Raw genomic sequence first — 56,774 nt, 5'->3', positions numbered from 1 at the left:
ACCACCGACGCGTTCATCGAGACGTTGGCACGGATCCTGGAGGCATGATGCTGGAGCCCACCGTCGCGGCGATCCGGCCGCTCGACGAGACCGCCATGGCGGCGGCCCGCGAACTCCAGGGCCGGCTGACCAAGCCCCCCGGCTCGCTCGGCGCCCTGGAACCGCTCTCGGTGCGCCTGGCCGGGCTGGCCGGGTCGTGCCCGCCGCCACTGCCCGGGCCGGCCGCGGTGGTGATCTTCGCGGGCGACCACGGCGTGCACGCCCAGGGGGTCAGCCCGTGGCCGCAGGAGGTCACCGCCCAGATGATCGGCAACTTCCTGGCCGGCGGCGCGGTGGTCAACGCGTTCGCCCGCCAGGCCGGCGCCTCGGTAACCGTGGTGGACGTCGGCGTGGCCACCCCGGTCCCGGCGGCGCCGCCCGCCCCGCCCGCCGACCTGACCGGTCCGCCCGCCGGCCCGGCCGCGCTCCCCGCCGACCTCGTCGCCACGCCCGCCGATCCGGTCGGGCCGCGTCTGGTGGCCGCGAACGTGCGTGCCGGCACCCGGGACCTGACGGTCACCGCCGCGCTCACCCGGGACGAGGCCCGGACGGCGGTGGAGACCGGGATCCGGATCGCCGGCGAGCTTGTCGACGCCGGCGCGGGCATCCTGCTCACCGGCGACATGGGCATCGGCAACACCACCCCGGCCGCCGCGCTCGTCGCCGCGTTCACAGGCGTGGACGCGGCGGCGGCGACCGGCCGGGGCACCGGGGTGGACGACGGGACGTACGCCCGCAAGGTCGACGTGGTGCGGGCCGCGCTTGATCGGCACGCCCCCGACCCGGCCGACCCGCTCGGCGTCCTCGCGGCGGTCGGCGGGCTGGAGCACGCCGCGCTTGCCGGGCTGATCCTCGGCGCCGCCGCGCGCCGGGTGCCGGTGCTGCTCGACGGCGTGATCGCGGTAAGCGCCGCGCTCGCCGCCGCCGCGTTCGCGCCGGACGCCGTGGGCGCCATGGTGGCCGGGCACCGCAGCGCCGAGCCGGGCGCCACGGCCGGGCTGCGGCACCTCGGGCTCGACCCGCTGATCGACCTGGGCCTACGGCTCGGCGAGGGCACCGGGGCGCTACTCGCCCTGCCGGTCGTCACCGGGGCGGTCCGGGTGCTGCACGAGGTGGCCACGTTCGACGCGGCCGGGGTGGCCGAGAAGTGAGCGAGCCGAGCCCGTACCCCCTGGGGTTGCGGCTTGCCGGCCGGCGGGTGGTCGTGGTGGGCGGGGGAGCGGTGGCCACCCGGCGGGTGCCCGCGCTGCTTGATGCCGGCGCGGACGTCCTGCTGGTCTCGCCCGAGCTGACCCCGGCGCTGCGTGCCCACGCCGACGCCGGGCGGCTGCGCTGGGAGCCGCGCCGGTTCGCCGCCGGTGACCTGGACGGCGCCTGGCTGGTTCAGGTGGCGGTGGACGACCGGGCCGCCGCGGCGGCGGTGAGCGCCGCCGCGGCCGAGCGCCGGATCTTCTGTGTCCGGGCCGACGACCAGGTGGCGGCAAGCGCGTGGACGCCCGCCGTGACCCGCCACGGCCCGGTGACGGTGGCCGTCCTGGGCGGCGGCGACCCGCGCCGCGCGACGACCGTCCGCGACGCCATCCGCACCCTCCTCGGTGCAAGGCGGGGGCCCCGGTTAACGGATTCGGTAGAGGCGGGGGCCCCGCCTAACACCTCAGGTGGGCGGGTGGCGCTCGTGGGCGCCGGGCCGGGTGACCCGGAGCTGATCACCGTGAAGGGCTGGCGGCTGCTCACCGAGGCGGAGGTGGTGGTCGCCGACCGCCTCGTCCCCGGGCTGCTCCTGGACGAGCTGCGGCCGGACGTCGAGCTTGTCGACGCGTCGAAGATCCCGTACGGGCCGTCGCGCGCCCAGGAGGAGATCAACCGGATCCTGGTGGACCGCGCCCGGGCCGGCCGGGTCGTGGTCCGGCTCAAGGGCGGCGACCCGTACGTCTTCGGCCGGGGCGGCGAGGAACTGCTCGCCTGTGCCGAGGCGGGCGTGCCGGTGACCGTGGTGCCCGGGGTGACGAGCGCGATCGCGGTGCCCGGGGTGGCCGGGGTGCCGGTGACCCACCGGGCGGTGGCGCACGAGTTCACAGTGGTCTCCGGCCACGTCGCGCCGGACGCGCCGGCCTCGCTGGTCCGGTGGGAGTCGCTTGCCGGCCTGCGCGGCACCCTGGTGATCCTGATGGGTCTGAAGAACCTGGCCGCGATCGCCGCCACGCTCATCGCGCACGGCAAGCCGCCGCACACCCCGGTCGCGGTGATCCAGGAGGGCACCACGGCGGCGCAGCGCACGCTCCGCTCCACGCTCGCCGCGGTCGCCGCCGACGTCGAGGCCGCCGCGTTCCGCCCGCCGGCGATCGTGGTCGTCGGTGACGTGGTGGACGCGCTCACCAGGTGAACGCGGCGCGGCCCGGGACCGTGGTGGTCCCGGGCCGCGTGACGTGCTCGGCTCACTGCTTGAGCATGTTGTCCAACAGCAGCGCGCAGCGGATCAGGCCGAGGTGGCTGTACGCCTGCGGGTGGTTGCCCAGCCCGCGCTCGGCCAGCGGGTCGTACTGCTCGGGGAGCAGGCCGGTCGGCCCGGCCGTGTCGACCATCTGGGCGAACAGCTCCTCGGCGTCGGTGCGGCGGCCGGTGCGCAGGTACGCCTCGATCAGCCACGCCGTGCAGATGTGGAAGCCGCCCTCCCGGCCGGGCAGGCCGTCGTCCCAGTGGTAGCGGTAGACCACCGGGCCGCTGCGCAGGTCCGCCTCGATCCGGAGCACTGTGGAGAGGAAGCGCGGGTCGTCGCCGGGGAGCAGGCCGGACAGGCCGATCCAGAGCGACGAGGCGTCCATCTCGTCGTGCCCGTACGCGACGCTGTACGCCTCCACGTCCTGGTGCCAGCCGTGCTCCAGCACGTTGGCCCCGATCCGGTCGCGCAGCTCGGTCCACTCCGGCCGGTCCTCGCCGCCGTGCTGCCGCACCACGTGCAGCGCCCGGTCGACTGTCATCCAGAGCATGACCTTGGAGAACACGTGGTGCCGGGGTGGGAGGCGGGCCTCCCAGATGCCGTGGTCGGGCTCGTGCCAGCGGCGGCGTACCGCCTCGACCATGTTCTCCAGCACCCGCCACTCGTCGTCCCGGACCGAGCCGCGGGCGTCGGCCACGGCGGCGATCAGGTCGGCCACCGGGCCGAAGACGTCGAGCTGGAGCTGGTGGTTGGCGAGGTTGCCGACCCGGACCGGCCGGGAGCCGGCGTAGCCGGGAAGCGTGTCGATGACCGCCTCGGCGCCCAGCTCGAAGCCGTCCACGGTGTAGAGCGGGTGCAGCCGCTCCGGGTGCCCGCCGGTGCGTTCCACCACGCCGTCGATCCAGCGCAGCAGCCCTTCGGCCTCCTCGGTGGAGCCGAGGTCGACGAGCGACCGGGCGGTCATCGCCGCGTCCCGCAGCCAGCAGTAGCGGTAGTCCCAGTTGCGGACCCCGCCCAGTTCCTCGGGGAGCGACGTGGTGGCCGCGGCGAGGATCGAGCCGGTCGGCTCGTGGGTGAGCCCACGCAGGGTCAGCGCGCTGCGGGCGACCAGGTCCCGGGCGGTGGCGGGCAGCCGCAGCGAGGCCACCCAGTCCTTCCAGGGCTGTTCGGCGGCGGCCTGCCGTTCGTGCACCGGCACCCGGTGCGGCTCCAGGCTCTGCGTGCCGAAGCGCAGCTCCAGCACCACCTGCCCGCCGGCGGCGGAGAGGTCGACCACCGCCTTCGCGGTCTCGTACCCGGCGTCGTTTGTGACCTCCCACTCCAGGCCGGGGGAGTGCAGCGCGACCGGCTCGTTGGAGCCGAGCACGAGCAGCCCGTCGTCGAGCGGCTGGAGCTGCACCGCGACCTGGCCGAACTCGGGGCGCGGCGCGAACTCGACCCGGGCCCGGCCGGTGCCGCTGAGCACCCGGACCAGGGTCGAGTCACCGCTGACCACGGCCGGGTCGTCAGGCGTGGTCTGCCGGACGGGCAGGTCCAGCCAGTCCGTGACGGTCAGGCCGGACCAGCGGGTCTCCACGGTCATGGTGTTGCTGCGGTAGCGCTGGCCCAGTGGGATGCCGCCGCGCTCCGGGCCGACGGTGAAGTGCCCGGCCGGGCTGCCGCCGACCAGGTCGGCGAAGATGGCCGCCGAGTCCGGCTTCGGGTGGCACAGCCAGGTGATCTTGGCTTCCGGGGTGACGAGCGCGACCGTGCGCCCGTTGGCGAGCATCGAGTGCCGCTCGATCGGCACCGCCCGCTCGCCGAAGAGCCAGTGCCGCCGGGTCTCCAGCAGCAGGCCCAGCGCCCGGGCCGCCTCGATCGGCTCGGCCACCCGGTAGTCGGCCTGGGTGTCCCCGGGACCGATCTTGATGCCGACGTCCGGCCCCTGGAGGTTGCCGAACGCGTTCTCGTCTGTGACGTCGTCGCCGATGAAGAGGACCGCGCCGGCCGCGAGCTGGGTGCGGAGCTGGTCGACCGCGGTGCCCTTGTGGGTCGCCACCACCGACAGCTCGATGACCTCCTTGCCCTGGGTGACTGTGACGCCGTCCCAGGTGGCGGGGCCGTTGCGGACCGCCTCCACGGCCGCCGCGGCGACCTGCGGGTCGACCCCGCGGGTGTGTACGGCCACGCTTGCCGGCTTGCGTTCCAGGCGGACCCCGGGGTGCACGGCGGCGATGTCCCGCAGTTCCTGCCGGAGCCGGTGCCGGACCTCGATCAGCTCGGGGGTGAGGCGTTCGACGAAGCCGATGTCGAACTCCGAGCCGTGGCTGCCGACGAGGTGCACCTCGCTCGGCAGCCGGGAGAGTGTCGCCAGGTCGCGCAGCGCGCGGCCGGAGACCACCGCGACGCTTGTCTGCGGTAGCGAGGCCAGGGCGCGGATCGCGGCCACCGACTCGGGCAGCGGCACGGCCTTTGTCGGGTCCTCGACGATCGGCGCCAGTGTGCCGTCGTAGTCGCAGGCGACGAGGAGTTGGGGGATCCGGGCGATGCGGCCGATCGCGGCACGCAGTTCCGGGTCGAGCACACCACCGGGCGCGGTGGCGGCGGCGGGCGGGGTCACGCAGCCTCCGTATCGGGGACGCCGAGCTCGCTGAGGAACGACTTGGCCCAGTGGCCCACGTCGTGGCTGCGCAGATGGCGTTGCATGACGCGCATCCGGCGGCGGGCTTCGGGCTTCTCGATGTGCACGGCCCGGAGCAACGCGTCCTTCACCGCGTCCGGGTCGTGCGGATTACACAGGAACGCCTGGCGCAGCTCGGTGGCGGCGCCGGCGAACTCACTGAGCACGAGCGCGCCGCCCTGGTCGGCGCGCGATGCGACGTACTCCTTGGCCACCAGATTCATTCCGTCTCGCAGCGGGGTCACCATCATCACGTCGGCCGCGACGTACATCGCGGCCAGTTCGGAGCGACTGTACGACTGATGGAGGTAATGCACCGCCGGCACGCCGACCCGGCCGAATTCGCCATTGATCCGGCCAACCTCGCGTTCCACCTTCACCCGAAGTGCCTGGTAGTGCTCCACGCGCTCCCGACTGGGCGTAGCGACCTGCACCATAACCGCGTCCGGAACTGTCAACTTTCCGTCAGCAAGAAGTTCGCGGAAAGCCTTGAGCCGAAGCTCGATGCCCTTGGTGTAGTCGAGCCGGTCGACGCCCAGGATGATCGTCTTCGGGTTGCCCAGCTCCTCGCGGATCTGCTTGGCCCGGGCCTGGATCGCCGGGTCCTCGGCCAGCCGTTCCATCTCCCGGGTCTCGATCGAGATGGGGAACGCGCCGGCCTTCACCTGGCGGCCGTCGACCTGGATCATCTGCCCCTCGTAGCGCAGGCCGAGCAGGTGCCGGGCCAGCCGGACGAAGTTCTGCGCCGCCAGCCGCTGCTGGAAACCGACGAGGTCCGCGCCGAGCAGGCCGCGCAGGATCTCGGCCCGGAACGGCATCTGCATGAACAGCTCGATCGGCGGGAACGGGATGTGCAGGAAGAAACCGATCTTCAGGTCGGGCCGGAGCTCGCGCAGCATCGACGGGACGAGCTGGAGCTGGTAGTCCTGCACCCAGACCGTGGCGCCCTCGGCCGCCACGTCCGCCGCGGCCTCCGCGAACCGGGCGTTCACCAACCGGTACGCCTCGCGCCAGCGCCGCTTGTAGGCAGGCGTCTCCACCGCGTCGTGGTAGAGCGGCCAGATCGTCGCGTTCGACTGGCCCTCGTAGTAGCGCTCCAACTCCTCGGCGCTCAACGGCACCGGGTGCAGTCGGATGCCCTCCAGGTCGAACGGCTCGGGCGCGGCGCCGGTGCCACCGGCCCAGCCGACCCAGGTGCCCTTGTGTTCGGCGAGCACCGGGTGCAGCGCGGTCACCAGGCCGCCCGGGCTGCGCCGCCACTGCCGCCCCTCGGGTGTGCTCACCTCGTCGACCGGCAGTCGGTTGGCCACTACGACAAAGGAGCTACGGACGGTCACGATCGGCCACCTCCGGGTGCTGACGGGTCCACCGCGATGAGCGTACTGAGCGTAGCTGCGGCGTCTGATCCCCCGTGCCGGACTCCTCTACCCGCCCCGAGCCGGCCGAATCCTGTTGGTGATCTTGTCGACACCCGCGGTTCTCACAGGTCGAGGATCGGCCACTCCTTCGGCAGCACCTCAGCGAACAGCTCGCGCCGATCCGTCATGATCGGCACGATCGGATGCACGGCGGCGTCGATGGCGAGTTGGGCGAGGTCCAGCCGGCCTTCCATGCGGCGCGACCACCCACCCAGATAGCCGCACATGTCCGCCTCGACGGCCGTGACCTGAACGTGGGGAAGCGCGCTGAGCAGTTCGAGCATCTCCCACTGAGGCGGTGTTGCGCGCTGGTGCGCGCTGGCGAGACAAAGTGCGGGCACCAGGACGTGCCAGCCGCGATCCGCGGTCTCCGCGATGCGGTGACCGACGTCCAGCTCGGTGGAGGAGTAGGCGAGCAGCGCAGTGGTGTCCAACGCGAGACCGAACGCGATCACCGACGGGCCTTGGCCCGCGCTGCCAGGATCTCGGCCTGTAGGCGAGCCGCCTCGATGCGCAGCTCGGGAGTGATGCCGGCCTCCAACTGCTCCATCTCGGTGTGCGCCCGGGCAAGGCCCTCGTCGGTGAGCTTGAAGCCGGCGCCGCGGAGGATCTCCCGTGTCCGCTCCGCGGCCACGCGCCGACGCAGCGACTCCGCCACGTAGGCGGAGACGTTCGACTCCTGGGACAGGCGTTCCGCAAGATCGTCAGGCAGGCTGATGGTGATCTTTTTGGTCATACCAGAGACGCTACATTGCCTTACCAGCGTCGACCACGAGGCGCGCCGGCGGGCCGCTGGGGTGGGGTGATGTGGGCGTGGCCGCCCGTACCTGTCAGGATTGACGACGGCGTGCGCGCGGCCGGCTCCCGGCCCGCGGCGGCGGGCGGAGGTCGAAGCCCGCGCCCCGCACCCACAAGCCCGCGATCGCAACCGACGGAGGTAGCCCGCACCGTGGCCCAGTACATCTACGTCCTGGAAAAGGCGCGCAAGGCGCACGGCGACAAGGTCGTGCTCGACAACGTGACGCTGAGCTTCCTGCCGGGGGCCAAGATCGGTGTGGTCGGCCCGAACGGCGCCGGCAAGTCCAGCCTCCTCAAGATCATGGCAGGACTGGACCGGCCGAGCAACGGCGAGGCCCGGCTGATGCCCGGCTTCACCGTCGGCATGCTCGCCCAGGAGCCACCGCTCAACGACGCCAAGACCGTCCTCGGCAACGTCGAGGAGGCGGTCGCCGAGACCAAGGCCAAGCTGGAGCGGTTCAACAAGATCGCCGAGCAGATGGCTACTGACTACTCCGACGAACTGATGGAGGAGATGGGCCGGCTCCAGGAGGAGCTCGACCACCTCGACGCCTGGGACATCGACTCCAAGCTCGAACTGGCCATGGACGCGCTGCGCTGCCCGCCGCCGGAGGCCGACGTCACCCAGCTCTCCGGTGGTGAGCGCCGCCGCGTGGCGCTCTGCAAGCTGTTGCTGGAGGCGCCGGACCTGCTGCTGCTCGACGAGCCCACCAACCACCTGGACGCGGAGAGCGTCTCCTGGCTGGAGCAGCACCTGGCCAAGTACGCCGGCACCGTCATGGCGATCACCCACGACCGGTACTTCCTGGACAAGGTCGCCGGCTGGATCCTGGAGCTGGACCGCGGCCGGGCCATCGGCTACGAGGGCAACTACTCCACCTACCTGGAGAAGAAGGCCGCCCGGCTCGCCGTCGAGGGTCGCCGCGACGCCAAGATGAAGAAGCGGCTCACCGAGGAACTGGAGTGGGTCCGCTCGAACGCCAAGGCCCGGCAGACCAAGTCCAAGGCCCGCCTCGACCGCTACGACGAGATGGCCACCGAGGCGGAGAAGACCCGCAAGCTCGACTTCGAGGAGATCCAGATCCCGCCGGGCCCGCGACTGGGCAGCACCGTGATCGAGGCGAACGGCCTGACCAAGGGCTTCGACGACCGGGTGCTGATCGACAACCTGTCGTTCTCGCTGCCGCGCAACGGCATCGTCGGCATCATCGGCCCCAACGGCGTCGGCAAGACCACGCTGTTCAAGACCATCGTCGGGCTGGAACAGCCGACCGGCGGCGAGGTCAGGGTCGGCCCCACCGTCTCACTGTCGTACGTCGACCAGAACCGGCAGGGCCTCGACGGCGACAAGACCGTCTGGGAGGTCGTCTCCGACGGGCTGGACCACCTCATGGTGGGCAAGGTCGAGATGCCGTCCCGGGCGTACATCGCCGCGTTCGGCTTCAAGGGGCCGGACCAGCAGAAGCCGACCAAGGTGCTCTCCGGTGGCGAGCGGAACCGGCTCAACCTGGCGCTGACGCTCAAGCTCGGCGGCAACGTCATCCTGCTCGACGAGCCGACGAACGACCTGGACGTGGAGACGCTCTCCAGCCTGGAGAACGCGCTGCTGGAGTTCCCCGGCTGCGCCGTGGTCATCTCCCACGACCGGATGTTCCTGGACCGGGTCGCCACGCACATCCTGGCCTGGGAGGGCACCGACGAGGACCCGTCGCGGTGGTTCTGGTTCGAGGGCAACTTCGAGGCGTACGAGAAGAACAAGATCGACCGGCTCGGCGCCGAGGCGGCCCGTCCGCACCGGGTGACCTACCGCAAGCTCACCCGTGACTGACAGGTTCGTCTACCACTGCGCGCTGCGCTGGTCCGACCTGGACGCGTACGGCCACGTCAACAACGCCCGCATCCTCACGCTCTACGAGGAGGCCCGGGTGGCGATGATGTTCGCCGGCGGCCGGGCGTGGGGGGTGGGCTCGTTCGCCGACGGGGTGGTCATCCGCCGGCACGAGGTCGACTACCTGCGCCCGGTCGACTACGCGCTGGGCCGGGCCAGCGCGGAGGCGGCGCCGTCCGTGCGGATCGAACTCTGGGTCGACGAGATCCGGGCCGGGTCCTTCGCGGTCGCCTACGAGATGTACGACGGCGACGCGCTGGCCGGCACCGCACGGTCGGTGCTCGTGCCGTTCGACCTGTCCGCGCAGCGGCTGCGCCGGATCTCCCCGGAAGAACGGGCCTTCCTGCTCCGCTACGCCCCCGGGCTGGCCGGATGACCGGGCCCGGGGCGGAGCACGGGTTGACCGGGGCGGCCGACGCCGGCGCCTTCCTCGCCCGGCTGGTCCGGCTCGACCCGGCCGCCCTGGTCCGGCTGCGGCCGGTGCCCGACGCCGGCCGTACCGCACTCTGGGCCCGGCTGCCCTGGGGAGTGCTCGTGGTGCGCACCGTGGCCGGCGGCGCGCCCGGCGACGCCACCGTCGCCGCGGGGGAGTTGCTCACCGAGCTCTCCGCCGGCGGCGTGACGCTGCCGCGCCGCCGCGACGACGGCTGGCGCTGGCCGCTGCCGCCGCCGGCCAGCCGACCGGTGGAGGTGCTTCCCGGCGCGGAGGTACGCCGGATCGCGGACGCGGCGGCCGGGACGCTGCGCGAGGCGGCCACCCACGGGGTGGCCGGCCGGGCGGTCGGCCAGCGGGCGCTGCGGGACGCGCTGCTGGACCACGTCGCCGTCGTGGTGACCCCGGACGACGAACCGGGTACGCCGGTGGAGGTGTCGCAGCGGCTGGTGCAGGGCGTGGTGCGGATGGGCTTCGTCGGGGCCGGCGACGTCCAGGTGCGGGCGGCCGGCCGTTGGGTCGGGCTGATCGGGCCGTACGGGGCGGCGTGGTCGCGTACCGTCGCGGATCTTGCACTCACGCCTATCCAAATTCATCCGAACGGATGACCCGGCCTCATTCTTCCGGGCTGGGGCGGTCGTTGGGGGGGTGCCTCCTGCCGGCTGTCCGGGTACCGTCCATCCTCGGATCCAACGCACCGTAGGCGTCTGGATCCGCTGGGGAGTGAGGTGCGCGAGCGATGCCGTGGTGGTCATGGCGCCCCGGTCCCGCCGGTGGCGGCGATCCGGAGACTCGAAGCGGGACCACAGTGGACGACGCCGTCCGGGTCGGGCCGCCGATCCCGCGACAGCCGGCGGACGACTCGGCGGCGCCCGAGCGACAGGTCATCACGGACATGCCGGCCACCGTCGCTCCGGTCACCCTGTGCCGGGTCCGTGACGCGCTCGACCTGCTCGACGTGCGTTACCTGGCCGACGGCGACGGCAACCTGCTGGCGATGTGGGAGCGGCACGCCGTGCTCGTCGCGTTGGAGGGCCCGGAGGACGAGATCCTGGTGATGCGGGCCCGTCCGCACGCCACCGTGCCGCCGGACTGGGCCGACCGGGCCTACCGGGTGGTCAACGAGTGGAACCACACCCGACGGTTCTGCAAGGCGTACATCGGCGATCCGACCGAGCGTGGCCAGTTGCCGATCTATGCCGAGCTTCAGGTGCCGCTCGGCGCCGGCACCCACGACGCCCTGCTTGTCGAGATGCTCGACTGCGGCGCCGCGGTGGCCACCACGTTCGTCGACTGGCTGCACGACGAGGGCGCCCTGCTCTGAGCCCGCGCCGGCCGCCGGTCAGCCGACGGCCGGGTCGTCCTCCGCGTTCACCATGAAGTAGGCGGCCCGCTCCAGGTAGTCCCAGAGCGCGGCGGCGAGCTGCGGCGGCAGGTCAAGCGCGTCCACCGCCCGCCGCATGTGGCGCAGCCAGGCGTCCCGCTCGGCGGCGCCGATCCGGAACGGGGCGTGCCGCATCCGCAGCCGCGGGTGCCCGCGCTGATCCGAGTAGTCCCGCGGGCCGCCCCAGTATTGGATGAGGAAGAGGGTCAGCCGGTCCGCCGCCGGGCCCAGATCCTCCTCCGGATACATCGGCCGCAGCAGCGGGTCGTCGGCGACGCCGGCGTAGAACTCGTCGACCAGCTTGCGGAAGGCGGGCTCACCACCGATCGCCTCGAAGAGCGTCATCGACTCGCCTGGGGAAGTCACGCTTCCATCCTGCCAGGTACGACCGGCCACCCGCGCCCACCCGCCGGGCGGTGGTGGTCACGTCACCGCGTGCCGGCGTCGGGCGGGCTCCCGCCCCCGGTCGTCCGCCCCCGGCCCCCGAGGTGGGGTGTGCGGGCCCCGGACGGGCGACTCCGCCCGGGCGGTCCGGACGGCCGCCTCGATCGTCGCCGGGCGGGGCCAGGTGATCGCCGCGACGACCATGAGGAGGACGCCTGCCGCGCTCCAGAACCCGACCACCGTCGGGATCGGGAACCGCTCGGCGAGCGCGCCGGTGGCCAGCACCGAGGCGCCCTGGATGATCTGCGTGCCGCTTGCCATCACCCCGAACGCCCGGGCCCGGTAGCCGTCCGGCAGCGCCTGCATGAACAGACCGTTTGCCATCGGGAGGATCCCACCTACCGCGAAGCCGCACGCGCCGGCCAGCAGGGCCACCACGGCCGGCGGGGGATCGAGCAGCGCGGGCACGAGCACCGCGGGCGCGGCGATCGCCAGCGCCGGCAACAGGGCCAGCCGGCGGGCCGGGTTGACCAGCCGCCCGATCACCAGCCCGCCGATGACGTATCCCACCGGGTTCGCGGCCATGATGACCGCCTGGGCGGTGCCGGCGTTCATGCCGCCGCCGGTCCGCTCGGCGGCCCAGCCGGCGGCGAGCCCCTCGGGGACGATCGAGAAGACCATGGCGCTGAACACCAGCACCGCGATGGCGCGCAGCACCGGCCGCGCGAAGACGATCCGGAACCCCTGCCCGGTCTCCCGCAGGAGGTGGCTGCGGGGCGCCTCGGTGATCGCCGGGGCCCGGTCCCGCAGGCCGAACCGGACCAGCGCGGCGGACAACGCGAACGTGCCGGCGTTGATCAACAGGGCGGTGCTCGGGTTCAGCACCGCGATGGCCGCGCCGGCCAGGTAGCCGACGACCTGGGCGGCCTGCACCGCACTCGTGGAGGCGGTGAGGCCCACCACCAGCCGGTCGCCGCTGAGAATGTGCGGCAGCAGCGCCGAGCGCGCCGCCTGGCTCGGTGGGTTGGCAAGCGTCGCCAGGAAGATCAGGCCGATGATCGACCAGGCCGGCATGAAGGGCATGGCGACAAGCGCCATCAGTGCCATCCGGATCAGGTCGCACAGCACCATCACCCGGCGGTAGCGGTGCCGCTCGGCGAGCGCCGACAACAGCGGCCCGCCGATCAGCCAGGGCAGGTAACTGGCCGCGAAGGCGGCGGCGGAGAGCGCGACCGACTGGGTCTCGCGCAGGACGAGCACGGTGACCGCGGCCTTGGCGAGATAGTCGCCGACCCAGGACAGGACGTTCGCGGCGAAGAGCGCGCGGAACTCCGACTGGCCGAACACGTCGCGGAAGGTGGCCGCGCTCTCCTGGGCGGGCCGCTCGTCGGACACCGTCGCCTCCATCGTTCCGGGTCGACCACTTGTGATGGCCCGACCGGGAACCGTCGTCGGATCGGTCGATCAGCGAGGACACGAAGCGCACTCCCCGGTGGAGTGCGTTCACCGGATTCTGCCCGATCGTCTGACTGGTGCCTAGGGCGAACGGATCGATCGTCGCATCTCCGACTGAACCGAACGGACGATACCCGAGGGGCCGTGCGGCGCGCGACCCCCGGCGATCGTCCGTCCCGCCCCGACGTCAGGTGGCCGCGCCGGTGCCCGTTCCCTCCGGCCGGGGCGGCGGCGAAGGCTGCGGCGGCAGCCCGGGATAGAGCCGGGCCGCCGCGATCTGGGCGGTGATCCCCGAGTTCTCCAATGCCTCTGCCAGCCGGCGGCGCAGCTCGCGACCGACCGCGAACTGCCCGTCCGCGGTGGTCTTGACCACGGTACGGATCACCGAACCGTCGACCGTCACCTGCTCGACGCCGAGCACGTCCGGCTGCTCCACGATCTTCTGCGACAGTTCCGGGTCCAGCGCCACCGACGCCGCCGCCGTCCGCAGCACGGCGGTGGCCTCCTCGGTGCCGGCGAAGCCGATCGGCAGGTCCACCACGACGAGCGCCCAGCCCTGGCTCTTGTTGCCGACCCGGATGATCTCGCCGTTGCGGATGTACCAGAGCACACCTCGACCGTCACGCACCGTGGTCACCCGCAGGCCCACCCCCTCCACCACGCCTGTCGCCTCGCCGAGGTCGACGGTGTCGCCCACGCCGTACTGGTCCTCGATCAGCATGAACAGGCCGGCGATCAGATCCTTGACCAGGCTCTGCGCGCCGAAGCCGAGCGCCACCCCGGCGATGCCGGCGCTTGCCAGCAGCGGCGCCAGGTCGAAGCTGAACTCCTTGAGCACCATCAGCAGCGCGATGCCGAAGACGAACGCGGTGACCATGCTGCGCAGCACCGACCCGATCGCCTCCGCGCGCTGCCGTCGCCGCTCCGGCACGAACTGCTCCGGGGCGAGCGTGGCGCTGGGGATCCGCTCCCGCAGCGGGCGGAGCATGGTCGGCACCGCGCCCTGGGTGGTGGTGCGCACCAGCCGGTTGATGGTCCGGTGCAGCGCCCAGCGGGCGGCCACGGCGAGCAGCAGGATCAGGGCCACCCGCAGCGGCTTCAACAAGATCCAGTAACTGCTCTCGGCGAACCAGGCGGAGTTGGTGAGTCGGTACAGGAACTCGCAGGAGCTGCTGCCCTGGCAGTCCGGCCGCCGGTCGGAGAGCGCGGAGAGCACTGCGGTGATCAGGTCGGAGACGTTCACCGTGCTTTCGTACCGCATCGGGGGCAGGCGTCCACCGCGGACCCGCCGCGCCCGGTCCGCCGCTCGGGTGGAGCGAACCGGTCATCTTGGCATGCCCGGGTCAGCCCCGAGGTGGGTACCCCGGATTAGTACGTGCAATCCGGGGCGCGATCAGGGACTATTGGCCCAACGGACGTCTGTGGTTCCGCCGGCGTCGGGACCGTTCCGCGCTGTGCGCGGGGCGGTCTCGCCCGTGGTGGCGGCGGGAGCGGCTGGACCGGGAGGGTGAGCGCGATGCCTGACATACGACCCACGGCGGGCTCCGGTGCACTCGTTCTGAACGCCACCTACGAGCCCCTGTGCGTCGTGTCGGTGCGTCGTGCCGCGATCCTCGTCCTCTCCGCCAAGGCGGTCTGCGTGGCCGACGGCGAGGGCATCCTGCACAGCGCGCGCAACACGCTCCCGATCCCCTCCGTGGTGCGGCTGACCCGCTACGTGCGGGTGCCCTACCGCACCCACGTGGGGCTCTCCCGCCGGGCGATCTTCGCCCGGGACGCATGGCGGTGCGCCTACTGCCGGGGGCCGGCGGAGACGATCGACCACGTCTTCCCGCGCAGCCGGGGCGGACGGCACGCCTGGGAGAACGTGGTCGCCGCCTGCGCCCGCTGCAACCACACCAAGGGCGACCGGACCCCGGCCGAGCTGGGCTGGCGGCTGCACCACCTGCCGGTCGCCCCGAAGGGCAACGCCTGGCGGGTGCTCGGCCACCGCGCGCCCGACCCGCGCTGGGCGGACTGGCTCGACCTGCGCGAGCCCGAACACGAAGCGGCCTGAACCCCGGGTCAGCGCGCCCGGACCAGCGCGGCGTAGACGACCAGGTTGTCGGCGTACCCGGTCTCGCCGCCCACCCAGCGCCCACCGCAGGTGATCAACCGCAGGCTGGGGCGGCTGAAGTCCCCGTAGACCTCCTGCACCGGCAGCTTCTCCTTGCCGTACCGCTCGATCGAGGTCACCTCGAACACCGCCACCGAGCGGTCCTGGCGGGTCACCTCGATCCGGTCCCCGTCGTCGAGTTCCCGCAGCCCGTGGAAGACGGCCGGCCCGGTGGTGGTGTCGACGTGCCCGACGAACACCGCCGGGCCGTACTGGCCGGGGGTGGGCCCCTGGTCGTACCAGCCGACCTCGCCGGCACGGCTCACGTCCGGCACCGCGATGCTGCCGTCGGGCGCGATCCCGACCCGGCGCACCGGCGCCCGCAGGTCGAGCTTGCCGATGGTCAGGTCGGTCGGCGGGCTGGCCGGCAGCACCGGGAACTTCTTCGGCGGCGGGCGCAGGCCGGCGACGATCCGGTCCGGCAGCATGCTGACGCCCGTCACCCGTTCCACCCCGAGCATGGCCACGATCATCGCCATCAGGGCCGCCACCACAAGCACCGGTACGCCGGGACCGCGCCCCGGGGCGTACCGGCGCGTGGTGGTCGTGGTGGCGCGGGCCGCGACCGGGCGGGCCGTCGGGTCGGCGGTGGTGACGCTTGCCGAGAAGGCGTGCCCGGCGGTGTGGCCGAACCGGCGCGCGGCCCGGGACGTCAGCCGCAGCGCGGCCCGGAGCCGCCCGGTCCGGTCCGGCGGCGGTCGGCCGGGGTGTCTCCGGCCGCGACCGCCGGCGCCGCCGTGGCGCGGTGAGCGGGCCATTGCCGCACCCCGTCAGACGCGGCTACCGGTCTTGCGGCGGGCGCTCACGCCGGCCACCACGGCCACCGCCACCAGGCCGCCGACGAGCAGCAGCGAGCCGGTGCCCCGGCCACCTCCGGCGGTGCCGCCGCCACCTGTCGCCGGTCCCTTGCTCGGCTGCGACATGTTCAGCACGGTGAGCATGGCCGAGGCGGTTTCGCCGTTGGCGCAGTCCAGGTTCACCGGGTAGTCGCCGGGCGCCTTGTTGCCGGGCACGGTGACCGAGCCGGTGAGGAAGCCGCTGTTCGCCCGCAGCGTCACCCGGCCGAACGCGTCCGAGGTGACCTGCGCCTGCTTGTTGTTGCTGTTGTCGCAGCCGGCCCGGAGGTTCACCCGGGAGCCGGCCTGGACGCTGTTCGGCGTCACCTCGATGAACACGTTCTCCCCGGCCCGGGCCGGCGCGGCCGTGGTCAGGACGAACGCCGCGACCAGGCCGACCAGGCCCAGGACGGACGACAACGCGCGATGTGACAGAAGCCCTCGCATGGTTCCCCCCCCTCCCGGTGCGACGAGGCACCGGACCCACTGACGGGCAGCGGGGGCTGCCTTCCCGGTCAGCGGGGCTGTTAACAGGGGCCCCCTCCTCTACCGGAGGCGTTAAGCGGGGGCCCCTCCTTTCGCCACGGGGTGCCAGGCGAGCGGCGTGGACAGGACCATGGTGCTTGACGGCTGGCCGTAGGGGGCCAGGCGGTCGATCACCGCCTCGAACTCGCCCATCGAGGTGGCCGCGACCTTGAGCATGCTGCACGCGTCGCCGGTGATCCGGTGGATCTCCATGATCTCCGGCCACTGCGCCACCCGCGGGTCGTTGAGGATGCAGCGGGAGCCGTAACAGGACATCCGGATCAATGCGAGCACGGTCCGCCCGGCCCGGGGCAGGTCCACGTGCGCGTGGTAGCCGATGATCACCCCGGACTCCTCCAGCCGCCGGACCCGTTCCGCGACCGCGGGCGGGGACAGGTGCACCCGGCGGGACAACTCGCTGTAGGAGAGCCGGGCGTCGGCCTGGAGTTCGCGCAGCAACGCCCAGTCCATGTCGTCCACGCGGGGACCTTTCGTCCGTGAAGTCAGTGTCCCGAGAAGCTTTCAGCTCGTGAGGTCAGACCACCTTACCCCCGTTGAACAGGCATTCCATCCGCCCGTCCGCCAGCGAGATCATGGCATCCACCCCCGCACGGACGGAGAAGACGGTGGAACACACGACGGCGGTACGCCCGGCCACCCCGGAGCAGCGGGCGGCCCGGGCGGAGCGCAACGGAGGCGAGCCGACGCTTGAGTTCGCCGAGCGCGTGCCCTACGACGCGTACGTGCACGCCAGCGCGCTGCACCGGCTCCAGCAGCCGCTCAGCGACGACCCGGGCGAGATGTCCTTCCTGATGGTCAGCCAGATCATGGAGCTGTACTTCAAGCTGACCTGCCACGAGCTGGGGCACGCCCAGCGCGAGCTGCGGGCCGACCGGGTCTGGGACGCGTTGCCGCCGCTGCGCCGCGCCGCGCTGCACCTGGAGGGGCTCAACGCCGCCTGGCAGGGGCTGCGGTGGATGACCCCGGCCGACTTCAACAGGTTCCGCGACCTCCTCGGCGAGGGGTCCGGCTTCCAGTCCGCGATGTACCGGCACCTGGAGTTCCTGCTCGGCCTGCGCGACCCGGCGCTGATCCGCCCGTTCCGCCGGCAGACCGACGTGTACGCGGAGCTGACCGCCGCGATGGCCACGCCGAGCCTCTGGGACGACGTGGTCGCGCTGCTCGCCCGGCGCGGCTTCGACGTGCCGGCCGAGCTGCTGGCGCGGGACGTGACGGCCGAGCACGAGTCGCATCCGGGCGTGGAGGCGGCCTGGGTGCGCGTCTACGGCGACAGCGGGCCGGACAACCACCTGCGGATGCTCGGCGAGGCGCTGACCGAGGTGGCCGAGCAGTTCGGCGACTGGCGGTGGAACCACGTCAAGGCGGTGCAGCGTGCCATGGGGGCGAAGGTCGGCAGCGGCGGTTCGGCCGGGCTGGCATGGTTGCAGCGCAGCATGGCCCGGGTCGTCTTCCCGGAGCTGTGGTCCGCCCGTACCGCGATGTGAGGCGAAAGAGCAGCCGATGAACATCCCCGAGAACGAAGCCCACCGGCTCGACGCCGCCGACCCCGGCCACCGGCACCTGTTCCACGTGCCGGCCGCCGACGGCGGGCGTTACCCCGAGGCGGCCTACCTGGCCGGCAACTCGCTGGGCCTGCAACCCCGGGCCACCCGGGACGAACTCGTCGCCGACCTGGACGCCTGGCGCCGGCTTGGCGTCGAGGGGCACCTGGAGGCGGACCGGCCCTGGCTGCCGTACCACGAGCTGTTGTCGGCCCCGGCCGCGCGACTTGTCGGCGCGTCGCCCGCGGAGACCGTGGTGATGAACTCCCTCACGGTCAACCTGCACCTGCTGATGGTCAGCTTCTACCGGCCGGCCGGAGAACGCACCCGGATCGTCATCGAGGACAGCGCGTTCCCCTCGGACAGCTACGCGGTGCGCAGCCAGGCCCGTTTCCACGGCCTGGACCCGGACGCCATGGTGGTGCGGCTGAAGCCCCGCCCCGGCGAGGACACCCTGCGCACCTCCGACATCACCGACCTCCTGGCGGCCGAGGGACACACGGTCGCGCTGCTGCTGCTGGGCGGCGTCAACTACCTGACCGGCGAGCTGATGGACATCCCGGCGATCACCGCCGCCGGGCGGGCCGCCGGCGCGGTCGTCGGATGGGACCTGGCGCACGCGGCCGGTAACGTGCCGCTGGCGCTGCACGACTGGGACGTCGACTTCGCCGCCTGGTGCTCCTACAAATACCTCAACTCCGGGCCGGGCGCGCTCGGCGGCGTCTTCGTCCACGAGCGCCACCTCGGCGATCCGTCGCTGCCCCGCTTCGAGGGCTGGTGGAGCACCGAGGCGGCCACCCGGTTCGAGATGACGCCGGTGTCCCGCCCGCCGGCCACCGTGGAGGCGTGGCAGATCTCCAACCCGCCGATCTTCGCGATGGGCCCGGTGCGCACCTCGCTGGAGCTGTTCGACTCCGTCGGCATGCCGGCGCTGCGGGAGCGCAGCCTGCGACTCACCGCCTGGCTGGAACGGCTGCTCGACGACGTGACCCCGGGCCGGCCGCTGACCGTGGTGACGCCCCGTGACCCGGCCCGGCGGGGCTGCCAGCTCTCGGTCCGGGTCGGTACGGTCAGCGCCGGCGAGCTGACCAAGCGGCTGCGGCACGAGCACGGCGTCATCGCCGACGCCCGGGAGCCGGACGTGGTCCGGTTCGCCCCGGTGCCGCTCTACTCGACGTACCACGACTGCTGGCGCGTCGCCGAGGCGCTTGCCGCGACGGTGGCGAAGGAGGAGGGCGCATGACGGAACGCGACGAGATCGCGGTGGTCGGGGCCGGGCTGGCCGGCTGCCTGCTTGCCTGTTTCCTGGCCCGGCGTGGCTATCCGGTCGCCCTCTACGAGCGGCGGCCCGACCCGCGTGGCGGCGCCGCCGAGCGGGGCCGCTCGATCAACCTGGCCCTCTCCGAGCGCGGCCTGGACGCGCTGCGCCGGATCGGCCTGGACGAGCAGGTGATGGCGGACGCGCTGCCGATGCGCGGCCGGATGATCCACCCGGTCCAGGGCGAGCCGCAGTTCCAGTCGTACAGCGTCTCCGGCGACCGGGCGATCAACTCGATCAGCCGGGGCGCGCTGAACAACGCGCTGCTCGACGCCGCAGCCGCGCTGCCAGGCGTGCGGATCGCGTTCGACCACCGGCTGGTCGGCCTCGACCCGGTGCGCGGCGAGATGACGTTCGAGACGCCGCAGGGCAAGACCGCCGCCGCCGCGTCTGTCGTCCTGGGCGCCGACGGCGCCGGCTCCGCGGTCCGCGGGCAACTGCTGGCGTACGGGGGGTTGAGCGAGAGCCTGGACTTCCTCGACTACGGCTACAAGGAGCTGACCATCCCGCCGATCGGCGGGGAGTTCGCCCTCGACCCGGGCGCGCTGCACATCTGGCCGCGCGGCACCTCGATGATGATCGCGCTGCCGAACCCGGACCGCTCCTTCACCTGCACGCTCTTCTGGCCCACCCACGGCACCCGCAGCTTCGCGTCCCTCAGCAGCCCGGCCGCGATCGAGCGGTTCTTCGCCGCCCACTACCCGGACCTGGTGCCGCTCGCCCCGAACCTGGTCGACGACTACCAGCACAACCCGGTCGGCGTGCTCGGCACGGTGCGCTGCACGCCGTGGCAGGTGGCCGGCACGGTCGGCCTGGTCGGCGACGCCGCGCACGCCATCGTGCCGTTCTACGGCCAGGGCGCGAACTGCGCGTTCGAGGACGTGGTCGAGCTGGACCGCTGCCTCGACGAGTGCGACGACGAGTGGGCCGCCGCGCTGCCGCTGTTCCAGCGCCGCCGCGCGGACGACGCCGAGGCGATCGCCCGGATGGCGCTCGCCAACTTCGTGGAGATGCGGGACAAGGTCGCCTCCCCGGTGTTCCGGGCCCGCAAGACGGTCGAGCACGCGCTGGAACGCGCGCTGCCCGGCCGCTACGTCTCCCAGTACGAGCTGGTCTCGTTCTCCACCACGCCGTACGCGCAGGTCCGTCGCCGGGTCCGCCGGCAGTACGCGGCGGTCGGCGCGGTCGCGGCCGGCGCGGCGGCGCTGCTGGCCGCCGGCGTGGGCGCGGCGCTGGGGAGGCGGCGGTGACGCTCTGGGACCCCCGGCTGATGACCGGACACGCGCCGGACGGCCCCGGCCTGCTGCGCAACTTCGTCGACGGCGCGTTCGTCGACACCGGCACCCGGTTCACCAAGCGCAGCCCGGTCACCGGCGAACCGGTCTTCGAGGTGGTCGAGGCGTCGTCCGCGGTGGTCGACGACGCCGTCGCCGCCGGCCGGGCGGCGCTGCGCGGCCCGTGGGGCCGGATGGGGGAGCGGGAACGCGCCGAGGTGCTGCGCCGGGTCGCCGACGAGCTGGAACGGCGCTTCGACGACCTGGTCGCCGCCGAGGTGGCGGACACCGGCAAGGCCATCTCGCAGGCCCGCACGCTCGACATTCCGCGCGGCGCGGCCAACTTCCGGGCGTTCGCCGAGATCGTGGCGACCGCGCCTACCGAATCGTTCACCACTGTCACCCCGACCGGGGGCCGGGCGCTCAACTACGCGGTCCGCAAGCCGGTCGGGGTGGTCGCGGTGATCGTGCCGTGGAACCTGCCGCTGCTGCTGCTCACCTGGAAGGTCGCCCCGGCCCTGGCCTGCGGCAACGCCGTGGTGGTCAAGCCCAGCGAGGAGACCCCGGCGTCGGCGACGCTGCTGGCCGAGGTGATGGCCGCCGCAGGCGTGCCGGACGGCGTGTTCAACCTGGTGCACGGCTTCGGCCCCGGCTCGGCCGGCGAGCACCTGACCCGGCACCCGGGCGTGGACGCGATCACGTTCACCGGCGAGTCGGCCACCGGCGCCGCGATCATGCGGGCCGCCGCCGACGGGGTGAAGGCGGTCAGCTTCGAGCTGGGCGGCAAGAACGCCGGCCTGGTCTTCGCCGACGCCGACCTGGACGCGGCGGTCGCCGGCTCGGTGCGCTCCAGCTTCACCAACGGCGGCCAGGTCTGCCTCTGCACCGAGCGGATCTACGTGCAGCGGCCGGTCTTCGAGGAGTTCACCGCGCGGCTGGCGAAGCGCGCGGACGAGCTGGCGTACGGCTGGCCGTCCGACGAGGCGACGGTGAACATGCCGCTGATCTCGCACGGCCACCGGGACAAGGTGCTCGGCCACTACGCGCTCGCCCACATCGAGGGCGCCGAGGTCCGCGCCGGTGGCGGGACGCCGCGCTTCGGCGACGGCCGCGACGGCGGCGCGTACGTGCAGCCGACGGTGCTCACCGGGCTGGGGCCGGACGCCCGGACCAACCGCGAGGAGATCTTCGGCCCGGTGGCGCACGTCGCGCCGTTCGACACCGAGGACGAGGCGTACGCGCTCGCCAACGGCACCGACTACGGCCTGGCCGCGACGGTGTGGACCCGGGACGTGGGCCGGGCGCACCGGGCCGGGATCCGGCTGGACGCCGGCATCGTCTGGGTCAACACCTGGTTCCTGCGCGACCTGCGTACCCCGTTCGGCGGGGTGAAGGCATCAGGCGTCGGCCGTGAGGGCGGCGTGCACTCGCTCGACTTCTACTCCGAGCTGACGAACGTCTGCGTGGATCTGGCATGAGAGGAGCCGCCATGACCGTGGACATCGAGGCCGCCAACCGGGAACTGGCCGTGGCCCGGCAGGAGGGGGAACCCTGCCCGCCGCTGCGCGGTCGGCTGCTGCCGGAGGGCGACGTCGAGGCCGCGTACCAGGCGCAGCAGGTCTACACCCGGCAGCGCCTGGGCAAGGGGCACCGCCGGGTCGGCGCGAAGATCGGCCTGACCTCCCGGGCGGTGCAGGAGACCTTCGGCGTCTTCCAACCCGACTTCGGGGTGCTCTTCGACGACATGGCCGTCGGCGACGGCGAGGAGGTGCCGATCGGCCGGCTGCTCCAGCCCCGGGTGGAGGCCGAGATCGCCTTCGTGCTCGGCGCGGACCTGCCGGACGAGCGGGTCACCACAGTGGACCTGGTCCGCGCCGTGGACCACGTGCTGCCGGCCATCGAGATCGTCGACTCGCGGATCGCCGACTGGGACATCTCCATCGTGGACACGGTGGCGGACAACGCCTCAAGCGGGCTGTTCGTGCTCGGCACCGCGCCCCGCCGGCTCGCCGACGTGGACCTGCGGCTGTGCGGGATGGTGCTGGAGCACGCCGGGGAGCCGGTCTCGGTCGGCGCGGGCGCGGCCTGCCTCGGCAACCCGCTGCACGCGCTGCGGTGGCTGGCCGCCACCATGGCCCGCGCCGGTGACCCGTTGAAGACCGGTGACGTGGTGCTCTCCGGCGCACTCGGCCCGATGGTGCCGGTCACGCCGGGCGCGGCGTACGAGGCGCGGATCTCCGGGCTCGGCTCGGTGCGTACCTGTTTCTCTAAGGAGACCTCATGACTGTCGGTGTGGCGGTGCTCGGGTCGGGCAACATCGGCACCGACCTGATGATCAAGGTGCTTCGGCTCAGTGACACCCTGCGGATGGTGGCGATGGCCGGCATCGACCCGGCTTCCGACGGCCTGGCCCGGGCCCGCCGGCTCGGCGTGGCGACCACCGCCGAGGGCGTCGACGGCCTGGTCGCGCTGCCCGGGTTCGCCGACGTCGAGCTGGTCTTCGACGCCACCTCGGCCGGCGCGCACCGCCGCCACGACGAGGTGCTGCGCGCGCACGGCCGTACCGTGGTCGACCTGACCCCGGCGGCCCTCGGCCCGTACGTGGTGCCGCCGGTCAACCTGGACGAGCACCTGGGCGAGCCGAACGTCAACATGGTCACCTGCGGTGGGCAGGCCACCGTGCCGATCGTGCACGCGGTCGGCCGGGTCACCCCGGTCGCGTACGGGGAGATCGTCGCCTCGATCGCCTCGAAGTCGGCGGGTCCGGGCACCCGGGCCAACATCGACGAGTTCACCGAGACCACCGCCCGGGCCATCGAGGTGGTCGGCGGTGCCGGGCGCGGCAAGGCCATCATCGTGCTGAACCCGGCCGACCCGCCGCTGCTGATGCGGGACACGGTCTACTGCCTCTGCCCGGACGCCGACGCCGACCGGGTGGAGATCGCCGCCTCGGTGGCCGACATGGTGAAGACCGTGCAGGAGTACGTCCCCGGCTACCGGCTCAAGCAGGACGTGCAGTTCGACCCGGTGGACACGTACGCGCCGGTGCTCGGCCGGCACTTCCGCGGCCTTCAGGTGTCGGTGTTCCTGGAGGTCTCCGGCGCCGGGCACTACCTGCCCGCGTACGCCGGGAACCTGGACATCATGACGTCGGCCGCACTGCGCACCGCCGAGCGGCTGGTGGCCCTGCGGGAGGTGGCGGCGCGATGACCGATCTCTACATCCAGGACGTGACACTGCGCGACGGCATGCACGCCATCGCCCACCGCTACACCACCGACCAGGTCCGCGCCATCGCCGCGGCGCTCGACGCGGCCGGGGTGGCCGCGATCGAGGTGGCGCACGGCGACGGCCTGGCCGGCTCCAGCGTCAACTACGGCCACGGCGCCGCCGCCGACGCGGACTGGATCTCCGCCGCCGCCGAGGTGCTGACGAACGCGCGGCTCACCACGCTGCTGCTGCCGGGCATCGGCACCATCGCCGACCTGAAGGCGGCGAAGGCGCTCGGGGTGACGAGCGTGCGGATCGCCACCCACTGCACCGAGGCGGACATCTCCGCCCAGCACATCGCCTGGGCCCGGGAGAACGACATGGACGTCTCCGGGTTCCTGATGATGTCGCACCTGAACGACCCGGCCGGGCTCGCCGCCCAGGCCAGGCTGATGGAGTCGTACGGCGCGCACTGCGTCTACGTCACCGACTCCGGTGGCCGGCTGCTGATGTCCGACGTGGCGCAGCGGGTCGACGCGTACCGGCAGGTGTTGGCGCCGGAGACGCAGATCGGCATCCACGCGCACCACAACCTGTCCCTGGGCGTGGCGAACAGCGTGCTCGCGGTCGAACACGGCCGCGTGCTCGGCGACGGCCCGGTCGGTCCGGAGGCCGCGGACGGCCGCACCGTCCGGGTGGACGCGTCGCTGGCCGGGATGGGCGCGGGCGCCGGCAACGCGCCGCTTGAGGTGTTCGTCGCGGTCGCCGAGCTGCACGGCTGGAAGCACGGCTGCGACGTGTTCGCGCTCATGGACGCCGCCGACGACCTGGTGCGCCCGTTGCAGGACCGGCCGGTGCAGGTCGACCGGGAGACGCTCTCCCTGGGGTACGCGGGCGTCTACTCCAGCTTCCTGCGCCACGCCGAGCGGGCCTCGGCGAAGTACGGGGTGGACGTCCGCTCGATCCTGGTCGAGCTGGGTCGCCGCCGGATGGTCGGCGGCCAGGAGGACATGATCGTGGACGTGGCACTGGACCTGGCCGGCGACAAGGAGAAGACCTCATGAGCGGGCCGGACGTGGCGGGAATCGCGGAGAAGCTGGGCGCGGCGGCCGACACCGCCACCGCGATCCCACAGCTCGCCGCCGAGACCGGCCTCGACGTGGACGCCGCGTACGCGGTGCAGGCGGCGCTGGTGCGGCGCCGCCTCGACCGCGGCGAGCGGCTGGTCGGGCTGAAGATGGGGCTGACGAGCAAGGCCAAGATGGCCCAGGTCGGCGTGGACGAGGTGATCTGGGGTCGGCTGACCGACGAGATGCGGGTGCCCGACGGCGGCACGGTGGACGTGGGCGGCTTCATCCACCCGCGGGTCGAGCCGGAGGTGGCGTTCCTGCTGGACCGGCTGCCCGACCCCGGCGAGCCGGTCGGCTCGTTCACCCGGGCGGTCCGCGCGGTCGCCCCGGCGATCGAGCTGATCGACTCCCGGTACGCGAACTTCACCTTCTCGCTGCCGGACGTGGTCGCCGACAACACCTCGGCCGCCGCGTTCGCGATCGGACCCTGGTCACCGGTGCCGGACGGGCTGGACAATCTGGGTGTGCTGCTGGAGGTCGACGGGCGGGTGGCGCAGGTCGGCTCGACCGCGGCCATCCTCGGCGACCCGCGCCGCGCGCTCGACGAGGGCCTGCGGCTGGCCGGCCGGCACGGCGTCCGGCTGCGCAGGGGCTGGGTGTTCCTGGCCGGCGCGGCCACCGCCGCGGTGCCGCTGCGACCGGGCGCGCACGTCCGCGCGGTGGTGGAGAAGCTCGGTACGGCCTCCCTGAAGGCGGCGGCGTGACGGCCCGCGTGGTGGCGGGCAAGGCCGTGCCGCGTGGGGCGTTCCCGCACGTCAAGGTCGCGGGCGGGTTCGTCTTCGTCTCCGGTACGTCGTCGCGCCGGCCGGACAACACGTTCGCCGGCGTGTCGGTGGACGAGTTCGGCACCACCGACCTCGACATCCGGGCGCAGACCCGGGCCGTGATCGACAACATCCGCGACCTGCTCCGCTCGGTCGGCGCCGAGCTGACCGACCTGGTGCAGGTCACCAGCTACCTGGTCAGCATGAACGACTTCGGTGGCTACAACGAGGTCTGGGCGGAGTTCTTCGACGCCACCGGTCCGACCCGGACCACGGTGGCCGTGCACCAGCTTCCGCATCCGCACCTGCTGATCGAGATGCAGGCCGTGGCCCTACTTCCGTCGGGAGGTCCGTCATGAGTGAGATCGCCGAGCCGTTCAGCTTCGCCGGCTGGATCGGGGACAACCAGCACCTGCTCAAGCCGCCTGTGGGCAACAAGGAGATGCTGCCCGGCAGCGACGACTTCATCGTCATGGTGGTCGGCGGGCCGAACCAGCGCACCGACTTCCACGTCGACCCGTACGAGGAGTTCTTCTTCCAGGTCAAGGGCAACATGCACATCAACCTGATGACGCCCGAGGGTCCGCGTACGGTGCACGTGCGCGAGGGTCAGATGTGGATGCTGCCGCGCAACACCCCGCACTCGCCGCAGCGCCCGGAGGCCGGCTCGATCGGCATGGTGATCGAGCGGGTCCGCGAGGAGGGCACGCTTGAGAAGTTCCAGTGGTACTGCGCCGAGTGCAGCCACAAGGTGCACGAGGTGGAGTTGCAGGTGCGCGACATCGCCGCCGACCTGCCGCCGGTCTTCGCCGCGTTCTACGGTGACGAGAACGCCCGCACCTGCGACAACTGCGGCACGCTGCACCCGGGCAAGGGCTGATGCCGGTGCCGGTGGTGGACGTGCACACGCACGTCGTACCGAAGGGGTGGCCGGATCTCGCCGCGGCCTGCGGCGGGTCCGGCTGGCCGTGGCTTCGGGTGGACTCCGAGCGCGCCGCCATGATCATGGTGGGGGAGACGGAGTTCCGGCCGGTCGGCGCGCCGGCCTGGGACGCGCCCACCAGGCTCGCCGACATGGCCGCCGACGGCGTCGACGTGCAGGTGGTCTCGCCCACCCCGGTCTTCTTCGGTTACGACCGCCCGGCCGACCAGGCGGTCAAGGTGTCCCGGATCTTCAACGACCTCACGCTCGAGGTCACCGCAGCCGGCGGCGGCCGGATGGTGCCGTTCTGCCAGGTGCCGCTCCAGGACCCGGACGCCGCCTGCGCCGAGCTGGACCGCTGCCTCGCCGCCGGGCACGCCGGCGTGGAGATCGGCAACCACGTCGGCGACCGGGACCTCGACGACGCCGGCATCGTGCAGTTCCTCACCCACTGCGCCGAGGTCGGCGCCCCGGTCTTCGTGCACCCGTGGGACATGCCGGGCGGGCCCCGGCTGAACCGGTGGATGGCCCGCTGGCTGACCGGGATGCCGGCCGAGACGCACCTGTCGGTGCTGGCGCTCATCCTCGGCGGGGTGTTCGACCGGGTGCCGGAGACGCTGCGGATCTGCTTCGCCCACGGCGGCGGCAGCTTCCCGTTCTGGCTGGGCCGCGCCGACAACGCCTGGCACCGCCGGGGCGACCTGGTACGCGGCGCGTCGGCCGCGCCGCCCAGCTCCTACGTCGGCCGGTTCAGCGTCGACTCGGTGGTGTTCGAGCCGGCCGCCCTGCGGCTGCTCGTGGACACCATGGGCGCCGAGCGGGTGCTGCTCGGCAGCGACTACCCGTACCCGCTGGGGGAGCGGCCGGTCGGGCAGGTGGTGCACCGCTCCGACTTCCTCACCGACGCCCAGCGGGCCGCCCTGCTCGGCGGCAACGCCCTGCGCTTCCTCGGCGCGGACGTGATCGCCGAGCGGAGCGAGGCGATTCGGGAGCTGCTGTCGATCGAACGGGACTGGACAGGCATCGTCGACGACGACAAGGTGGCGCCGGCCTGACGCGACGGGTGCGTCCGTTGCCGATCCGGCTACGGACGCACCATGTTGCGGACGGGCGGGTCAGGAGTGCGGGCAGGTGTCGCGGTACTCCTCGATGGCGCTGCCCCGGGGCGCCGGGCAGAGGAACTGCTCGTAGCGGGTGTCGTCGTCGACGAACCGCTTGAGCCAGGAGATGCTGTACTTCGCGACCGTGACGTTCGGCGAGGTCGGCGCCGAGTGGGTCGCCGCGTTCAACTCCAGGTACGCCTTGTCCAGGCTGGCCGGCAGGCTTGTGTAGAACGGCTCCGAGTGGGACGACACCGGGGCCACGGTGTCGTTCTCGGCGCCGATGACGAGCGTCGGCACGCGGACCGACGACCAGTTCTTCACCGAGTGCCAGCCGGTGAGCGGGATCGCCGCCTGGAGCGAGGGCCGGGCGCTGGCCGCCGAGAGGCTGCCGCCGCCGCCCATCGAGTGCCCCATCACGGCGAGCCGGTTGCGGTCGATCCGGGTCCGCACCGCGCTGGTGCCGGTCAGGTAGTCCAGGGCGGCCAGGAGTTGGGTGCCCCGGCTGGCCGGCTGGTCGTAGACGGAGAGCGTGTCGATGGTGATGACCACGAAGCCCTGCGATGCCAGGCGCGGTCCGAGCCAGGCGACCGCGGACTGGCTGGAGGTGAAGCCGGGGGAGATGGCCACCGCGCCGAAGGTTCCCTCGGCGGTGCTTGTCGGGTAGTAGATGGTGCCGCCCCGGAAGCCGCTCACGCTTGACGCGGCGACAGTGGTCTGGGCGATGGCGAACGGGCCGCGTGTCGCCTCGATGCCTGCGACCGTCGGCGCGGGGCCCCGTTCGTAGGGGTTGGCGGCGAGCGCGGCGGCCGGAGCGCCGTCGCGGGCCCCGGCCGGCGTGGTGGGCAGGGCGGCGAGGCCGGCTGCGGTCAGGGCGAGGGCGAGCAGCGGTCGGAGGACACGAGGGAGCCGGCGGTGGGCCGGTCGGGCCTGCGGGACGGGTACGGATGGCACGGCACGCTCCTGGGTGGTGTTATCGATCGGAGCTGATCGATGCATCTCATGCTGCGCGGCCGGGTCCGTCGGCCGGCAATCCCGATCCGGTCATGTCAGTCGGATATGGGGCGGATCCGGAGCCCGGTCGTGTCGCCCGGCAACCGGGCACGGCACCGGGCAGGATGGTGGGCATGGCCGAGCCGCACGACCTGACCGCGCTGGAGCAGGCCGCCGCCATCCGTCGAGGCGAACTGTCCAGCCTGGAACTGGTCGAGCACCACCTGCGGCGGGTCGACGCGCTCGGCGACAACGTCGGCGCGTTCGTCACGGTCACCGCCGACCGGGCCCGGTCCGCCGCGCGGGCCGCCGACGCCGTCCCCGACCCGGAGCGCGGGCCGCTGCACGGGGTGCCGACCGCGATCAAGGACCTGACGCTCACCGCCGGGGTGCGGACCACGTTCGGCTCGGCCGCCTTCGCCGACTTCGTCCCGCCCGTCGACGCCGACGTGGTGCGCTTCCTGACCGGCGCCGGGCTGGTCAGCCTCGGCAAGACCACCACCTCCGAGCTGGGCTGCTCGCTCTACTCGGAGGGGCGGGTCGCGCCGCCGGCCCGCAACCCGTGGAACCCGGCGTACACGGCGGGCGGGTCCAGCGGCGGCGCGGCGGCCACGGTGGCCGCCGGCCTGGCGCCGGTGGCGCAGGGCTCCGACGGCGGCGGTTCACTGCGCATCCCGGCCGCGCTCTGCGGCCTCGTCGGCCACAAGCCGAGCCGAGGGCTGGTCTCCGGCGGCCCGCTCGGCTTCGGCGCGTTCGGACTGCCCACCAACGGGCCGCTCGGCCGCACCGTCACCGACGTGGCGGCGCTGCTCGACGTGCTGGCGCAGCCGGTGCCCGGTGAGCCGTACCTGCCGCCCGCCGCGCCCGCCGGCGGCCACCTCGGCGCCGCCCGCCGCGCCGACCCCGGCCGACTGCGGATCGGCCGCTTCACCACCCCGATGCTCGCCGACGAGCCGGTCCACCCCGACTGCGTGGCCGCCGTCGACCGGGCCGCCGCGCTGCTCGCCGACGCCGGCCACGAGGTGGTCGACGTCCCCGCGCCGCTCGGCCCCGAGGTGTGGCCGATGTTCGAGACCGTCTGGTACGCGCTGGCGCTCGCCCCGGTCCCCGCCGGCCGGGAGGACGAGCTGCTGCCGCTGACCCGGTTCCTGCGCGAGCGGGGCGAGGCGATCGGTGCCGGCCGGCTGATGGCGGCGCTCGGCGAGCTACAGGCCCAGGTGCGCCGCGGCGCACGCCGTACCGCCGGTTGTGACCTGCTGCTCTGCCCCACCCTCGCGGCCCCGCAGGCGCCGGTCGGCGCGTTCGCCGCGCTCGACCCGGCGGAGGATTTCGACAGGCAGCGGCGCTTCTCGCCGTACTGCGCCGTCTTCAACGTCACAGGCGACCCGTCCGTTTCGCTGCCGGTCGGCCGGACCGCCGAGGGCCTGCCGGTCGGGGTGCTGCTCACCGGCCGGTACGGCGACGACGCCACATTGATCGCCACTGCCGCGCAACTGGAGCACTGCTGTGGCGGGTGGGATCAGCACCCCGCAATCTGGCGGGCCGTCGACTCCGCTAACGTGAACAGCACAAGTGAGGTCGGGCGCGGCCCGTCGTGACCGTCCACCCGACCCGGAACATTCCTGGTCTCTTTCCGCCTGGGGGCGTTGGGATTGTCTGTTACCGAGACGTTGGTGTTCTTCGTCGGCATCCCGCTCGCCGCGGTGCTGCTGATCGCCGGCCTGGCGGCAGCCGGCAGCCGTGGCCACGGTGGCGGCGCGAAGCGCTACCGGCCGGGCCGGCCCTTCGACTTCACTCCGGTGTGGTTCCTGGGCCGCCCGGAGCAGTTGGCCGACTCGGCCGGCGCCGCGCTGACCGCCGGTGCACAGGCGCCGGCGCTTACCAGCCGCAAGCAGGAGCAGGCCGGCCGGGAGGCGCCGGCCGGTGGAACCGGAGGCGCAAGTGACCGTTGGTGAAGCGCGGCCCACGACGGGGACGGGCACCCCGCCGGACGTGCTGGACGGGCCGTTCTCGACCCGGCAGCTGCTCCGCATCGACGAGGCGCTCCGCCTGGCCGACCAGGGCACCGGCCTGGTCTTCTCGATCTACGTGGGTGGCCTCGACGAGCCGGTCCGGGAACACGCCGAGCGGCTGCACCGGCAGCTCGCCGAGCCGGACAAGTCGGTGCTGATCGCGATCTCGCCCAATCAGCGCAAGCTGGAGATTGTCACCGGCAAGTACGCGCGCAAGCGCATCCCGGACACGTACGCGAAACTGGCCGCGCTCTCCATGGTGGCCGCCTTCGGCGGCGGCGACCTGGCCGGCGGCGTCATCCAGGGCCTCGACCAGCTCGCCAGCCACGCCGGCAAGGGCTGAGCACCGGGCCTCATGCACGACGAAGCCCGGCCCGCGTACGTGCGGGCCGGGCTTTTCGTCGCGTCAGCGGGGCCAGGCGGACGGGTCGAGCCGCATCGGCCACGGCTCGTCGATCTGCACCGGATCGTCCGGCCCGACCGTGCCCAGCGATTCGTAGTGCACGCCCTTGGTCAGCTTGTAGCGGTAGATCACCGGACCGAATTCGCCCCGCTCCACCCGCCAGTAGTGCGGGATGCCGGCCTCGGCGTAGACAGATGGTTTGGTGAAACGGTCGTGCCGACGGCTGCTCGGCGACTCCACCTCCACGACCAGTGCCACGTCCGCCGCGTGCAGCCACAGACCGTCGCGAGGAGCATCTGGCCTGATGAGGCTGATGTCCGGAATGAGATTGCCGCCGGGTGCGCGTAGGCCGACTTCCCGGATGACCCGCCACCCTTCAGGCGCGGCGAGACGCAGCGCCATGCGCAGATCATCCGCCAACTCCTGGTGGGCGAATCCCGGGGGTGGAGTCACGTGCAGGCTCCCGTCGATGATCTCGTAGCGGTTACCGTCTTCGGGGAGGTCGAAGAGATCCTGCTCCCGCCAGTCGCGCTCGGGTGGCCGCCACTCGTAGATCGGTTGTGCCATCAGGTCCACCTCCTCCGTACACGATAAACGGCCGGGGCCGGCGCGGGCCCGCGCCCACGCCGGCCCCGGCCGGCGTACCCCTGGTCAGGCGCTTCGGGTGTCCCGCTCGCGGGCCTTGAGCGCGCGGACCACGCCGTCGCGGCCCTCGGCCACCAGGCGGCGCAGCGACGCCGGCTGGCCGTCGCGGGCCAGCCAGGCGTCGGTGGCCGCGACCGTGTCCTCGTCGACCAGGTACGACGGGTAGGCGAGCTGCACGAACTCCTGCGCCGGCTCGCTGTCCCGCTGCGCCCAGACCTGGTCCACCACGTCGAAGTAGCGCTCCCGGTAGGGCGCGGTCAGCTCCACCTGCGCCGGGTGGGTCAACCCCTGCAACAGCGCCCGGTTGCGCCAGTTGGGCAGCGCCTCCGGGCCGGTGAGCTGCGCCCACACCGCGGCCTTGTTCGCCTCCGTCGGCACCAGCGCGTACCCGTACGCGGCCTCCCGCTCGCCGCTCGCGGTGCGGTCGTTCGCCAGCTCGGCGTCCAGCTCGGCGGCCCCGGCCGCGCCGTTGGCGACAAGCGACTGCAACACCATCCAGCGCAGCTCGGTGTCGACGGTCAGCCCGTCCGGCACCCCGCTGCCGTCCAGCCAGCCGCGCAGCGTCGCCAGGTCCTCGCTGGAACGGGCCGACGAGGCGTACGCCCGGGCCCAGGCGAGCTGGAACCCGCTGCCCGGCTCGGCCGCGGCGAGCGCGGTCCGCGCGGTGCGGGCCACGTCGGCCCAGCCGGTCGGCGCCCACGCCGGGTCGGCGTAGAAGGTGAGCGCGGTGGTCGCCTGCCGCAGCGTGGCGGTGACCAGGTTGATGTCGGTCTCGGCGGTCAGCCCGGCCAGCACCAGCGCCACGTAGTCGCGGGCCGACAGCTCGGCGTCGCGGGTCATGTCCCATGCGGCCGTCCAGCACAGCGCCCGGGCCAGCGACGAGTCGAAGCCGGCGATGTGCTGCACCACCGTCGACATGGACCGCTCGTCCAGCCGCAGCTTGGTGTAGGTGAGGTCCTCGTCGTTGAGCAGCAGCACGTCGGCGGCGGGCTTACCGTGCAGCGCGGACAGCTCGGTCAGCTCGCCTGTCACGTCCACCTCGACCAGCTCCCGGCGGACCAGCCGGCCGTCGGTCAGGTCGTAGAGGCCCACGCCGATCCGGTGGGTCCGCAGCGTCGGATGCCCGGCCGGCGCCTCCTGCCGGACCACCACCCGCTCGTACGCGCCGTCCGCGCCGATGGTCACCTCCGGGCGCAGCATGTTGACCTGCGCGGTCTCCAGCCACTGGGCGGCGAACTTGCGCAGCTCCCGGCCGGAGGCCGCCTCCAACTCGGAGAGCAGGTCGTCGAAGGTGGCGTTGCCCCAGGCGTGCTTGCCGAAGTAGGCCCGCAGACCGGCCAGGAACGGCTCCTCGCCCACGTACGCGACGAGCTGCTTGAGCACGCTGGCGCCCTTGGCGTACGTGATGCCGTCGAAGTTGACCTCGACGGCCTCCAGGTCCGGCATCTCGCAGTAGACCGGGTGGGTGGAGGAGAGCTGGTCCTGCCGGTAGCCCCAGTTCTTCCGGATGGACAGGAACGTCGTCCAGGCGTCGGTGAAGCGGGTGGCGTGGGTGTTGCACCAGTGGCTGGCCCACTCGGCGAACGACTCGTTCAACCACAGATCGTTCCACCAGCGCATGGTGACCAGGTCGCCGAACCACATGTGCGCCAGCTCGTGCAGGATCGTGTTGGCGCGCTGCTCGTACTCGAAGTCGGTGACCTGCGAGCGGAAGATGTAGTGCGACTCGGCGTGCGTGACGCAGCCGAAGTTCTCCATCGCGCCGGCGTTGAAGTCCGGCACCCAGAGCTGGTCGTACTTGGGCAGCGGGTAGCGCACCCCGAACTTCTCCTGGAAGAAGTCGAAGCCCTGCGTGGTGATCAGGTGCAGGTCGTCCGCGTCCATGTGGGGCGCCATGCTGGCCCGGCAGAAGTAGCCCATGTCGATGCCGTCGTGGGTGTGGCGCACCTCGTGGTACGGCCCGGCGCAGAGCGCGGTGATGTAGGTGCTCATCCGCTCGGACACGGCGAAGTGCAGCGTCTTCAGACCCTCATCGGCGGCCTCCTCGCGGGCCACCGGCATGTTCGACACGACCTTCCAGTGGTCGGCGACGGTGGCGTGCCAGGTGTAGACGCTCTTCAGGTCCGGCTGGTCGAAGCAGGCGAAGACCCGCTGCGCGTCGGCGGTCTCGAACTGGCTGTAGAGGTAGGTCTCGCCGTCGACCGGGTCGACGGTGCGGTGCAGGCCCTGCCCGCTGTTCGAGTAGCCGAAGTCGGCGTCGACCACGAGGACGTTCTCGGCGGCGAGGCCGGGAAGCGTCAGGCCCTTCTCGGCGGACCAGTCGGACAGGTCGACCGGCTCGCCGTTGAGCGTGGCCGAGCGCACCGAGTCGGCAGCCGCCTCGATGAAGGTGGTCGCTCCCGGCTCGGCGCAGCGGAACCGGACCTCGGTCACCGAACGGAACGTGCGACCGGTGGGCTGCACCGCGGTCGACAGGTCAAGGCTGATGTCGTACCCGGTCACCTCGAGCAGGCGGGCCCGCTCGGTCGCCTCGACCTGGGTCAGGTTGCGCACTCCCGGCACTGTTCGTCTCCATCCCACTCGTCTCGCCGCGCCCCGCGGCACCGGTCTCTGCCGGGTCCGCTCGTGACGGCCCGCCGAGAACCGAGTCTTCCATGCACGCACCGCATTCGGTGGTCGAGGTCACGCTCTCATTCCGCTACCGGTCGATGCGGCGCGGGGTGAGGATCGGAAGGTGAAGGCGTCGGGGTTCCGGCGCGGAAATGACGTGAAGGGACGACACCGTGACCGATCGTGTCACCGCGGACATGTGGTTCGACCCGCTGTGCCCGTGGGCGTGGATCACCTCCCGCTGGCTGCTTGAGGTCGAGCAGGTGCGGGACGTGGACATCCGCTTCCACGTGATGAGCCTGTCCGTGCTCAATGAGGGCCGGGATGTGCCGGAGTTCTACCAGAACCTGTTGGCCAAGGGCTGGGGCCCGGTGCGGGTGTGCATCGCCGTCGAGCAGGCGCACGGCGCCGAGACGTTGGCGAAGCTCTACACCGCGATGGGCAACCGGATCCACCTCGGAAAGGAGGAGTTGGGTCGGGACATGCTCGTGGGCGCGCTCACCGACGTCGGGCTGGACCCGGCGCTCGCCGACGCCGCCGAGTCGACCGAGTACGACGACGCGCTGCGGGCCAGCCACGAGGCCGGCATGCGGCCGGTCGGCACCGAGGTGGGCACCCCCGTGGTCCACGCCCCGGGCCCGGACGGCACCGGGCAGGTCGCCTTCTTCGGCCCGGTGATCACGCCGGCGCCCAAGGGCGAGGCGGCCGGCCGCCTGTGGGACGGCGTACTGCTGGTCTCCGCCACCCCCGGCTTCTACGAGCTGAAGCGCACCCGCACCCAGGACCCCATCTTCGACTGACGTGTAAGGAGGGGCCCCCTCTTAACGCTTTCGGTAGAGGAGGGGGCCCCGCTTAACAACCCCACGCACCCCGCATCCGCGTGCCGAGCCCCGCACCGCCCCGTCACCGGGCCGGTGCGGGGCTCGTTTCACCGGGTGTTCCAGCCGGCGGCCCGACCGTGGCCGCGCCACGGCAGCTCCGGGAGGCGTACTCATGGGTAAGCACCGCCGTCTGTCCGACGACGTGCCGCCGTCGGCGGCCGAGGACTCCGGTGCGACGTACTGGTCGGTGGCCGAGGGCGGCTGGCCCTCCGGCGCGCCCGAGCTGGCCGACCTGCTGGCCCCGCCGATCGTGGTCGGCGTGGCCCGGGTGGTGGCCACCTCCCGCATCACCCCACCCGGCGGCGCCGACCCGGCCACTCCCGGGGTGACGACGGTACGTCTTCACGCCGGCTCCCGCCCGGCCGTGCCGGCCCGTCGCTCGCCCGCCGCCGGCCGGCACCGCAACGTCACCGCCTGATTCGCCCGGCTGTTAAGCGGGGCCCCCTCCTCTACCGGAAGCGTTAAGAGGGGGCCCCTCCTTTCACTCAGTGAGAGGGAGTGAGTCCGGCGGTGAGGGCGGGGCGGGCGCGGGTAGCGTCAGCGGGCATGACGGTCGTGCATCCGATCGCCCGGGCCTGGATCACCACTGGCGGCACCGGCGCGCAGAACTACGACGAGTTCGCCGACGACGCGGAGATCACCGCCATCGTCGAGGCGAACCCGCACAGTGCCCTGGGCATCGAGATGCCCCACCGGGCGCCGGGCAGCCTCGGGAGTTCGTTCCTCGAAGCGCTCCCGGACGCGGTGGCCCGCCTCACCGAGGCGAAGGCGGACGGCAGCTACACCCCGGCCGAGCAGGTCGTGGTGCTCTACCGGATCAGCGCGCCGGGGGAGGAGAGCGCGTACGGGCTGTGGGCGATGGTCGACACCGACCAGATCTCCACCCGCGCCGACGAGCCCGGCCTGGTGATCCGCAACGAGGACGTGTTCATCGCGAAGGTGCGGGAGCGCGTCGCGCTGGCCGAGGCGCTCGGTCACCTGCTCTCACCCGTACTCCTGCTCCAGACCGGGCGCGGCGACGAGCTGCACGCGGCGCTCGCGGCGGCCACCGAGGCGGCGGGCGCGCCCGCCGCGACCGACCTCGACCAGTCCGGCCGTACGCACGCGATCTGGCTGGTCGGCCCGGGCCCGGCGCAGGACGAGCTGACCGCGCTGGCCGGCGGCGGCGAGCTGGTGGTCGCGGACGGCAACCACCGCAGCCTGGCCGCGCAGACCGGCGGTTTCCCCCGCTTCCTCGCGGTGGTCACCACGCCCGCGTCGGTAGCCATCCAGCCCTACAACCGGCTGGTCAGCGAGCTGACCACCACCCCGGACGAGCTGCTCGACCGGCTCCGCGCCGCGGGCGCCGAGGTCACCCCGGCCGCCGGCCCGGTCGAGGTCCCGGCCACCGGCGGCACCGTCCACCTCCACCTCGCCGGCGCCGGGTACGCGGTGACGCTGCCGCAGACGGGCGACGGCCGGCTGGAGAACCTCGACCACGCGCTCGTCGAGCGGTTGCTGCTGCGCGACGCGCTGGGCCTCGACCCGGGCGACAAGCGGATCACGTACGTCGGCGGCGACTACCCGGCGAGCTGGCTCACCGGTGAGGTCGACGCCGGCCGGGCCGAGCTGGCCGTGCTGGTGGCGCCGGTGACCGTGGACGACTTCGTCGCGGTCAACCTGGCCCGGGAGAAGATGCCGCGCAAGAGCACCTGGTTCACCCCGAAGGCGCGGGCCGGCCTGGTGGTGGCCGAGATCCCCCGTTGATCGGCGTGTGACGAATCCGCCTCCGGGTCGCTGCCCGGGCGTCGGCTTGGAGGCGGGCCTGTCAGACTGCGCGGTATGCGCGTCTACCTGGGATCCGACCACGCCGGTTTCGAGCTGAAGGTGCACCTGGCCAATCACCTGGCCAAACAGGGCTACGAGGTGGTGGACGTGGGTCCGCGCACCTTCGACCCGGACGACGACTACCCGGCGTTCTGCCTGCACACCGGCGATCGTGTGGTCGGCGACCCGGGCAGCCTCGGCGTGGTGATCGGTGGCTCCGGCAACGGCGAGCAGATCGCCGCGAACAAGGTGGCCGGGGTCCGGGCGGCGCTCGCCTGGAACGTCGACACCGCGCAGCTCTCCCGCGAGCACAACGACGCCAACGTCATCGCGCTCGGGGCGCGGCAGCACACGCTTGACGAGGCCACCGCCCTGGTCGAGGCGTTCCTGACCACCGCGTTCTCCGGTAACCCGCGGCACAGCCGGCGGATCGCCCAGGTGGCCGACTACGAGAAGAGCCGCCGGCTGCCCGAGCTGCCCGCCTGACGCGCCCGCTTGCGTGTGGGCGGGCGTGCTTGCGCGTGGGCGCGCCGCTTGCGTCTGGTCGCGCCTGCTTGCGCGTGGGCGCGCTGCTTGCGCCTGGGCGCCCGTGCTTGTGGCGCGGGTTGCCGCGTGCCGTGCCCCTGCGCCCGCCTGACGCAAGGCGCCGTGTGCCGCAAGGCGCCGTGTGCCGCAAAGTGCCCTGTGCCGCAAAGTGCCGCCTGGCGCGCCGCTCAGCGATTGCCGCGTGGAAGTTCCTCGCGGGGCACCCAGTTGCGGCGGACGAGCACCACCCGTTGTTCCGCCTCGGCGAGGTCGTCCTCGCTTGGGCGGGCGGCGTCCCGGGCCCGCATCGCGGCGGTCACGCTCACCTGTGACGATCCCGAACCGACGAGGCCCCGCAGTCCCCGTTCGCCCTCGTCGGCGGACGGGGCGCCACGCCTGCCGCGTTCCGGCGGCTCCGGCTCGGCGCGTCGGGCGCCGCGTGGGGGTCTGGGCGCGACGTCGTCGTGCACCTCGGCCGTGCTCGCGCTCGTCTCCCCGGCGTTGCCACCAGCGCCGGGCGCACGGGCGTTGTCGGCGGCGCCGGGCAGACGGGCGTTGTCGGCGGCGCCGGCGGGCTCGCTCGCCTCGCCGTGATGCCGCAGCCGCCGTCGCCGTCGCTCCGCCTCACCCACCCCCCGACCGTACCGCCCCACGGCCCGATCGCCCGCCCACCATCCGCCCACCATCCGCCCCGCCGCACCGGCCGATCATGAAGTTGGCGGGAACGATCCAGACGAATCGCACCGCCAACTTCATGATCACCCCCGACCTCGACCCCGGCCCCGACCCCGACCCCGACCCCGACCCCGACCCCGGCCCCGGCCCCGGCCCCGGCCCTCAGGCGGTCGCAGGGGCGCCGGCCGGCCGCCCAGCCGGATCTCATGAGCCTGACGACCTTCAGTCGCAGATCACCGGCGTGAGCCCGGAGGGCGGTCAGAAGACCTCCATGGGGGAGGGGGCGCGGTGCCAGGTGAAGGCCGGGGTGGTGGCGGTCAGCGTGTTCGGGAGCAGCTCACGGACCCGGCCGGTGGCGGCCAGCGCGGCCGGGGTGACGCCGCCCAGGTAGAGCTCGCCGAGAGCGCGGACGTCGCAGGCCAACCCCGCCGGCCCGGTGGTGGCCGTGCACTCCGCCCCGGCCGGCCCACCGACCAGCCGCCACCGCCCGCTGTTCTCCGGCAGCAGCTCGTCGGTGACCTCGATCACCACGTCGACGTCGGCGGCGTAGCGGCGGGCGGCGAGCGCCGCCGGCACGTCCACCACCCGCACCCAGAGCGCGTCGGCGAGCTGCGGGGCGAGCTGTCGGGGCTCGTCCACCAGGCGCAGCAGCGGCTCGTCCACGGCGGCGGTCGGGAAGGACAACCGCCGGGTCAGGTCGACCGAGAGCAGCAGCCGCCACAGCGCCAGGGACGCCTCCGGGGTGACCGCCAGCACCTCGTCGACCCGCACCTCGCCCCGGGGCACGTCGCCGCTCCACCCCTCCTTCGTCCGGTAGAGCGCGTACCCGTCGAGCCCGTCCGGGCCGTCGTGCAGCAGCACCCGGCGCTCGGTGGCGCCGTCCCGCCGGCTCTTCACGTCCGCCAGGACGTACGCCCACCAGCGCTCGTCCCGGCGGGACCAGCCGGGGCGGTCGGCGCGCGCCCGCTCGTACAGCCGGGCCAGTTCGTGCCGGTGCGCGGCCGGTCGGTCCAGGCGGAGCGTGCCCTCGGCGGACGTCGGGGCGGGCAGCCGCAGCCCGGTGGTGTCGGCGGTAAGCACCAGCCGCTGCGCCGCCGAGCCGTAGCCGAACCGGGGGTAGATGCGGCCCTCGCTGGCCCAGAGCACCGCGACCGGCTCGCGGCCGGCGTCGCGGCTCTCGCGCAGTTGCCGCCGCATCAGCCCGGTGAGCAGGCCGCGCCGGCGGTGCGTGGGCGCGACCGCGACCATTGACACGTGCGCGGCCGGAACGGTCGCCCCGGGCACGGTCAGGTCGCGGCCGAACGCGGCGGCGTGCGCGACAGCGGCCCCGCCGTCGCGGATCAGCAGCGAGCGTTCCGGCTCGAAGATCGGGCGTTCGACCTCCTGCACCTCCGGGTCGACGTCACCGTGGAAGGCCAGAGCCAGCAGCGCGGCGATCTCGTCGAAGTCCTCGGCCCGGGGCACCACCGCGTCGGTCATCGCACGTGTCTACCCCACCACCGTGGGGGTCGGCACCCTATTTGCGGGGTGGCTACCCTCGGAACCGAGGCCGACGTCGGTCGAGGGGGAGGACGGAAGATGGCGGACCAGACACAACCGTGGGCGGAGCGCACCGTGGAGGTGCCGCCCCAGCCGGGTGTGGCGCCCGGGCAGCGGGACGCGTTCCAGCGCGGGGTGGCGGCGGTCGGCCAGCCGCGCACGCCCCGCACCGAGCCGTTTCCCACGCTGGAGCACGGCGACTGGGCCGGTGAGCAGGCGCCGCGCCGGTCGATGAGCTGGCATCTCGCGCAGGCCCGGCGGGGCGGGGAGTGGAGCGCCGCGGGCGCCCTGTTCGCGTTCGTCTGCTGGGGCATCTGGGCGATCTCCGGCCGGGGCAACCTGATCGCGCCGCTGCTCACGTTCGTGCTGAGCCTGCTCACCGCCGTCGGGGTGTTCGCGCTGGTGCGGCTGCTCGGCCGGCTGGTCCTGGAACGGCAGCTCGGCCGGGTGCGCCGCAGCGCCCGCGGCGCGCACATGATCACCGCGTTGTTCCTGGCCGGCGTGGGCGTGGCCTACCTCCAGCAGACCGAGTGGGTGGTCTCGGCCTGGAACTGGGTCACCGGCAACTGAGCCGCGTGGCGGCGGGCGGGTCGGCGTGGTGCCGCCCGCCCGCGCGCCCGGTCGCGGTACGCCGCGACGCCGGCCGTCACTCCACCAGGATGGCGCTGGCATTACCCGGCCCGGCCCGGTTCATCCGTCGCCCGTGGGGGTGAGCGGTAACCGGGTCTCGGCCGGGCGGTCACCCGGCGAACCGGTACAGCCGGAACTCCTTCTCCGCGCCGCACACAAGCATCGACGTGTTCCAGGAGCAGGACTCGCTGCGGATCTGCGTCACCTTCCCCATCTCGTACGGCTTGCCGTCCACCGCGAGCCCGGCCAGGACGCGGTCGTCCTCGTAGCCGCTCGGCTCCTTGTCGAACAGCAGCAGGTTGCCGGCGTCCAGCCGGACCGCCACGCCGTCGCGGTCGCGCAACGTGACCGTGCCGTCCGGCGCGAACAGCGTCACCGCGTCCCGTGGGGTGTCCCGCTCGGCGAGCAGGTGGTCGCCGAGCGGCACCAGCCGCCGCGTCCGTGGCGCCGGCCAGGTCCGGCTGTCCTCGCCCTCGGTGGCCACCACCACCCGGGCGTCGTCCGCGCCGGCGCTTGGCACCACAAGCAGGCAGGCGCGGTGCTCGCCGCAGCTGACAAGCGCCTGCGCCCGGCTGCCGGCCTCGGTCGCCTCGTACAGCACGTCGGGCACGCCGAGGGCGCCGAGATCGTAGGAGACGAGCCGCAGGCCCCGGCCGTTCTCCGCCACGTACAGCCGGTCGTCGCGCGCGGCCACCGGGTCGTCGAGGTCGGCCACGTTGCCCCGGCTGTGCAGGATCTTCCCGTCCTTCATGGCCAGCACCCGTACCGACCGGTCCGCGCCCACCTGCACCAGCCGGTCCGCGCTGCCCGACCACGGCGCGCGCGGCGAGCCGTCCGGGTAGCCGGCGCCGTCAAGCGCCGCGCCGGTGCCGACCGGCACCACGACGGTCCGCGCGTCGCCGTACTCGGTGCGCGGGTTGTCCCGCGTCCACCGCGGCCGGCCGTCGTCCAGCCGCAGCCCGACCAGCCGGTTGCCGGCGCGGTCCACCCAGACAAGCGTCCCGTCGCCGGGGAAGATCTCGTCGTCGCCGTGGATGTCGACGGCCCACCGCTGGTCACCGCTGCCGCCGTCGAGCACCAGCAGGGGCCGGGGCGTGCTGGAGCCGGAGGCGTCGGCGAGGACGGCTACCCCGTCGGGCAGCGCCCGGATCCCGGCCCACCGGTCGGCGCTCGCCGGGGTCGGCCTCTCCCAGATCTTCCGACCGGTGGCCGGGTCCACCGCCACCACGTTCAGCCTGCCGTCCGGCAGCGACCAGGCCAGGTAGGCGCGGTCGGCAAGCGTCGCGGTGAACATCCCGTCCGGCCGCTCGGCGCCCGCGGCGATGCTCTTGACCAGCTCCGGCGAGTGGAAGTCCAGCGCCGGGTGCCGGTCCCGGAACACCCAGAGCAGCGTCGCGGCCACCAGGCCGACCACGGTCAGACCGGCGCCCAGCGCGATCCAGCGACCCCGCCGGCTCCGTCCCGGCCGGCCACCGCCGTCCGGCGGTGCCACAGCCGGTGATCCGGGCACGCCGGGACCGGCCGGCGATCCGGACCAACCCGGGGGTACGCCGGGAGCGGCGTACCCCGGCGCGTACGCGGGCGGTGTCGACGCCGCGGCGTACCCGGGCGGGGTGGGGGCGGGCGGTGCGGAGGTCGGGGCGTACCCGGGTGGGGTGGGGCGGGCCGGGTCGGCGACGAGCGTGCCGTGCGGGCCGCCGGGTGCGGTGGTCGCCGCGTCCGCGGCCGTGCCGTGCGGGCCGAACGCCGCGGCCCGGTCCTCCCGGGTCGGGCCGGGCGTCGCATGGGCCAGGGTCGTCTCCCCGCCGACCGGGCCGGCCGGCTCGGCCACCGTGTCGTTCGCGTCGGCGTGCGCCGGTGGTCCTTGGGGTTCTGCCGGCGTGCGCGCGGGTTGCGGCGGTACGGCGGGCCGGCCGGTCCGGCGGGGCAGCGGCAGGTCGGTAAGCGCGCCCTCGGCGACCGGTAGCTCCGGCTGTTCCAGGACGGTCGGCGCGATGCCCAGCTCGGCGTGGAGCAGCCGGGCCACGAGCGGCACCCGGGTCGATCCGCCGACCAGGAAGAGGCCGGAGAGCTGCTCCGGGCGCAGACCGGCGGCGGCGGTCACGTTCCGGGTCTCGGCGACCGCGCGCGCGAGCAGCGGCGCGGCTAGGCGCTCGAAGTCCGCCCGGGTCAACGGGAACGCCGCCTCGACGCCCGGTACGGCCACCGGCGCGACAGTGGCCCGGGACAGCATCTCCTTCGCGCCGCGCACGTTGTCCCAGAGCTGCTGCCGGTCCCGCCGGTCGGCGGTGGCCGCCGGCTCGGCCAGCCGGGCCCACTGCCGGGGGTGGGCCGGCGCGACCAGCTCGCCGAGCCGCCCGAGCAGGGCCGCGTCCAGGTCGAGCCCGCCGAGGTCGGCGATCCCGCCGGTGGCGACGAGGTGGAACCCGGAGTCGCCCCACGGGTCGGCGCCCTCGTTGCGGAGCACGGCCACGTCGAGCGTGCCGCCGCCGAAGTCGAACACCGCCACCGCGCCGCCCACCGGCACCGGCCGGCGCAGCACCTGGGTGTAGTAGCGGGCCGCGGCCACCGGCTCGCGCAGCAGACGGGTGCCGGGCGCGATCGGACCGGCGAGCGTGTGCTCGGCCGCCGCCGGCCAGCCGGCGAGTTCCAGCGCGTCGTGCAGGACCTGCCGCCGGGGCGCGTCCCAGGCCGCCGGGTGGGTCACCACCGCCGGGGGCAGCAGGCCGACCGAGGCCACCGCCGCGTCCGCGACCGCCCGCAGCGCCGCGGCCAGCAGCTCCGCCGGCCGGTACGCCCGCCCGGCCAGCTCGACGGCCGGCTCGTCGATCCGGCGCTTCGGGTTCGGCTCGTAGCCGACCGGGTCGGCCTGGGCCAGCCGCTGGGCGTCCCGCCCGACGTGCAGGTGGCCGTCGGTGTCGGCGTACACCCCGGACGGCAGGATCGGCTGGCCGTCCACGAGCACCGGCCGGGTGGTCCCGTCCGGCCGGCGCAGCACCGCCACCGTGTTCGAGGTGCCGAGGTCCACGCCCAGGGCGAGACCGTCCCGCTGGCCTGACATCCTTGCTACCTCCACCCGACGAGGGCTTGTCCGGTCCCGCATCGTACGCAGCCCGCGCCGTCGCGCTCGCCGGCCCGCGTCCCGGGCGGGAAACGGGTGGCCGGCTCGTCGGAGCCGAACCTGGTGGTCACGGTTGTCGTGTTGCCGACCCCGCCGCCTCACCAACTGGCCTATTTCTGGCTGTCTGCGCCGTTTCGTGCATCGCCGACGGCGTCTCGGAGCTGGGCCGGGCCGATACCCTTTGCGACTACACGTGGGCCACCCAGACACGGAGGTATTTCGTGGACGACGGCACCGTCCTGATGGATGAGTACGGCGTTTCCCTGTCGGCCGCGATCGGGCTGCTCCGCTCCGAGCTCACGGAGGCACTAGCCGACGGCGCCGACTCCCAGATCCGGTTCGCGGTCGACCAGATCGAGCTCGAGTTGGAACTGGTGGTCGACGCCGCCCGTGACGCCTCCGGCAAGCTCACCCTGTGGCGCGTGCTGTCGGTCGGCGGTGGACGCAAGCACACGAACACGGCCACGCATCGGATGACTCTCACCCTCAAGCCGAGGGACACCCTGCTACCGACGTCCGGGGAGACTCTCATCGGCGACGACAGCTGAGCCGACCGGGGGACATCGGGGATGCAGTCGGTCGCCTCGCACATCTCTCGCCTGGCTCTGGTGCGGGGGGCGCGGCGTGGTTCCGGATATGTGGTCGGCCGCGATCTGGTGCTCACCGCCGGCCATGTGGTCGGCCCGCTTGGCGCGCCCTGCCGGGTGCGGGTGCACGGAGCTGACGAACGCGACGGCGCCGTGGTGTGGCGGGCGGACCACCTCAACCTGGACGCCGCGCTGGTCCAGGTGCCGCAGGCCGGCTGGCCCGCGTCCACCCTCGCCACCCGGTACGGGGAACTCGTCGGCCCGCAACCCGTCGAGTGCCTCACGGTCGGCTACCCGTTGGCCAGCGTGGGCGCCGACGGGCGGAGCGGGGTCGAGGAGCACACGTGGCTGGTGGCGCCCGGCACCGGGGTCGAGCGGGACCGGTATGCGCTCAACAGCCTTCTCACTCCGCCGCACGAGCGGGTGGCCACGTCCACCGGAGCGCGGTCGGGTTGGGCCGGCCAGTCGGGCGCCGCCCTGCTCAGCGGTGACGGCCGTGTCGTACTCGGGGTGGTGGTCGCCGACCCGCACGGCTTCGGGCCGGGCCGCCTGGAGGCGGTGCGTGTCAGCGCACTCGCGCAGGACGGCGTGTTCGGCAACTGGGTCGGAGTCGCCCCGGACGGCATCGTCCGCCTCACCGCCAAGGGCCAGGACGACGACCCGCAACTCCCGCCGGGAATCGTCCCGCACGCGGACGAGGTGGCCGGCCTGGACGGGCTCTTGCGCAACCTGCAGGAGGAGTGTCTGCCCTTCGTGCCGCCGATGGACGCCACGGCGCCCACGCATCCCGACCGTCTGCTGGAGCGGCTGAGCGAGTCGGCCGGACGATCGGGCGTGCTCCTGGTCGGGGCCGCCGGGGCCGGGAAGACGCGCACCTGCTTCGAGGTGGGCATGCGGGCGGAGAAGGACGGGTGGACCGTCCTGCACGTGAAGTCCGGTGAGCCGCTTGTCACAAACGCCGATGTCGCGGAGGCGCTGCAGTGCGTGGGCGGCGAACGGACTCTGGTGATCCTCGACTACCTCAACGAGTGCCGGGGCCTCGACCTGCCGGGGCTCCGTCAGCAGGTGCTGCCGGAGGCCAGGCGCCACGGCGCACGCGTGGCGTTGCTGGCTTCCGCGCGGCCGGGTTGGCAGCTTCAGACGGCGGCCGAGCTCACTCCGCTGTTCGACCTCGTCCGCCTGGCTCCGGACGACCAGCAGGCGGCCAGGATCCGCCAGCAGGTGGTGACCTCGCTGTCCCCGACCGCGCTGAGCGTGCTGGGCGAGGAGCGCCTTCTGGAGCTCTGCGGCAGCCGGCCGATCATCGCCATGCTCGTCGCCATCGAGGCGGAAGCGCGCGCGAAGGCGGGGACCCTCAATCGCGCGCTTCCCAGCGTGCGTCCCGGGGAGCTTGTCGACTGGCTGAACCGGCGGCTGCGCGAAGACGGCCTGCTCCCGCAGGCGGTGAGCCTGATCAGCGACCCCGACCCGAGTGTGGAGCTACAGACGTGTGTCGCCATGGCGATCGCCGCCCCGCAGGAGCGGACGAGCCTGATCGCCTGCGGGGGCCGCGTCGCGGGGGGCGACACCGAGCGGGCGGATCACCTGCTCGGCATCCTGCTCACGATGGGCTGGCTGGTGCCCAGTTCCGGCGAGTACACGACCGTGCACGACATCGTCACGGACCAGCTGACGGACAGCACCTTCCACCGACCCGGCAGTAGGACTGTGCGCTCCGCGGTCGCCGACCGGATCCTGTCCGCCTCGCTGACCCGCGGCCGGACGATCGGGAGGTACGCCACAAACCTCGGCCGGTTGATGCGCGACCTCATGTTGGAGAAACGGGCCGGCCCGTTGCAGGACTACTGCCGACACTGGCTGGAGGGCCACGAGCAGGAGGTGGGCGCGCTGCTCGCCGAGCAACAGGACGAGGGGGCGTACGCGCTCGGCGCGGTGATGGACAACCCCTCGTGGTCGCCCGTCGCGTTCGGCAGGTGGGACACCGTCGTGGCGCCGTGGCTGGCGGTGCACGCACGGACGTTCTCCGCCCGCCACCTGCTCTACAAGGGCCTGCGGGCCTCGGTGTCCGACGATCGGTTGGTGCGCGAGTCGATCGAGTGGCTCGCGGTCCACCACCGGGTGGAAGCCACCTTCGTCCTGCGCCCCCTGCTGCAACGGGACCTCTCCGACGAGCAGGCCAGAGTCGTCGTACGGCGGGCCCTGGCGTGGCTCGACGACCATGCCACCACTCTGAACGCGCAGTTCGTGCTCCAGTCACTGCTTGATCGCGAGTTGTCGGGCGAGCAGGCGGGCGTCGTCGTCCGCCATGCCATGGCGTGGCTCGACGATCACGCGGCCACCTTCAACGCGCGGTTCGTGCTCCAGTCGCTGCTCGGTCACGAGTTGTCGGGCGAGCAGGCGGGCGTCGTCGTCCGGCACGCCATGGCCTGGCTCGACGATCACGCCGCCGCTCTCGATGCCGGCTTCGTGCTGTGCCCGCTGCTGGGCCGTGAATTGTCGGGCGAGCAGGCGGGCGCCGCCGTCCGGCACGCTCTGGCGTGGCTCAATGATCACGCGGCCACCTTCAACGCGCGGTTCGTGCTGCGCTCGCTGCTGGATCGTGAGATGTCCGGCGAGCAGAACAGCGTCGTCGTCCGGAACGCCGTGGCCTGGCTCGACGATCACGCGACCACTCTCGACGCGCAGTACGTGCTGCGCGCGCTGCTGGATCGTGAGTTGTCCGACGGGCACGCCGCCCTGGTCGTCGGGCATGCTCTGGCCTGGCTCAGCGCCTACGCCGACAACGTCGACGCCGGCTTCGTGCTGCGTCCGTTGCTGCAACGTGGGCTGCCCGACGGCCAGGCCGCGACTGTCGTCCGGCAGGCGACGGTGTGGCTCACCCACCATGCCGCCACCCTCGACGCGCAGTTCGTGCTGCGTCCGTTGCTGCAACGCGAGCTGCCCGAGGAGCAGGCCGGCCCGGCCGTCCGGCACGCCCTGGTGTGGCTCACCGTCCACGCCGCCAACCTCGACGCGCAGTACGTGCTGCGCCCGCTGCTTCAACGCGGGCTGCCCGACGGGCAGGCCGCAAGCATCGTCCAGCACGCCCTGGCGTGGCTCACCGACTATGCCGACAACGTCGATGCCGGCTTCGTGTTGCGTCCCTTGCTGCAACGCGAGTTGCCCGACGGGCAGGCCGCCACGGTCGTCCGGCACGCGCTGGCGTGGCTCACCGACTATGCCGGCAACGTCGATGCCGGCTTCGTGTTGCGTCCGTTGCTGCAATGTGGGCTGCCGGACGGGCAGGCCGCCACGGTCGTCCGGCACGCGCTGGCGTGGCTCACCGAGCACGTCGCCACCCGCAACGCCGGCTTCGTGCTGCAACCGTTGCTGCAATGTCCACTGCCCGACTGGCAGGTCAACGCCGTCGTCAGGTACACCTCGGCGTGGCTCACCGTCCACGCCGCCGCCCTCGACGCGCAGTACGTGCTGCGCCCGTTGCTTGATCGTGGGCTGTCCGGCGATCAGGCCGGCGCAACCGTCCGGGCTGCTCTGACCTGGCTCACCGAGCACGCCGACAATGTCGACGCCGGCTTCGTGCTGCAACCGTTGCTGCAACACGAGCTGATCGATGACCAGGTCACCACGGTCGTCGGGCACGCGTTGGCGTGGCTCACCGCGCACGCCGGCACTCTCAACGCCGGCTTCGTGCTGCGTCCGTTGCTGCAACGTGAGCTGCCCGGCGAGCAGGCCGGCACCGTCGTCGGGCACGCGTTGGTGTGGCTCACCGCGCACGCCGGCACGCTCAACGCCAGCTTCGTGCTGCAACCGCTGCTCCGACGTCCGCTCTCCGGCGAGCAGGCCGGCACCGTCGTCCGGCACGCCCTGGCGTGGCTCGCGGCGCACGCTGCCATCGCCGGCGCGCGGTTCGTGTTGCGACCCCTGCTGCAACGACCGCCCCGCGACGAGCAGGGCGTTTCCGTCGTCCGGTACGCGCTGGCGTGGCTGGCCGTCCATGCGGTCACGCCCGGGGCGCGGTTCGTGTTGCAGCCGTTGCTGCAACGGGAGTTGCCGGATGACCAGGGCGTCAAGGCCGTCGGATACGCGTCGGCGTGGCTGGCCGCCCACGCGGTCACGCCGGGAGCGCGGTTCGTGTTGCAGCCGTTGCTGCAACGGGAACTGCCGGACGATCAGGGCGGTTCGGTCGTCCGGCACGCGCTGGCGTGGCTCACCACTCACGCCGCCACCCCCGGCGCCGGCTTCGTGCTACAGCCGACGCTGCGACGCGAGCTGTCGGATGAGCAGGCCGCCGTGGTCGTCCGGCACGCGTTGGCGTGGCTGGCCGTGCACGCCGGCATGCCCGGGGCGCGGTACGTGCTCCAGCCGTTGCTGCAACGGGAGTTGTCGGACGATCAGGCCGCCGCGGTCGTCGGGTATGCCCGGGTGTGGCTCACCGACCGCGCTGGCGCCCCGGGCGCGGACACCCTGCGCGTGCTGGTGGAGCGGGCGACGGGAATCGAACCCGCGTAGTCAGTTTGGAAGACTGAAGCTCTACCATTGAGCTACGCCCGCGAGCACCCCCCAGCAGCGGGGCGCATGCGACAGCGTACCGAATCCCCGTGCCGGCCGCGCAGCGCGTACCCCACGCGGCCCGGCGGCCCCCCAAGATCCACGCAGGGCCTGTCCACGGCCCGCGCGCGGCGCGAAGCCCGCCGCGCGCCCCGGTCACCCACGCGCGGGCCCGGACGGCATACACTCTTCGTCGCCACGGGGTGTGGCGCAGCTTGGTAGCGCACTCGCTTTGGGAGCGAGGGGCCGTGGGTTCAAATCCCGCCACCCCGACTGTCGTTCGCGACCGGATCGTCCCGGGAACCGCCGGTTTCTCCGCGCGGTGCCCGGGCGCTGCCGACGCCGCAGCCCGACTCGCCTACACTCGATGCGCGCAATCACGCCCCAGATCTCAACACCCAGATCCGTCAAGGAGTACGCCTGTGAAGAGCACCGTCGAGACTCTGAGCCCGACGCGCGTGCGGCTCGCCATCGAGGTGCCGTTCGTCGAGCTCGAGCCGAGCCTCAAGAAGGCGTACCGGGAGATCGGCCAGCAGGTCCAGGTTCCCGGCTTCCGCCGGGGCAAGATTCCCAGCGCGGTGATCGACCAGCGGGTGGGCCGGGGGGCCGTCCTCAATGAGGCGATCCAGGAGGCCATCCCGCAGAACATCCTCGCCGCGGTCCGGGAGCACGACCTCAAGACGCTCGGCCGTCCCGAGGTCGACATCACCGAGTTCAACGACGGCGACTCGCTCAACTTCACCGCCGAGGTCGACGTCCGCCCGGAGATCATCCTGCCGGACCCGGCCACCATCGAGGTGACCGTCGACGAGATCGAGATCGCCGACAGCGAGATCGACGAGCAGGTCAGCAGCCTGCGTGAGCGGTTCGCCACGCTGAAGACCGTCGAGCGGGCCGCCCAGGAGGGCGACTTCGTCCAGATCGACCTGAACGCCACGGTCGACGGCGAGGACGTGCCCGGCGGTTCGGCGAGCAACATCTCCCACGAGGTGGGCAGCAAGCAGCTCCTGCCGGGCCTGGACGAGGCGCTCGTCGGCCTGGCCGCCGGCGACAGCACCACCTTCACCACGCAGCTCGTGGGCGGCGACTACGCCGGCCGGGACGCCGACGTGGCGGTGACCGTCCGCACGGTCAAGGAGAAGGAGCTCCCCGAGCTCGACGACGACTTCGCGCAGATGGCAAGCGAGTTCGACACGATCGAGGAGCTTCGCGCCGACCTGCGGGAGCGGGTCACCCGGGGCAAGCAGGTCGAGCAGATCTACGCCGCCCGCGACAAGGCCCTCGAGCAGCTGGTGGCCGCCGCCGACGTGCCGGCGCCGGAGGGCGTCGTCAAGGACGAGGTGGAGAGCCGCAAGGCCGCGATGGTCGACCAGCTCGAGCGCATCGGCGCCTCCCTGGAGGAATACCTCGCCGCGGAGGAGAAGACCGAGGAGCAGATCGACACCGAGCTGACCGAGGCCGCGACCGACGGCGTCAAGATCCAGCTTCTGCTCGACACGCTCGCCGACGCCGAGGACGTGCAGGTCTCCGACGACGAGTTCGGGCACGAGATCGTGCACCGGGCGCAGCGCGCCGGGATGGCTCCGCAGCAGTACTACGACCAGCTCGCCCGCTCCGGCGCCGCGGCGGCCGTCTTCGGCGACGTCCGTCGGGGCAAGGCGCTTGCCGCGGTGATGGAGAAGATCAAGATCAAGGACTCCGCGGGCAACGAGGTCTCCCTCGACGCCCTGCGGGACCAGAACGAGGCCGAGCACGACCACCAGCACTGATCGTTCCGGTGACGGCCGCCGTCCCGCGCTGCGCGCCGGGCGGCGGCCGAAACCCTTTCCGGGGTACGCCGAACGGGTGACTGCGCTGAGAGCGAACAGTGCCCCGACCGGGAGTGCGCCCGGAGGGCGAGCGGTTAGTGTCGGACAGGACGGTACGGAGAGCGAAGGGCTGCCATGACCGACATGCACATCCCCAAGAAGCCGCTCCGGGCGATCGAGGCCCGCGGTGGCGACTCCATTGGCAACCTCGACGACTCGGTCTACAACCGGTTGCTCAAGGAACGGATCATCTTCCTCGGCAGCGAGGTGAACGACCAGGTGGCCAACCGCATCTGCGCGCAGCTCCTGCTGCTCGCGGCGGAGGACCCGGACCGCGACATCTTCCTCTGGATCAACTCGCCGGGTGGCTCGGTCTACTCCGGCATGGCGATCTACGACACCATGCAATACATCGACAACGACGTGTCCACCGTGGCGATGGGCATGGCCGCCTCCATGGGCCAGCTGCTGCTGTGCGCGGGCACCAAGGGCAAGCGCTACGCCCTGCCGCACGCGCGGATCATGATGCACCAGCCCTCGGGCGGCCTCGGCGGCACCGCGTCGGACATCGCGATCCAGGCCGAGCAGATGCTCTACACCAAGCGGATGTTCCAGGAACGGGTCGCGCACCACACCGGCCAGAGCCAGGCCCAGATCGAGGCGGACTCGGACCGTGACCGCTGGTTCACCGCCCAGGAGGCCATGGACTACGGCTTCATCGACAAGGTGATCATCGGGGCCGCGCAGGTTCCGGATGGCGCCGGGACCCTGAGCTGATCGAGGAGCTGACGATGACCGACCTGAGCCTGCCGCCCCAGTTCGCGGCCGTGCACAACCGTTACGTCCTGCCGTCGTTCGTCGAGCGCACGTCGTACGGGATGAAGGAGTCGAATCCCTACAACAAGCTCTTCGAGGACCGGATCATCTTCCTCGGGGTCCAGGTGGACGACGCGTCGGCGAACGACGTGATGGCCCAGCTGCTGACGCTTGAGGGCACCGACCCGGACCGCGACATCATCATGTACATCAACTCGCCGGGCGGGTCCTTCACCGCCATGACGGCGATCTACGACACCATGCAGTACGTCCGGCCGGACATCCAGACCGTCTGCCTCGGGCAGGCGGCCAGCGCGGCGGCGGTGCTGCTCGCCGCGGGCACCCCGGGCAAGCGGATGGCGCTGCCGAACTCCCGGATCATCATCCACCAGCCGGCCACCGAGGGCGGCTACGGGCAGGGCTCGGACATCGAGATCCAGGCCCGGGAGATCCTGCGGATGCGGACGCAGTTGGAGGACATGCTGTCCCGACACTGCAACCGGCCGATCGAGCAGGTCCGGAAGGACATCGACCGTGACAAGATCATGACGGCCGAGGAGTCGAAGGACTACGGGCTGGTCGACACCATTCTGACCAGCCGCAAGAAGGGTCTGCTGGCGACTCACGCCGCGGGCTGAGCACTTGGTGGTTCGGAGGTCGGTCGGGGCGCTGTTCCCGGCCGGCCTCTGACACACCCGTTTTGGGGGTCGGAGAAAACCCGGCCACCGGGTAACGTCGGGTCTGTACCGCTCCGGGGTCGGATCGGTGGATCCGGCAGCATGGTGAGACGACAGGACGGACGGGCGCCGAGGCGCTCGCAGGTCAGGGCCGGCGCTTCGGCCGATGAGTGCAGGGAGAACGTAGGTGGCACGGATCGGTGACGGCGGCGACCTACTGAAATGCTCCTTCTGTGGCAAGTCACAGAAGCAGGTCAAGAAGCTCATCGCGGGCCCCGGGGTCTACATCTGCGACGAGTGCATCGATCTCTGCAACGAGATCATCGAGGAGGAGCTGGCCGAGTCCGGCGAGGTGAAGTGGGAAGAGCTTCCCAAGCCGATGGAGATCTGCCAGTTCCTCGACAACTACGTCGTCGGTCAGGAGCAGGCCAAGAAGGCGCTCGCCGTCGCGGTCTACAACCACTACAAGCGGATCCAGGCCGAGGCGGCCGGCGCCCCCGGCTCCGGCAGCGACGGCGTGGAGCTGGCCAAGTCCAACATCCTGCTGCTCGGCCCCACCGGCTGTGGCAAGACCCACCTGGCGCAGACCCTGGCCCGGATGCTCAACGTCCCGTTCGCGATCGCCGACGCCACCGCGCTCACCGAGGCGGGCTACGTCGGCGAGGACGTGGAGAACATCCTCCTCAAGCTGATCCAGGCCGCCGACTACGACATCAAGCGCGCCGAGACCGGCATCATCTACATCGACGAGGTCGACAAGATCGCCCGCAAGTCGGAGAATCCGTCGATCACCCGGGACGTCTCCGGCGAGGGTGTGCAGCAGGCGCTGCTCAAGATGCTTGAGGGCACGGTCTCCAACGTGCCGCCGCAGGGCGGCCGGAAGCACCCGCACCAGGAGTTCATCCAGATCGACACCACGAACGTGCTGTTCATCTGCGGTGGCGCGTTCGCCGGCCTCGACCAGATCATCGAGGCCCGCACCGGCTCCGGCGGCACCGGCTTCGGCGCCCGGCTCCGGTCGGTGTCGGAGCGGTCCACCGACGACATCTTCAGCCAGGTCATGCCGGAAGACATGTTGAAGTTCGGGTTGATCCCCGAGTTCATCGGCCGGCTCCCGGTGATCACCAACGTGCGCAGCCTCGACCGCGGCGCCCTGGTCCAGATCCTCACCGAGCCGCGCAACGCGTTGGTCCGGCAATACCAGCGCCTGTTCGAGCTCGACGGCGTCGAGCTGGAGTTCGAGCAGCCGGCGTTGGAAGCCATCGCCGACCAGGCCATGCTCCGCGGCACCGGCGCCCGCGGCCTGCGGGCCATCATGGAAGAGGTGCTCCTCTCCGTGATGTACGAGGTGCCGAGCAACCCCGACGCCGCCCGGGTGCTGATCACCCGCGAGGCCGTCCTGGAGAACGTCAATCCGACGATCGTGCCCCGCGAGTTCACCGGCCGGCGCCGCCGGGACCGCGAGGAGAAGTCGGCCTGATCGTCCTCGCGACCGCGCCCGGGTCAGCTCGGGCGCGGTCCGCGTGACCGGGTTCGTCGGTCCCACTCGCCCGACGGGGTGACCACCACCATCATCAGGCGCACCGGCTCGTCGCCGGCCGCGCGGTAGCCGTGGTCCCGGTCGGCGTGGAACTCCACCGTCTCGCCGGCGCCGACCTGGTGGTCGACACCGTCGACGGTGACCGTGACGACGCCGTCCAGCACGTGCAGGACCTCCCGGGTGCCGTGTGCGTGGTCGGCGGAGCGAAGCGCCTCCCCGGGGCGCATCCGCCAGTCCCAGAGCTCGACCAGGTCGGGCTCGCCGAGGCCGCTGAGCAGACGCGCCGCGCCGCCGTGCTCGCCGCGCCACAGCACCGGCGCCTCGTCCGCCGGGGTCACCCGCACCGTGGCTTCCTCGGCCGGCTCCAGCAGGCGGGCGATGCTGACGCCGAACGCGTCGGCGACCCGGCAGAGCGTGCCGATGCTCGGATTGGTCCGCCCGCCCTCGATCTGCACCAGCATGCCCTTGCTGACGCCGGACCGGCCGGCCAGCTCCTCGAAGGACCAGCCGCGGGATGCCCGTAGCTCGCGTACCTGCTGGGCGACCGCGGCGGTCACCGCGCCCACCCGTCCACCGGTGTCGGTCATCATACTGTCCTTCACGGTCACTATTATGGTACGACTACGGGATGCTTCCCATTGTGCTCGCGGCGGTGTCCGCGATCGCATTCGGCACGGCTGACTTCTCCGGCGGCAAGGCGTCCCGGCACGCCGACCCGATCGCCGTGACCGTGGTGTCCCAGTTGCTCAGCCTGCCGCTGCTGATCGTTCTCGTGCTCGTCGTACCCGGCTCTCCGGGCCGCGCCGATCTGGCATGGGGTCTGCTCGCCGGGGTGGCCGGCGCGGCCGGCGTCATGCTCCTCTACCGTGCGCTGGCCACCGGCGTCATGTCGGTCGTGGCCCCGGTCACCGCGATCACCGCCGCGGTGGTGCCGATCGTCGTCGGCCTGGTCCTCGCCGACTCCCCCGGCGCCGTCGCGCTCGGCGGCGCCGGGCTCGCCGTGGTGGCGATCGCGCTCGTCAGCCTGGGGGAGCGCGGTGGCGCCGGCCGCGTCTCCGGTCGCGTGATCGGCATGGCGCTCGCCGCGGGCCTGCTCTTCGGCATCTTCTTCGCCCTGCTCGGCCAGGCCGACGAGAGCGCCGGAATGTGGCCGGTGCTCGCGGTCCGCGTCAGCTCCATCGCGTTCGGCCTCGCGCTGGCCGCCCGCAGCGGCGCGCGTCTGCGCATGGGCCGGCGGGTGCTCGGCTGGGCCGCCGCCGCCGGCCTGCTCGACTCCGCGGCGAACGCGCTCTTCCTCGCCGCGGCCGGGCGCGGCCACCTCAGCGTGGTGGCAGCCATCGCCTCCCTCTACCCGGCGAGCACCGTCCTGCTCGCGCTCGCCGTCGACCGGGAGCGGCTGCGACCGGTCCAGTTGGCCGGGCTCGGCTTCGCCGCCGCCGCGCTCGTCCTGGCCAGCGTCTGAGCCTGTCATCCGGCCGCCCGCGCCCGTACCCTCGATGTCATGCGCGTCGCCGTCTGCCAGCTCAACGCCCGTGACGATCGGGCGGCGAACCTCGCCGCCGCCGAGGCCCTGCTGGTCCGGGCCGCGGCGGCCGGCGCCGACCTCGCCCTCCTTCCCGAGTACGTCGATTACCTCGGCCGCGCCGACCGGATGCCACCGGCCGAACCGGTCGACGGCGAGGTGGGGCGGTTCTTCGCCGAGACCGCCCGCCGGCTCGGCCTCTGGGTGATCGCGGGCTCGTTCCACGAGGCCGGTCCGGACCCGGCGCACACCTGGAACACCTCGCTTGTCTTCGACCGCGAGGGCGCGCTCGCCGCCGCTTATCGGAAGATCCACCTGTACGACGTGGAGATCCCCGGCCGTGTCTCCTACCAGGAGTCGGCCACTGTCGCGCCGGGGGAGAAGCCGGTGGTGGTGGAGGTGGAGGGTCTCCGGGTCGGTCTGTCGATCTGTTACGACCTGCGGTTCCCCGAGCTCTACCGGCAGCTCGCCGTCGACGGCGGCGCCGAGTTGCTGGTCGTGCCGGCCGCGTTCATGATGCACACCGGCCGGGACCACTGGGAGGTGCTGCTCCGGGCGAGGGCGATCGAGAACCAGTGCTTCGTGGCGGCGGCCGGGCAGACCGGCGACCACGATCCGGGGCGGACCTGCTTCGGGCGGAGCATGGTGGTGGACCCGTGGGGGACGGTGGTGAGCCAGGTCGCCGACGGCCCCGGGCTGGCCGTCGCCGAGGTGGACCTCGATCGGCTCCGGACCATCCGCGCGGAGCTGCCCAGCCTCGCGAACCGCCGGCTCTGAGCCGGTCAGGTCTCCAGCAGGACACCCACCACGGTGAAGCCGGCGATCGCCGCGGCGGTGATCAGCAGCGCGGTGGTCATCCGGGAGGGGCCGCGCCGGACGAGGCGTCCCACCGACAGCACCAGCACGGCGAGCACGAAGGCCCCGATGACCAACTGCCAGAACGGCAGCAGGAGACCGAGCAGAGTCTCCTCGGCCAGCGCCGGGAGCTGTGACACGTCAGCCATGCGGACCACTCTGGCACGGCGACACCCCGGCGCGGACCTCCCCGACGGTTCCTTTCCGCCGGACGGCTCGTCGACATTCAATGACGATCATTGATTTGCCTTCCCGGGCCGCTCCGCGTAACTTTCTCTCTGCACGCGGGAGGCCGGGCAAACCGGCCGAGAACGGGCACCAGGTTGGTGGCGGTCACGCCGAGCCAGGCTGAGGATTCGGGTGGTGCGGGAAGACTCCGGAGACACGGGGTTGCGAATGCGAAGCCGGCCGGGTAGAGTTCGATAGCCGGCAGGGAGCCGGGCGGGTGGCTGCGAAAGCGGCGCCGGCCGGTCCGCCGCAAACCACGACAGCAACGACCGCCGGAAACGGTGAGCGTCAGCGTGGGTCGATTCGAGCCAAGTTGATCACCTCGAATGCGAGGTTGACAGCGAAATTCGACTCGGGTAAGTTCGAGAGGTTGCCCCAAACGGGGGTTCTACGGTGTAGGGCCTCTGGTTGGTGTGTGGTTGTTCTTTGAGAACTCAACAGGGTGCTTGATAAGCCAGTGCCAATTGTTTTATACCCCCGGCTGGTCGGGCCTTTGATGGTCTGTCTGGTGGGGATTCCTTTGGCAACATTTGTTTGTTGTCAGGACATTGTGTCCAGCAAAGGTTTTTGTTGGAGAGTTTGATCCTGGCTCAGGACGAACGCTGGCGGCGTGCTTAACACATGCAAGTCGAGCGGAAAGGCCCTTCGGGGTACTCGAGCGG

At 72.6% G+C, this 56,774-nt stretch carries 53 protein-coding genes, 2 tRNA genes and 1 rRNA gene (1 of these 56 running past the window's edge); 37 read left to right on the top strand and 19 right to left on the bottom strand.

The window, feature by feature from the left end:
* The 3 genes in view from cobC to cobA are tightly spaced (each overlapping or abutting the next) and all read left to right on the top strand, a layout consistent with a single transcriptional unit that may run on beyond the window.
* Positions 1-48: the end of an Rv2231c family pyridoxal phosphate-dependent protein CobC gene (gene cobC / locus SM450_RS25130; RefSeq protein ID WP_474622232.1), read on the top strand. Its footprint begins 1,089 nt before the window's first position; only the last 48 of its 1,137 coding nucleotides appear in the window; the start codon falls outside the window, past its left edge; its stop codon occupies positions 46-48.
* The gene (locus tag SM450_RS25125; RefSeq protein WP_474622316.1) at positions 48-1,190 is read left to right on the top strand and encodes a nicotinate-nucleotide--dimethylbenzimidazole phosphoribosyltransferase; all 1,143 of its coding nucleotides are present in this window, start codon (positions 48-50) and stop codon (positions 1,188-1,190) included. Before cobC ends, SM450_RS25125 begins: the two co-directional genes overlap by 1 nt.
* A complete protein-coding gene (gene cobA / locus SM450_RS25120) occupies positions 1,187-2,422 on the top strand; it encodes a uroporphyrinogen-III C-methyltransferase (RefSeq protein ID WP_474622231.1) in 1,236 nt (411 codons plus the stop codon). Before SM450_RS25125 ends, cobA begins: the two co-directional genes overlap by 4 nt.
* 52 nt (positions 2,423-2,474) lie before the next feature.
* Here the strand turns inward: cobA and otsB are convergent, their stop codons facing one another.
* The 4 genes from otsB to SM450_RS25100 form a co-directional block, all read right to left on the bottom strand.
* Complete coding sequence (gene otsB / locus SM450_RS25115; protein WP_474622230.1) at positions 2,475-5,075, bottom strand: trehalose-phosphatase; 2,601 nt, start codon at positions 5,073-5,075, stop codon at positions 2,475-2,477.
* Positions 5,072-6,472, bottom strand: coding sequence for an alpha,alpha-trehalose-phosphate synthase (UDP-forming) (locus SM450_RS25110; RefSeq protein ID WP_474622229.1), 1,401 nt, complete (start codon positions 6,470-6,472; stop codon positions 5,072-5,074). Before SM450_RS25110 ends, otsB begins: the two co-directional genes overlap by 4 nt.
* A gap of 143 nt (positions 6,473-6,615) precedes the next feature.
* The gene (locus SM450_RS25105) at positions 6,616-7,008 is read right to left on the bottom strand and encodes a hypothetical protein (protein ID WP_474622228.1); all 393 of its coding nucleotides are present in this window, start codon (positions 7,006-7,008) and stop codon (positions 6,616-6,618) included.
* Positions 7,005-7,289, bottom strand: a complete 285-nt coding sequence (locus tag SM450_RS25100) for a hypothetical protein (protein ID WP_474622227.1) — start codon at positions 7,287-7,289, stop codon at positions 7,005-7,007. The genes SM450_RS25105 and SM450_RS25100 overlap by 4 nt, the downstream gene beginning before the upstream one ends.
* Before the next feature lie 213 nt (positions 7,290-7,502).
* On the opposite strand from SM450_RS25100, the gene ettA reads away from it, so the two are divergent.
* The 4 genes from ettA (at position 7,503) to SM450_RS25080 (ending at position 10,996) form a co-directional block, all read left to right on the top strand.
* Positions 7,503-9,179: an energy-dependent translational throttle protein EttA gene (gene ettA / locus SM450_RS25095; RefSeq protein ID WP_474622226.1), complete on the top strand. Its 1,677-nt coding sequence runs from the start codon at positions 7,503-7,505 to the stop codon at positions 9,177-9,179.
* The gene (locus SM450_RS25090; RefSeq protein ID WP_474622225.1) at positions 9,172-9,615 is read left to right on the top strand and encodes an acyl-CoA thioesterase; all 444 of its coding nucleotides are present in this window, start codon (positions 9,172-9,174) and stop codon (positions 9,613-9,615) included. The genes ettA and SM450_RS25090 overlap by 8 nt, the downstream gene beginning before the upstream one ends.
* A complete protein-coding gene (locus tag SM450_RS25085) occupies positions 9,612-10,280 on the top strand; it encodes a DUF8185 domain-containing protein (protein ID WP_474622224.1) in 669 nt (222 codons plus the stop codon). Before SM450_RS25090 ends, SM450_RS25085 begins: the two co-directional genes overlap by 4 nt.
* Before the next feature lie 131 nt (positions 10,281-10,411).
* The gene (locus tag SM450_RS25080) at positions 10,412-10,996 is read left to right on the top strand and encodes a type III secretion system chaperone family protein (protein WP_474622223.1); all 585 of its coding nucleotides are present in this window, start codon (positions 10,412-10,414) and stop codon (positions 10,994-10,996) included.
* An 18-nt stretch (positions 10,997-11,014) separates the two neighbouring features.
* Here the strand turns inward: SM450_RS25080 and SM450_RS25075 are convergent, their stop codons facing one another.
* The 3 genes from SM450_RS25075 to SM450_RS25065 form a co-directional block, all read right to left on the bottom strand.
* On the bottom strand, positions 11,015-11,401 hold the full coding sequence (locus SM450_RS25075) for a globin (RefSeq protein WP_474622315.1): 387 nt from the start codon (positions 11,399-11,401) through the stop codon (positions 11,015-11,017).
* 78 nt (positions 11,402-11,479) lie between these two features.
* Positions 11,480-12,847 carry an MFS transporter gene (locus tag SM450_RS25070; protein ID WP_474622222.1) on the bottom strand — a complete coding sequence of 456 codons (1,368 nt, stop codon included), beginning with the start codon at positions 12,845-12,847 and terminating at the stop codon, positions 11,480-11,482.
* Between the two features lie 235 nt (positions 12,848-13,082).
* Entirely contained in the window at positions 13,083-14,156 is a 1,074-nt protein-coding gene (locus SM450_RS25065; protein ID WP_474622221.1) for a mechanosensitive ion channel family protein, read from the bottom strand.
* Positions 14,157-14,411: 255 nt separating this feature from the next.
* Here SM450_RS25065 and SM450_RS25060 point away from each other — a divergent pair, with 255 nt between their 5' ends.
* Complete coding sequence (locus tag SM450_RS25060) at positions 14,412-14,951, top strand: HNH endonuclease (RefSeq protein ID WP_474622220.1); 540 nt, start codon at positions 14,412-14,414, stop codon at positions 14,949-14,951.
* An 8-nt stretch (positions 14,952-14,959) separates the two neighbouring features.
* On the opposite strand, the gene SM450_RS25055 is transcribed toward SM450_RS25060, so the two are convergent.
* From SM450_RS25055 to SM450_RS25045, 3 genes are all read right to left on the bottom strand, one after another.
* Entirely contained in the window at positions 14,960-15,808 is an 849-nt protein-coding gene (locus tag SM450_RS25055; RefSeq protein ID WP_474622219.1) for a class F sortase, read from the bottom strand.
* 12 nt (positions 15,809-15,820) lie between these two features.
* Positions 15,821-16,333: a hypothetical protein gene (locus tag SM450_RS25050; protein ID WP_474622218.1), complete on the bottom strand. Its 513-nt coding sequence runs from the start codon at positions 16,331-16,333 to the stop codon at positions 15,821-15,823.
* Between the two features lie 111 nt (positions 16,334-16,444).
* Complete coding sequence (locus SM450_RS25045) at positions 16,445-16,891, bottom strand: Lrp/AsnC family transcriptional regulator (RefSeq protein ID WP_474622217.1); 447 nt, start codon at positions 16,889-16,891, stop codon at positions 16,445-16,447.
* Positions 16,892-17,004: 113 nt separating this feature from the next.
* Between SM450_RS25045 and SM450_RS25040 the strand changes: the two genes are divergently transcribed.
* From SM450_RS25040 to SM450_RS24990, 11 genes are read left to right on the top strand one after another with little or no spacing between them, the layout of a single operon-like run.
* Positions 17,005-17,916, top strand: coding sequence for a tryptophan 2,3-dioxygenase (locus tag SM450_RS25040; protein WP_474622314.1), 912 nt, complete (start codon positions 17,005-17,007; stop codon positions 17,914-17,916).
* A gap of 16 nt (positions 17,917-17,932) precedes the next feature.
* Positions 17,933-19,216, top strand: a complete 1,284-nt coding sequence (kynU, locus tag SM450_RS25035) for a kynureninase (protein ID WP_474622216.1) — start codon at positions 17,933-17,935, stop codon at positions 19,214-19,216.
* On the top strand, positions 19,213-20,541 hold the full coding sequence (locus tag SM450_RS25030) for an FAD-dependent oxidoreductase (protein WP_474622215.1): 1,329 nt from the start codon (positions 19,213-19,215) through the stop codon (positions 20,539-20,541). Before kynU ends, SM450_RS25030 begins: the two co-directional genes overlap by 4 nt.
* Before the next feature lie 20 nt (positions 20,542-20,561).
* Positions 20,562-22,043, top strand: coding sequence for a 2-hydroxymuconic semialdehyde dehydrogenase (locus SM450_RS25025; RefSeq protein ID WP_474622313.1), 1,482 nt, complete (start codon positions 20,562-20,564; stop codon positions 22,041-22,043).
* A gap of 11 nt (positions 22,044-22,054) precedes the next feature.
* Positions 22,055-22,849: a 2-keto-4-pentenoate hydratase gene (locus SM450_RS25020; RefSeq protein ID WP_474622214.1), complete on the top strand. Its 795-nt coding sequence runs from the start codon at positions 22,055-22,057 to the stop codon at positions 22,847-22,849.
* The gene (locus SM450_RS25015) at positions 22,846-23,775 is read left to right on the top strand and encodes an acetaldehyde dehydrogenase (acetylating) (RefSeq protein ID WP_474622213.1); all 930 of its coding nucleotides are present in this window, start codon (positions 22,846-22,848) and stop codon (positions 23,773-23,775) included. Before SM450_RS25020 ends, SM450_RS25015 begins: the two co-directional genes overlap by 4 nt.
* Entirely contained in the window at positions 23,772-24,839 is a 1,068-nt protein-coding gene (gene dmpG, locus SM450_RS25010; protein ID WP_474622212.1) for a 4-hydroxy-2-oxovalerate aldolase, read from the top strand. The genes SM450_RS25015 and dmpG overlap by 4 nt, the downstream gene beginning before the upstream one ends.
* Positions 24,836-25,609: a 2-keto-4-pentenoate hydratase gene (locus SM450_RS25005; RefSeq protein ID WP_474622211.1), complete on the top strand. Its 774-nt coding sequence runs from the start codon at positions 24,836-24,838 to the stop codon at positions 25,607-25,609. Before dmpG ends, SM450_RS25005 begins: the two co-directional genes overlap by 4 nt.
* Positions 25,606-26,028 (top strand): RidA family protein, encoded by a 423-nt coding sequence (locus SM450_RS25000; RefSeq protein WP_474622210.1) that lies wholly within the window; start codon positions 25,606-25,608, stop codon positions 26,026-26,028. Before SM450_RS25005 ends, SM450_RS25000 begins: the two co-directional genes overlap by 4 nt.
* A complete protein-coding gene (locus SM450_RS24995) occupies positions 26,025-26,549 on the top strand; it encodes a 3-hydroxyanthranilate 3,4-dioxygenase (protein WP_474622209.1) in 525 nt (174 codons plus the stop codon). The genes SM450_RS25000 and SM450_RS24995 overlap by 4 nt, the downstream gene beginning before the upstream one ends.
* Positions 26,549-27,646 carry an amidohydrolase family protein gene (locus SM450_RS24990; RefSeq protein WP_474622208.1) on the top strand — a complete coding sequence of 366 codons (1,098 nt, stop codon included), beginning with the start codon at positions 26,549-26,551 and terminating at the stop codon, positions 27,644-27,646. The genes SM450_RS24995 and SM450_RS24990 overlap by 1 nt, the downstream gene beginning before the upstream one ends.
* 60 nt (positions 27,647-27,706) lie before the next feature.
* On the opposite strand, the gene SM450_RS24985 is transcribed toward SM450_RS24990, so the two are convergent.
* On the bottom strand, positions 27,707-28,645 hold the full coding sequence (locus SM450_RS24985; RefSeq protein ID WP_474622207.1) for a poly(ethylene terephthalate) hydrolase family protein: 939 nt from the start codon (positions 28,643-28,645) through the stop codon (positions 27,707-27,709).
* 173 nt (positions 28,646-28,818) lie between these two features.
* Between SM450_RS24985 and SM450_RS24980 the strand changes: the two genes are divergently transcribed.
* The 3 genes from SM450_RS24980 to SM450_RS24970 are packed head-to-tail and all read left to right on the top strand — an operon-like array spanning position 28,819 to position 31,039.
* Positions 28,819-30,282: an amidase gene (locus tag SM450_RS24980; RefSeq protein WP_474622206.1), complete on the top strand. Its 1,464-nt coding sequence runs from the start codon at positions 28,819-28,821 to the stop codon at positions 30,280-30,282.
* Positions 30,283-30,336: 54 nt separating this feature from the next.
* Complete coding sequence (gene ctaJ / locus SM450_RS24975; RefSeq protein ID WP_474622205.1) at positions 30,337-30,639, top strand: aa3-type cytochrome oxidase subunit CtaJ; 303 nt, start codon at positions 30,337-30,339, stop codon at positions 30,637-30,639.
* Positions 30,626-31,039 carry a DUF5130 family protein gene (locus SM450_RS24970; RefSeq protein WP_474622204.1) on the top strand — a complete coding sequence of 138 codons (414 nt, stop codon included), beginning with the start codon at positions 30,626-30,628 and terminating at the stop codon, positions 31,037-31,039. The genes ctaJ and SM450_RS24970 overlap by 14 nt, the downstream gene beginning before the upstream one ends.
* Positions 31,040-31,102: 63 nt before the next feature.
* On the opposite strand, the gene SM450_RS24965 is transcribed toward SM450_RS24970, so the two are convergent.
* A complete protein-coding gene (locus tag SM450_RS24965) occupies positions 31,103-31,666 on the bottom strand; it encodes a Uma2 family endonuclease (RefSeq protein ID WP_474622203.1) in 564 nt (187 codons plus the stop codon).
* An 84-nt stretch (positions 31,667-31,750) separates the two neighbouring features.
* The gene (gene pepN / locus SM450_RS24960) at positions 31,751-34,297 is read right to left on the bottom strand and encodes an aminopeptidase N (protein ID WP_474622202.1); all 2,547 of its coding nucleotides are present in this window, start codon (positions 34,295-34,297) and stop codon (positions 31,751-31,753) included.
* Between the two features lie 230 nt (positions 34,298-34,527).
* Between pepN and SM450_RS24955 the strand changes: the two genes are divergently transcribed.
* The 4 genes from SM450_RS24955 (at position 34,528) to SM450_RS24940 (ending at position 37,527) form a co-directional block, all read left to right on the top strand.
* Positions 34,528-35,154, top strand: a complete 627-nt coding sequence (locus SM450_RS24955; RefSeq protein WP_474622201.1) for a mycothiol-dependent nitroreductase Rv2466c family protein — start codon at positions 34,528-34,530, stop codon at positions 35,152-35,154.
* A 193-nt stretch (positions 35,155-35,347) separates the two neighbouring features.
* On the top strand, positions 35,348-35,653 hold the full coding sequence (locus tag SM450_RS24950) for a hypothetical protein (RefSeq protein ID WP_474622200.1): 306 nt from the start codon (positions 35,348-35,350) through the stop codon (positions 35,651-35,653).
* 128 nt (positions 35,654-35,781) lie between these two features.
* Positions 35,782-36,981, top strand: a complete 1,200-nt coding sequence (locus tag SM450_RS24945; RefSeq protein ID WP_474622199.1) for a DUF1015 family protein — start codon at positions 35,782-35,784, stop codon at positions 36,979-36,981.
* Between the two features lie 75 nt (positions 36,982-37,056).
* Positions 37,057-37,527 (top strand): ribose-5-phosphate isomerase, encoded by a 471-nt coding sequence (locus SM450_RS24940; RefSeq protein WP_474622198.1) that lies wholly within the window; start codon positions 37,057-37,059, stop codon positions 37,525-37,527.
* Positions 37,528-37,754: 227 nt separating this feature from the next.
* Here the strand turns inward: SM450_RS24940 and SM450_RS24935 are convergent, their stop codons facing one another.
* Complete coding sequence (locus tag SM450_RS24935) at positions 37,755-38,198, bottom strand: hypothetical protein (protein ID WP_474622197.1); 444 nt, start codon at positions 38,196-38,198, stop codon at positions 37,755-37,757.
* A 301-nt stretch (positions 38,199-38,499) separates the two neighbouring features.
* Positions 38,500-39,720 carry a GNAT family N-acetyltransferase gene (locus SM450_RS24930; protein ID WP_474622196.1) on the bottom strand — a complete coding sequence of 407 codons (1,221 nt, stop codon included), beginning with the start codon at positions 39,718-39,720 and terminating at the stop codon, positions 38,500-38,502.
* Between the two features lie 99 nt (positions 39,721-39,819).
* Here SM450_RS24930 and SM450_RS24925 point away from each other — a divergent pair, with 99 nt between their 5' ends.
* Entirely contained in the window at positions 39,820-40,350 is a 531-nt protein-coding gene (locus SM450_RS24925) for a hypothetical protein (RefSeq protein ID WP_474622195.1), read from the top strand.
* 169 nt (positions 40,351-40,519) lie between these two features.
* Here SM450_RS24925 and SM450_RS24920 read toward each other — a convergent pair whose 3' ends face one another.
* Positions 40,520-43,471 (bottom strand): Hsp70 family protein, encoded by a 2,952-nt coding sequence (locus SM450_RS24920; RefSeq protein WP_474622194.1) that lies wholly within the window; start codon positions 43,469-43,471, stop codon positions 40,520-40,522.
* A gap of 281 nt (positions 43,472-43,752) precedes the next feature.
* On the opposite strand from SM450_RS24920, the gene SM450_RS24915 reads away from it, so the two are divergent.
* Together SM450_RS24915 and SM450_RS24910 are read left to right on the top strand one after the other, a co-directional pair.
* Complete coding sequence (locus tag SM450_RS24915) at positions 43,753-44,079, top strand: trypco2 family protein (RefSeq protein WP_474622193.1); 327 nt, start codon at positions 43,753-43,755, stop codon at positions 44,077-44,079.
* A 60-nt stretch (positions 44,080-44,139) separates the two neighbouring features.
* The gene (locus SM450_RS24910; protein WP_474622192.1) at positions 44,140-48,627 is read left to right on the top strand and encodes a serine protease; all 4,488 of its coding nucleotides are present in this window, start codon (positions 44,140-44,142) and stop codon (positions 48,625-48,627) included.
* Here SM450_RS24910 and SM450_RS24905 read toward each other — a convergent pair.
* Positions 48,596-48,669, bottom strand: a tRNA-Gly gene (locus SM450_RS24905). The genes SM450_RS24910 and SM450_RS24905 overlap by 32 nt on opposite strands.
* 196 nt (positions 48,670-48,865) lie before the next feature.
* Between SM450_RS24905 and SM450_RS24900 the strand changes: the two genes are divergently transcribed.
* From SM450_RS24900 to clpX, 5 genes are all read left to right on the top strand, one after another.
* A tRNA-Pro gene (locus SM450_RS24900) sits at positions 48,866-48,939 on the top strand.
* A 149-nt stretch (positions 48,940-49,088) separates the two neighbouring features.
* The gene (gene tig, locus SM450_RS24895; RefSeq protein WP_474622191.1) at positions 49,089-50,435 is read left to right on the top strand and encodes a trigger factor; all 1,347 of its coding nucleotides are present in this window, start codon (positions 49,089-49,091) and stop codon (positions 50,433-50,435) included.
* Between the two features lie 174 nt (positions 50,436-50,609).
* The gene (locus SM450_RS24890) at positions 50,610-51,251 is read left to right on the top strand and encodes an ATP-dependent Clp protease proteolytic subunit (protein WP_474622190.1); all 642 of its coding nucleotides are present in this window, start codon (positions 50,610-50,612) and stop codon (positions 51,249-51,251) included.
* A 14-nt stretch (positions 51,252-51,265) separates the two neighbouring features.
* A complete protein-coding gene (locus SM450_RS24885) occupies positions 51,266-51,928 on the top strand; it encodes an ATP-dependent Clp protease proteolytic subunit (protein WP_281587072.1) in 663 nt (220 codons plus the stop codon).
* Between the two features lie 226 nt (positions 51,929-52,154).
* On the top strand, positions 52,155-53,447 hold the full coding sequence (gene clpX, locus SM450_RS24880) for an ATP-dependent Clp protease ATP-binding subunit ClpX (protein WP_474622189.1): 1,293 nt from the start codon (positions 52,155-52,157) through the stop codon (positions 53,445-53,447).
* Positions 53,448-53,470: 23 nt separating this feature from the next.
* On the opposite strand, the gene SM450_RS24875 is transcribed toward clpX, so the two are convergent.
* The gene (locus SM450_RS24875; protein ID WP_474622188.1) at positions 53,471-54,109 is read right to left on the bottom strand and encodes a cupin domain-containing protein; all 639 of its coding nucleotides are present in this window, start codon (positions 54,107-54,109) and stop codon (positions 53,471-53,473) included.
* A gap of 26 nt (positions 54,110-54,135) precedes the next feature.
* Here SM450_RS24875 and SM450_RS24870 point away from each other — a divergent pair, with 26 nt between their 5' ends.
* On the top strand, positions 54,136-54,969 hold the full coding sequence (locus SM450_RS24870; RefSeq protein WP_474622187.1) for an EamA family transporter: 834 nt from the start codon (positions 54,136-54,138) through the stop codon (positions 54,967-54,969).
* Between the two features lie 39 nt (positions 54,970-55,008).
* Positions 55,009-55,806, top strand: coding sequence for a carbon-nitrogen hydrolase family protein (locus SM450_RS24865; protein WP_282284132.1), 798 nt, complete (start codon positions 55,009-55,011; stop codon positions 55,804-55,806).
* Positions 55,807-55,811: 5 nt separating this feature from the next.
* Here SM450_RS24865 and SM450_RS24860 read toward each other — a convergent pair whose 3' ends face one another.
* Positions 55,812-56,033: a hypothetical protein gene (locus tag SM450_RS24860; protein ID WP_474622186.1), complete on the bottom strand. Its 222-nt coding sequence runs from the start codon at positions 56,031-56,033 to the stop codon at positions 55,812-55,814.
* Between the two features lie 646 nt (positions 56,034-56,679).
* Here SM450_RS24860 and SM450_RS24855 point away from each other — a divergent pair.
* Positions 56,680-56,774, top strand: a 16S ribosomal RNA gene (locus SM450_RS24855); the annotation flags it as partial.

Source organism: Micromonospora marincola (genome assembly GCF_056150385.1).
This window is presented reverse-complemented; position numbering and strand designations above follow the sequence as displayed.

Bases quoted from the DNA above. Each gene is read 5' to 3' on its own strand.
- SM450_RS25125 (WP_474622316.1), top strand. From the start codon at position 48: ATGCTGGAGCCCACCGTCGCGGCGATCCGGCCGCTCGACGAGACCGCC.
- SM450_RS25100 (WP_474622227.1), bottom strand. From the start codon at position 7,289: ATGACCAAAAAGATCACCATCAGCCTGCCTGACGATCTTGCGGAACGC.
- SM450_RS25085 (WP_474622224.1), top strand. From the start codon at position 9,612: ATGACCGGGCCCGGGGCGGAGCACGGGTTGACCGGGGCGGCCGACGCC.
- SM450_RS25080 (WP_474622223.1), top strand. From the start codon at position 10,412: ATGCCGTGGTGGTCATGGCGCCCCGGTCCCGCCGGTGGCGGCGATCCG.
- SM450_RS25075 (WP_474622315.1), bottom strand. From the start codon at position 11,401: ATGACGCTCTTCGAGGCGATCGGTGGTGAGCCCGCCTTCCGCAAGCTG.
- SM450_RS25070 (WP_474622222.1), bottom strand. From the start codon at position 12,847: ATGGAGGCGACGGTGTCCGACGAGCGGCCCGCCCAGGAGAGCGCGGCC.
- SM450_RS25065 (WP_474622221.1), bottom strand. From the start codon at position 14,156: ATGCGGTACGAAAGCACGGTGAACGTCTCCGACCTGATCACCGCAGTG.
- SM450_RS25060 (WP_474622220.1), top strand. From the start codon at position 14,412: ATGCCTGACATACGACCCACGGCGGGCTCCGGTGCACTCGTTCTGAAC.
- SM450_RS25055 (WP_474622219.1), bottom strand. From the start codon at position 15,808: ATGGCCCGCTCACCGCGCCACGGCGGCGCCGGCGGTCGCGGCCGGAGA.
- SM450_RS25050 (WP_474622218.1), bottom strand. From the start codon at position 16,333: ATGCGAGGGCTTCTGTCACATCGCGCGTTGTCGTCCGTCCTGGGCCTG.
- SM450_RS25040 (WP_474622314.1), top strand. From the start codon at position 17,005: ATGGCATCCACCCCCGCACGGACGGAGAAGACGGTGGAACACACGACG.
- kynU (WP_474622216.1), top strand. From the start codon at position 17,933: ATGAACATCCCCGAGAACGAAGCCCACCGGCTCGACGCCGCCGACCCC.
- SM450_RS25030 (WP_474622215.1), top strand. From the start codon at position 19,213: ATGACGGAACGCGACGAGATCGCGGTGGTCGGGGCCGGGCTGGCCGGC.
- SM450_RS25025 (WP_474622313.1), top strand. From the start codon at position 20,562: ATGACCGGACACGCGCCGGACGGCCCCGGCCTGCTGCGCAACTTCGTC.
- SM450_RS25020 (WP_474622214.1), top strand. From the start codon at position 22,055: ATGACCGTGGACATCGAGGCCGCCAACCGGGAACTGGCCGTGGCCCGG.
- SM450_RS25015 (WP_474622213.1), top strand. From the start codon at position 22,846: ATGACTGTCGGTGTGGCGGTGCTCGGGTCGGGCAACATCGGCACCGAC.
- dmpG (WP_474622212.1), top strand. From the start codon at position 23,772: ATGACCGATCTCTACATCCAGGACGTGACACTGCGCGACGGCATGCAC.
- SM450_RS25005 (WP_474622211.1), top strand. From the start codon at position 24,836: ATGAGCGGGCCGGACGTGGCGGGAATCGCGGAGAAGCTGGGCGCGGCG.
- SM450_RS24995 (WP_474622209.1), top strand. From the start codon at position 26,025: ATGAGTGAGATCGCCGAGCCGTTCAGCTTCGCCGGCTGGATCGGGGAC.
- SM450_RS24990 (WP_474622208.1), top strand. From the start codon at position 26,549: ATGCCGGTGCCGGTGGTGGACGTGCACACGCACGTCGTACCGAAGGGG.
- SM450_RS24980 (WP_474622206.1), top strand. From the start codon at position 28,819: ATGGCCGAGCCGCACGACCTGACCGCGCTGGAGCAGGCCGCCGCCATC.
- SM450_RS24965 (WP_474622203.1), bottom strand. From the start codon at position 31,666: ATGGCACAACCGATCTACGAGTGGCGGCCACCCGAGCGCGACTGGCGG.
- SM450_RS24950 (WP_474622200.1), top strand. From the start codon at position 35,348: ATGGGTAAGCACCGCCGTCTGTCCGACGACGTGCCGCCGTCGGCGGCC.
- SM450_RS24945 (WP_474622199.1), top strand. From the start codon at position 35,782: ATGACGGTCGTGCATCCGATCGCCCGGGCCTGGATCACCACTGGCGGC.
- SM450_RS24940 (WP_474622198.1), top strand. From the start codon at position 37,057: ATGCGCGTCTACCTGGGATCCGACCACGCCGGTTTCGAGCTGAAGGTG.
- SM450_RS24930 (WP_474622196.1), bottom strand. From the start codon at position 39,720: ATGACCGACGCGGTGGTGCCCCGGGCCGAGGACTTCGACGAGATCGCC.
- SM450_RS24925 (WP_474622195.1), top strand. From the start codon at position 39,820: ATGGCGGACCAGACACAACCGTGGGCGGAGCGCACCGTGGAGGTGCCG.
- SM450_RS24920 (WP_474622194.1), bottom strand. From the start codon at position 43,471: ATGTCAGGCCAGCGGGACGGTCTCGCCCTGGGCGTGGACCTCGGCACC.
- SM450_RS24890 (WP_474622190.1), top strand. From the start codon at position 50,610: ATGACCGACATGCACATCCCCAAGAAGCCGCTCCGGGCGATCGAGGCC.
- SM450_RS24885 (WP_281587072.1), top strand. From the start codon at position 51,266: ATGACCGACCTGAGCCTGCCGCCCCAGTTCGCGGCCGTGCACAACCGT.
- SM450_RS24870 (WP_474622187.1), top strand. From the start codon at position 54,136: ATGCTTCCCATTGTGCTCGCGGCGGTGTCCGCGATCGCATTCGGCACG.
- SM450_RS24865 (WP_282284132.1), top strand. From the start codon at position 55,009: ATGCGCGTCGCCGTCTGCCAGCTCAACGCCCGTGACGATCGGGCGGCG.
- SM450_RS24860 (WP_474622186.1), bottom strand. From the start codon at position 56,033: ATGGCTGACGTGTCACAGCTCCCGGCGCTGGCCGAGGAGACTCTGCTC.